The 56,991-nt window shown below is 58.1% G+C and carries 51 protein-coding genes and 3 pseudogenes (1 of these 54 only partly in view); 25 read left to right on the top strand and 29 right to left on the bottom strand.

Annotated elements, in window-relative coordinates; translation table 11 throughout:
• From ugpA to ACVTFQ_RS30455, 6 genes are all read right to left on the bottom strand, one after another.
• Positions 1-865: the 5' portion of a sn-glycerol-3-phosphate ABC transporter permease UgpA gene (gene ugpA, locus ACVTFQ_RS30480; RefSeq protein WP_111563809.1), read on the bottom strand. The gene continues 17 nt to the left of window position 1, outside the view; 865 of the gene's 882 nt are visible here — the first part of the coding sequence; the start codon lies at positions 863-865; its stop codon lies off the left edge, out of view.
• 70 nt (positions 866-935) lie between these two features.
• Positions 936-2,243: a sn-glycerol-3-phosphate ABC transporter substrate-binding protein UgpB gene (gene ugpB, locus ACVTFQ_RS30475; protein WP_470424495.1), complete on the bottom strand. Its 1,308-nt coding sequence runs from the start codon at positions 2,241-2,243 to the stop codon at positions 936-938.
• 168 nt (positions 2,244-2,411) lie between these two features.
• Entirely contained in the window at positions 2,412-3,212 is an 801-nt protein-coding gene (locus ACVTFQ_RS30470; protein ID WP_111563811.1) for an inositol monophosphatase family protein, read from the bottom strand.
• Positions 3,213-3,233: 21 nt separating this feature from the next.
• Positions 3,234-4,307 carry an ABC transporter ATP-binding protein gene (locus ACVTFQ_RS30465; protein ID WP_111563812.1) on the bottom strand — a complete coding sequence of 358 codons (1,074 nt, stop codon included), beginning with the start codon at positions 4,305-4,307 and terminating at the stop codon, positions 3,234-3,236.
• On the bottom strand, positions 4,304-6,544 hold the full coding sequence (locus ACVTFQ_RS30460; protein ID WP_470424494.1) for an ABC transporter permease: 2,241 nt from the start codon (positions 6,542-6,544) through the stop codon (positions 4,304-4,306). Before ACVTFQ_RS30460 ends, ACVTFQ_RS30465 begins: the two co-directional genes overlap by 4 nt.
• A gap of 69 nt (positions 6,545-6,613) precedes the next feature.
• On the bottom strand, positions 6,614-7,642 hold the full coding sequence (locus ACVTFQ_RS30455) for an ABC transporter substrate-binding protein (protein WP_111563814.1): 1,029 nt from the start codon (positions 7,640-7,642) through the stop codon (positions 6,614-6,616).
• A 159-nt stretch (positions 7,643-7,801) separates the two neighbouring features.
• Between ACVTFQ_RS30455 and ACVTFQ_RS30450 the strand changes: the two genes are divergently transcribed.
• Positions 7,802-8,812, top strand: a complete 1,011-nt coding sequence (locus tag ACVTFQ_RS30450) for a LacI family DNA-binding transcriptional regulator (RefSeq protein ID WP_470424493.1) — start codon at positions 7,802-7,804, stop codon at positions 8,810-8,812.
• A 328-nt stretch (positions 8,813-9,140) separates the two neighbouring features.
• On the opposite strand, the gene ACVTFQ_RS30445 is transcribed toward ACVTFQ_RS30450, so the two are convergent.
• Together ACVTFQ_RS30445 and ACVTFQ_RS30440 are read right to left on the bottom strand one after the other, a co-directional pair.
• Positions 9,141-9,596, bottom strand: coding sequence for an MgtC/SapB family protein (locus ACVTFQ_RS30445; RefSeq protein WP_413394293.1), 456 nt, complete (start codon positions 9,594-9,596; stop codon positions 9,141-9,143).
• A 1,113-nt stretch (positions 9,597-10,709) separates the two neighbouring features.
• Complete coding sequence (locus ACVTFQ_RS30440) at positions 10,710-10,988, bottom strand: HU family DNA-binding protein (RefSeq protein ID WP_111563816.1); 279 nt, start codon at positions 10,986-10,988, stop codon at positions 10,710-10,712.
• 620 nt (positions 10,989-11,608) lie between these two features.
• On the opposite strand from ACVTFQ_RS30440, the gene ACVTFQ_RS30435 reads away from it, so the two are divergent.
• From ACVTFQ_RS30435 to ACVTFQ_RS30415, 5 genes are all read left to right on the top strand, one after another.
• Positions 11,609-11,809, top strand: a complete 201-nt coding sequence (locus ACVTFQ_RS30435; RefSeq protein ID WP_113178408.1) for a hypothetical protein — start codon at positions 11,609-11,611, stop codon at positions 11,807-11,809.
• Between the two features lie 40 nt (positions 11,810-11,849).
• The gene (locus ACVTFQ_RS30430; protein WP_470424492.1) at positions 11,850-12,998 is read left to right on the top strand and encodes a GGDEF domain-containing protein; all 1,149 of its coding nucleotides are present in this window, start codon (positions 11,850-11,852) and stop codon (positions 12,996-12,998) included.
• A gap of 404 nt (positions 12,999-13,402) precedes the next feature.
• Complete coding sequence (locus ACVTFQ_RS30425; protein WP_111563819.1) at positions 13,403-13,693, top strand: HdeA/HdeB family chaperone; 291 nt, start codon at positions 13,403-13,405, stop codon at positions 13,691-13,693.
• Between the two features lie 212 nt (positions 13,694-13,905).
• Positions 13,906-14,739: a universal stress protein gene (locus tag ACVTFQ_RS30420; protein ID WP_470424491.1), complete on the top strand. Its 834-nt coding sequence runs from the start codon at positions 13,906-13,908 to the stop codon at positions 14,737-14,739.
• Positions 14,740-14,844: 105 nt separating this feature from the next.
• Complete coding sequence (locus ACVTFQ_RS30415) at positions 14,845-15,144, top strand: hypothetical protein (protein ID WP_470424490.1); 300 nt, start codon at positions 14,845-14,847, stop codon at positions 15,142-15,144.
• 600 nt (positions 15,145-15,744) lie between these two features.
• Here ACVTFQ_RS30415 and ACVTFQ_RS30410 read toward each other — a convergent pair.
• Both ACVTFQ_RS30410 and ACVTFQ_RS30405 read right to left on the bottom strand, forming a co-directional pair.
• Positions 15,745-15,891 (bottom strand): EF-hand domain-containing protein, encoded by a 147-nt coding sequence (locus ACVTFQ_RS30410; RefSeq protein WP_470424489.1) that lies wholly within the window; start codon positions 15,889-15,891, stop codon positions 15,745-15,747.
• Positions 15,892-15,899: 8 nt separating this feature from the next.
• Positions 15,900-16,166 carry a hypothetical protein gene (locus ACVTFQ_RS30405; protein ID WP_470424488.1) on the bottom strand — a complete coding sequence of 89 codons (267 nt, stop codon included), beginning with the start codon at positions 16,164-16,166 and terminating at the stop codon, positions 15,900-15,902.
• Positions 16,167-16,797: 631 nt separating this feature from the next.
• Between ACVTFQ_RS30405 and ACVTFQ_RS30400 the strand changes: the two genes are divergently transcribed.
• Together ACVTFQ_RS30400 and ACVTFQ_RS30395 are read left to right on the top strand one after the other, a co-directional pair.
• Positions 16,798-17,925 carry a PAS domain-containing protein gene (locus ACVTFQ_RS30400; RefSeq protein WP_112437095.1) on the top strand — a complete coding sequence of 376 codons (1,128 nt, stop codon included), beginning with the start codon at positions 16,798-16,800 and terminating at the stop codon, positions 17,923-17,925.
• The gene (locus ACVTFQ_RS30395; RefSeq protein ID WP_470424487.1) at positions 17,922-18,356 is read left to right on the top strand and encodes a response regulator; all 435 of its coding nucleotides are present in this window, start codon (positions 17,922-17,924) and stop codon (positions 18,354-18,356) included. Before ACVTFQ_RS30400 ends, ACVTFQ_RS30395 begins: the two co-directional genes overlap by 4 nt.
• Before the next feature lie 679 nt (positions 18,357-19,035).
• Here the strand turns inward: ACVTFQ_RS30395 and ACVTFQ_RS30390 are convergent.
• From ACVTFQ_RS30390 to ACVTFQ_RS30380, 3 genes are all read right to left on the bottom strand, one after another.
• Positions 19,036-19,743, bottom strand: a complete 708-nt coding sequence (locus ACVTFQ_RS30390; protein ID WP_470424486.1) for a Crp/Fnr family transcriptional regulator — start codon at positions 19,741-19,743, stop codon at positions 19,036-19,038.
• 819 nt (positions 19,744-20,562) lie between these two features.
• Positions 20,563-22,455 (bottom strand): molecular chaperone HtpG, encoded by a 1,893-nt coding sequence (gene htpG / locus ACVTFQ_RS30385; protein ID WP_470424485.1) that lies wholly within the window; start codon positions 22,453-22,455, stop codon positions 20,563-20,565.
• Between the two features lie 475 nt (positions 22,456-22,930).
• Positions 22,931-25,069: a histidine kinase dimerization/phosphoacceptor domain -containing protein gene (locus tag ACVTFQ_RS30380; protein ID WP_470424484.1), complete on the bottom strand. Its 2,139-nt coding sequence runs from the start codon at positions 25,067-25,069 to the stop codon at positions 22,931-22,933.
• Between the two features lie 325 nt (positions 25,070-25,394).
• On the opposite strand from ACVTFQ_RS30380, the gene tnpA reads away from it, so the two are divergent.
• The 5 genes from tnpA to istB all read left to right on the top strand — a co-directional run bounded on the left by tnpA (position 25,395) and on the right by istB (position 30,433).
• Positions 25,395-25,847, top strand: a complete 453-nt coding sequence (gene tnpA / locus ACVTFQ_RS30375; RefSeq protein WP_470423748.1) for an IS66-like element accessory protein TnpA — start codon at positions 25,395-25,397, stop codon at positions 25,845-25,847.
• The gene (gene tnpB, locus ACVTFQ_RS30370) at positions 25,828-26,181 is read left to right on the top strand and encodes an IS66 family insertion sequence element accessory protein TnpB (RefSeq protein WP_470423747.1); all 354 of its coding nucleotides are present in this window, start codon (positions 25,828-25,830) and stop codon (positions 26,179-26,181) included. Before tnpA ends, tnpB begins: the two co-directional genes overlap by 20 nt.
• A gap of 51 nt (positions 26,182-26,232) precedes the next feature.
• Complete coding sequence (gene tnpC / locus ACVTFQ_RS30365) at positions 26,233-27,819, top strand: IS66 family transposase (protein WP_470423746.1); 1,587 nt, start codon at positions 26,233-26,235, stop codon at positions 27,817-27,819.
• A gap of 308 nt (positions 27,820-28,127) precedes the next feature.
• Entirely contained in the window at positions 28,128-29,663 is a 1,536-nt protein-coding gene (gene istA / locus ACVTFQ_RS30360) for an IS21 family transposase (RefSeq protein ID WP_162724847.1), read from the top strand.
• A 14-nt stretch (positions 29,664-29,677) separates the two neighbouring features.
• The gene (istB, locus tag ACVTFQ_RS30355; RefSeq protein ID WP_111560489.1) at positions 29,678-30,433 is read left to right on the top strand and encodes an IS21-like element helper ATPase IstB; all 756 of its coding nucleotides are present in this window, start codon (positions 29,678-29,680) and stop codon (positions 30,431-30,433) included.
• A gap of 532 nt (positions 30,434-30,965) precedes the next feature.
• Here istB and ACVTFQ_RS30350 read toward each other — a convergent pair.
• The 5 genes from ACVTFQ_RS30350 to ACVTFQ_RS30330 form a co-directional block, all read right to left on the bottom strand.
• Positions 30,966-31,949, bottom strand: a complete 984-nt coding sequence (locus ACVTFQ_RS30350) for a PAS domain S-box protein (protein WP_470424483.1) — start codon at positions 31,947-31,949, stop codon at positions 30,966-30,968.
• 108 nt (positions 31,950-32,057) lie between these two features.
• Entirely contained in the window at positions 32,058-33,140 is a 1,083-nt protein-coding gene (locus ACVTFQ_RS30345) for a response regulator (protein ID WP_470424482.1), read from the bottom strand.
• Between the two features lie 7 nt (positions 33,141-33,147).
• Entirely contained in the window at positions 33,148-33,711 is a 564-nt protein-coding gene (locus ACVTFQ_RS30340) for a chemotaxis protein CheB (RefSeq protein ID WP_470424481.1), read from the bottom strand.
• On the bottom strand, positions 33,711-34,550 hold the full coding sequence (locus ACVTFQ_RS30335) for a CheR family methyltransferase (protein WP_111564813.1): 840 nt from the start codon (positions 34,548-34,550) through the stop codon (positions 33,711-33,713). The genes ACVTFQ_RS30340 and ACVTFQ_RS30335 overlap by 1 nt, the downstream gene beginning before the upstream one ends.
• Positions 34,547-37,996 (bottom strand): response regulator, encoded by a 3,450-nt coding sequence (locus tag ACVTFQ_RS30330; protein WP_470424480.1) that lies wholly within the window; start codon positions 37,994-37,996, stop codon positions 34,547-34,549. The genes ACVTFQ_RS30335 and ACVTFQ_RS30330 overlap by 4 nt, the downstream gene beginning before the upstream one ends.
• Positions 37,997-38,516: 520 nt before the next feature.
• On the opposite strand from ACVTFQ_RS30330, the gene ACVTFQ_RS30325 reads away from it, so the two are divergent.
• Entirely contained in the window at positions 38,517-38,774 is a 258-nt protein-coding gene (locus ACVTFQ_RS30325; RefSeq protein WP_111564720.1) for a helix-turn-helix domain-containing protein, read from the top strand.
• Positions 38,775-38,899: 125 nt separating this feature from the next.
• Here the strand turns inward: ACVTFQ_RS30325 and ACVTFQ_RS30320 are convergent.
• Positions 38,900-39,979, bottom strand: a pseudogene (locus ACVTFQ_RS30320) (response regulator); the annotation flags it as partial.
• An 11-nt stretch (positions 39,980-39,990) separates the two neighbouring features.
• On the opposite strand from ACVTFQ_RS30320, the pseudogene ACVTFQ_RS30315 reads away from it, so the two are divergent.
• Positions 39,991-40,452, top strand: a pseudogene (locus tag ACVTFQ_RS30315) (LuxR C-terminal-related transcriptional regulator); the annotation flags it as partial.
• Between the two features lie 12 nt (positions 40,453-40,464).
• Here the strand turns inward: ACVTFQ_RS30315 and ACVTFQ_RS30310 are convergent.
• The 8 genes from ACVTFQ_RS30310 to paoA form a co-directional block, all read right to left on the bottom strand.
• Positions 40,465-41,013, bottom strand: a complete 549-nt coding sequence (locus tag ACVTFQ_RS30310; RefSeq protein ID WP_470424638.1) for a hypothetical protein — start codon at positions 41,011-41,013, stop codon at positions 40,465-40,467.
• Between the two features lie 79 nt (positions 41,014-41,092).
• Complete coding sequence (locus tag ACVTFQ_RS30305) at positions 41,093-41,380, bottom strand: hypothetical protein (protein WP_470424479.1); 288 nt, start codon at positions 41,378-41,380, stop codon at positions 41,093-41,095.
• A 12-nt stretch (positions 41,381-41,392) separates the two neighbouring features.
• The gene (locus ACVTFQ_RS30300; protein ID WP_470424478.1) at positions 41,393-41,803 is read right to left on the bottom strand and encodes a response regulator; all 411 of its coding nucleotides are present in this window, start codon (positions 41,801-41,803) and stop codon (positions 41,393-41,395) included.
• 307 nt (positions 41,804-42,110) lie between these two features.
• Positions 42,111-42,698: a BA14K family protein gene (locus tag ACVTFQ_RS30295; protein ID WP_470424477.1), complete on the bottom strand. Its 588-nt coding sequence runs from the start codon at positions 42,696-42,698 to the stop codon at positions 42,111-42,113.
• Between the two features lie 107 nt (positions 42,699-42,805).
• Positions 42,806-43,204 (bottom strand): DUF1236 domain-containing protein, encoded by a 399-nt coding sequence (locus ACVTFQ_RS30290; RefSeq protein ID WP_470424476.1) that lies wholly within the window; start codon positions 43,202-43,204, stop codon positions 42,806-42,808.
• Positions 43,205-43,817: 613 nt separating this feature from the next.
• On the bottom strand, positions 43,818-46,016 hold the full coding sequence (paoC, locus tag ACVTFQ_RS30285) for an aldehyde oxidoreductase molybdenum-binding subunit PaoC (RefSeq protein WP_470424475.1): 2,199 nt from the start codon (positions 46,014-46,016) through the stop codon (positions 43,818-43,820).
• A gap of 3 nt (positions 46,017-46,019) precedes the next feature.
• Entirely contained in the window at positions 46,020-46,970 is a 951-nt protein-coding gene (locus tag ACVTFQ_RS30280; RefSeq protein ID WP_111564734.1) for an FAD binding domain-containing protein, read from the bottom strand.
• Positions 46,967-47,605, bottom strand: a complete 639-nt coding sequence (paoA, locus tag ACVTFQ_RS30275) for an aldehyde dehydrogenase iron-sulfur subunit PaoA (RefSeq protein ID WP_470424474.1) — start codon at positions 47,603-47,605, stop codon at positions 46,967-46,969. The genes ACVTFQ_RS30280 and paoA overlap by 4 nt, the downstream gene beginning before the upstream one ends.
• Between paoA and ACVTFQ_RS30270 the strand changes: the two genes are divergently transcribed.
• The 6 genes and pseudogenes from ACVTFQ_RS30270 (at position 47,499) to ACVTFQ_RS30245 (ending at position 52,932) form a co-directional block, all read left to right on the top strand.
• Complete coding sequence (locus ACVTFQ_RS30270) at positions 47,499-47,819, top strand: hypothetical protein (RefSeq protein WP_470424646.1); 321 nt, start codon at positions 47,499-47,501, stop codon at positions 47,817-47,819. The genes paoA and ACVTFQ_RS30270 overlap by 107 nt on opposite strands.
• 212 nt (positions 47,820-48,031) lie before the next feature.
• Complete coding sequence (locus ACVTFQ_RS30265; protein WP_111564736.1) at positions 48,032-49,084, top strand: type III polyketide synthase; 1,053 nt, start codon at positions 48,032-48,034, stop codon at positions 49,082-49,084.
• Positions 49,081-49,587: an isoprenylcysteine carboxyl methyltransferase family protein gene (locus ACVTFQ_RS30260; RefSeq protein ID WP_470424473.1), complete on the top strand. Its 507-nt coding sequence runs from the start codon at positions 49,081-49,083 to the stop codon at positions 49,585-49,587. The genes ACVTFQ_RS30265 and ACVTFQ_RS30260 overlap by 4 nt, the downstream gene beginning before the upstream one ends.
• Positions 49,588-49,657: 70 nt before the next feature.
• Complete coding sequence (locus ACVTFQ_RS30255) at positions 49,658-51,127, top strand: DHA2 family efflux MFS transporter permease subunit (RefSeq protein WP_470424472.1); 1,470 nt, start codon at positions 49,658-49,660, stop codon at positions 51,125-51,127.
• A 330-nt stretch (positions 51,128-51,457) separates the two neighbouring features.
• Positions 51,458-51,655 (top strand): annotated as a pseudogene (locus tag ACVTFQ_RS30250) (adenylate/guanylate cyclase domain-containing protein); the annotation flags it as partial.
• A 503-nt stretch (positions 51,656-52,158) separates the two neighbouring features.
• On the top strand, positions 52,159-52,932 hold the full coding sequence (locus ACVTFQ_RS30245; RefSeq protein ID WP_470424471.1) for an SOS response-associated peptidase: 774 nt from the start codon (positions 52,159-52,161) through the stop codon (positions 52,930-52,932).
• 175 nt (positions 52,933-53,107) lie between these two features.
• Here the strand turns inward: ACVTFQ_RS30245 and ACVTFQ_RS30240 are convergent, their stop codons facing one another.
• Positions 53,108-53,314 (bottom strand): hypothetical protein, encoded by a 207-nt coding sequence (locus tag ACVTFQ_RS30240; protein ID WP_470424470.1) that lies wholly within the window; start codon positions 53,312-53,314, stop codon positions 53,108-53,110.
• 100 nt (positions 53,315-53,414) lie between these two features.
• Here ACVTFQ_RS30240 and ACVTFQ_RS30235 point away from each other — a divergent pair, with 100 nt between their 5' ends.
• Positions 53,415-53,837, top strand: coding sequence for a hypothetical protein (locus ACVTFQ_RS30235; RefSeq protein ID WP_470424469.1), 423 nt, complete (start codon positions 53,415-53,417; stop codon positions 53,835-53,837).
• Between the two features lie 10 nt (positions 53,838-53,847).
• Complete coding sequence (gene dinB / locus ACVTFQ_RS30230; RefSeq protein ID WP_470424637.1) at positions 53,848-54,936, top strand: DNA polymerase IV; 1,089 nt, start codon at positions 53,848-53,850, stop codon at positions 54,934-54,936.
• Between the two features lie 199 nt (positions 54,937-55,135).
• Here dinB and ACVTFQ_RS30225 read toward each other — a convergent pair whose 3' ends face one another.
• Positions 55,136-55,510, bottom strand: a complete 375-nt coding sequence (locus ACVTFQ_RS30225; RefSeq protein WP_470424468.1) for a hypothetical protein — start codon at positions 55,508-55,510, stop codon at positions 55,136-55,138.
• A 255-nt stretch (positions 55,511-55,765) separates the two neighbouring features.
• Here ACVTFQ_RS30225 and ACVTFQ_RS30220 point away from each other — a divergent pair, with 255 nt between their 5' ends.
• Entirely contained in the window at positions 55,766-56,257 is a 492-nt protein-coding gene (locus ACVTFQ_RS30220; RefSeq protein WP_470424467.1) for a cytochrome b, read from the top strand.
• 151 nt (positions 56,258-56,408) lie between these two features.
• Complete coding sequence (locus ACVTFQ_RS30215) at positions 56,409-56,834, top strand: sulfocyanin-like copper-binding protein (RefSeq protein WP_111564744.1); 426 nt, start codon at positions 56,409-56,411, stop codon at positions 56,832-56,834.
• Positions 56,835-56,991: the final 157 nt, after the last annotated feature.

Below are 56,991 nucleotides of genomic sequence, written 5' to 3'. Positions count from 1 at the left end.
GGCGTTCGACGAAGCGAAACTGCACGGCGGTCAGCGCAATCACGATGATCATCAAGACGACGGATTGGGCAGCGGACGAGCCGAGATCCAGATTGACGAAACCGTCGTTGTAGACCTTGTAGACCAATGTCTCGGTCGCCTTGGCAGGTCCTCCACCAGTCACGGCATGAATGATCCCGAACGTGTCGAAGAAGGCGTAGACCGTGTTGACGACGAGCAGAAAGAACGTGGTCGGCGCCAGCAGGGGAAACACGATCGTCCAGAACCGACGGCTCCCGCGCGCGCCATCGATGGATGCCGCTTCGATCAATGATTTCGGGATCGCCTGAAGGCCGGCGACGAAAAACAGGAAGTTGTAGCTAATCTGCTTCCATGCGGCCGCGACAATGACCAAGACCATGGCCTGCCCGCCGTTCAAGAGCGGATCCCAGGCAAATCCAGCCCGCCGCAGCATATAGGCGAAGCTTCCCATCGCCGGATTGAACATGAAGAGCCACAACATGCCCGCGACCGCGGGAGCCACGGCGTAAGGCCAGATCAACAGAGTGCGATAGAATGTCTGTCCCCGCCTTATACGATCGACGGCGGTTGCAAGCGTCAATGCCACGATCATCGCCAGCCCCGCGGTCGCCACACTGAACACGACTGTCACCTGAAGCGAATGAATGTAGCTTGGATCGCTCAGGATCCTGCGAAAGTTCGCCAGGCCGACAAATCCACTTTTTAGCCCGAACGGGTCTTCCCGCTGCATGGATTGATAAAGCGCCTGACTGGCCGGCCAGAAGAAAAACACGACCGTCAGAACGATCTGCGGCGCCAACAGAAAATACGGAAGGACTTTATTCGGGAAGACGACATTTTGCACGCGGAGACCCCCTTGAGCGAAGCGAGGTGATCATCCGCGCCCGTGAGCACGGATGATCAATAGATCAAGCTTACTGGGCGATCGCCTGCTGGATGGCCGCGTTGCCTCGCTCGACAGCCTTATCGAGAGCGGCCTTGGCATCCTGCTTGCCCGCGAGCATCGCTTCGAACTCCTCGTTCATGATGTCGCGAACCTGCGGCAGGTTGACGAGACGAACACCCTTGGAGTTCTCCGTCGGCACCTTGCCCATCATCTGCAGGATCGGGGTCTCGCGACCCGGGTTCTTCTCGTAGAAGCCTGACTTCTTCGTCTCCTCATAGGCAGCCATGGTCACAGGCATGTAGCCCGACACCTGATGAAGGCGCGCCTGGATCTTGGTCTGCGACAGGAAATGGAAGAACTCGGCGATACCCTTGTACTCGGCGTCGCTCTTGCCAGCGAAGACCCAAAGGCTTGCGCCGCCGGGAATGGTGTTTTGCGGGCGGCCCTCCCCCGGTTCGTAAGGCAATTGCCCAATTCCATAGTTCATGCCGCTTTTGACGATATCGCCCAGGCCGCCGGACGATTCCGTCAGGATAGCGCACTCGCCCGACGTGAAGAGTTGCTTGGCTTCAGACGTGCGACCGCCATAGCGAAACGTACCGTCCTTGGCGAGATCGGCGATATCCTGAAAGTGCTTGACGAAGTCAGGCGTGTTGAACGCGAGTTTGACGTCCGTACCCGCCAAGCCGTTTTCGTTGCTGCCGTAAGAGAGATTGTTCCATGCGGCAAAGTTCTCTGTCTGGATCCAGGTGAGCCAGGTCGACGTCAGACCGCAGGCAGCGCCGCTTGCCTTGATTTTCTTGGCGGCCTCGACGACCTCGGGCCACGTCTTTGGCGCGGCCTCTGGATCAAGTCCGGCCTTCTTGAACAGGTCCTTGTTGTAATAGAGAATCGGCGAGGAAGAGTTATAGGGGAACGACAGCATGGTGCCGTCCGGCTTGGAATAGTAGGCCGCGATACCCGGCAGATATTCGTCCTTGCTGAATTTGTACCCGCCCTTCTCGAGGACTTCGGCGACCGGCATGATGGCCCCTTCGGCGCCCATCATCACGCCGCTGCCCGCGTCGAAGACCTGAAGGATGGCCGGCGATTTCTTGGCGCGGAAGGCTGCGATGCCGGCGTTCAGTGCCTCGGGATAGGTGCCCTTGAACACCGGAACGATCTTGTAATCGGCCTGGCCCTCGTTGAATTCCTTGGCGAGCTGGTCGACGACCTCGTTGTTGGCGCCTGACATGGCATGCCACCACTGCAACTCCGTTGCGGCAAACGCACTGCCGGCAATCGTGCTTGAAAGAAGGGCCGCGGCAAAGCCGATCGCGATTGGATGACGAAACATATTTCCTCCCTTTGGGTCAATTCGCGCACATTGCGCCTGCGTGGCGCGGCCGACCTCCCCGTCAGCCACGCCGCACATCTGTCAAAGCCAGTAGCCGGCTTCAAATTGGTTTCCTGTCACAAATAACGCCGCGCGGCGATCTGTCCAGATATCGGCAATCGTGCGTTGTCAAATTCCGGCGATAGCGCGAAGATCCTCGACGGCACCGGGTGCTGCCGCAAGAACGGGCGCCCCCTTGGTCAACCGGTCTCCGTCGGTCGGGAATGGGTGGTACCAGCCGCCGGCCTCCTTCACGAGGCAATAACCGGCCAGGCAGTCCCAGGCATGCATGTAAGGTTCGTAATAGCCCACGAGACGGCCGGCAGCGACATAGGCAAGCATTAGCGCGCCAGATCCATTTCGAATGAAGTTGCCGCCGGCGGACAAGAGCTTCTCCACCATCGCGGCGACGAATGCCGGCGTGACATGGTTGTTGGCGCCGATGCCTGTCACGGAATTGCGGATGTTGCGTGAAGGATCAAGCGACAGCGATTGTCCGTCCAACGTGGCTCCGGATCCAGCAGCCGCGGAGTAAAGTTCGCCGTGGCATGGTGCGAAGATAACGCCGACGACCGGCACGTTATCCTGGAGAAGCGCGACCGAGATGCACCAGTTCGGCATGCCATTGACGAAAGGGCTCGTTCCATCGATCGGATCGACGACCCAGGTCAGGCCGGACGTGCCGGCTTCAAGTCCATATTCCTCCCCTAGGAAGCCGTCACCGGGATAGGTTTCGTGAACGGCGTCTCGAATGAGGTTTTCGACGTCCCTGTCAGCGATCGACACCACGTCCTGCGGATCCCGCTTGGTTTCGATGACCAGGCTTTCTCTTTTTTCGAAGTACCCGAATGCCAGGGCGCCAGCCTTCCTTGCGATAGCTTCCGCAAAGGCCCTGCGAGCATCGAGGCCCAATGAAGAATGCGATGTCATGTCAAACCCTCTTGCGATTTCTTATTTGCTTGGTGCGGTAATCAGCGCGATCCCGCGATCCTTCAGACTGATGGCGACTTCGGTCGTCGTATCGAAGGGTGAATCCGCCGTCCGGTCGATGACGAACAAGTTCCCCCTGCTGGTCGCGACTTCGTATTCGACATGATCGCCAAGATAGGCGGCATGCGTGATCCTGCCGGTGAAGGCACCCTTCGTGGGCGTGCGGTGCAACTGAATTGCATTGGGCCGGATGGCGAGTTCGGCCCTGCCAGCCAATGCGTTCCTGGCCGCGACGCGGTGTTTCAGCCCTTCGATGTCGATCAGTGCGATGCCGTTCTCGACACTTTCGACCTGACAGGCCAGCACATTGGCCTCACCCATGAAATCGGCGATGAAGGCGGAGGCGGGCGCATCGTAAAGGTCGCGTGGCGCGCCTTGTTGCGCGATCTCGCCATCCTTCATCACGATGATCTGGTCCGACACGGCAAGAGCCTCGTCCTGGTCATGCGTGACGTAAACCGCGGTGAAGCCCAGTCGCTGTTGCAGATCACGAATTTCGGTGCGCACCCTTCGACGCAAGCGTGCGTCGAGATTGGAGAGTGGCTCGTCGAGCAGCAGTACCTGCGGTTCCAGGACCAGGGCGCGCGCCACGGCAACGCGCTGCTGCTGGCCACCTGACAATTCGGCCGGCAGCCGCTCGCCCATGCCGTCGAGCCCGACGAGCTTCATCGCCTCCTTGGCGCGTTCGCGCGCTTCCTTGCGCTTGATGCCTGATGATTCCAGACCGTAGGCGACGTTGTCGAGCGATGTCATATGCGGAAAGAGCGCGTAGCTTTGAAACACCATCGAAACATCGCGCTCGTTTGCCGGCAGCATCGTGACGTCCTTGCCGCCGATTAGAATACGTCCAGACGAGGGGTGCTCTAGACCGGCAAGCATGCGCAGCGTCGTTGTCTTGCCGCATCCCGACGGACCGAGAAGCGTGACAAGCGTTCCCGGTTCGATGGTGAGCGACAGGTCGGGAATGGCCGTGAAGGCGCCAAATGTCTTTCTCACTCGTTCGAACGTGACGGAGCCGGGCACAGTCTTGCTCATGCGGTTTTCTCCTGATTGAGCGGCAGGGAGGGATTGGCTGTCGGGGCAGCGAGCGCCACACGGTTCTCACGGCGAAGTCGGCGTTCGCCGACCAGCAACTGGAAACCACCGATCACGGTGACCATCACGACGATAAGGGCGGACGAGTAGGCGATCGCAACGCCATATTCGCCGTTTTCGACGAGGCCGACGATATAGGCCGTCGACATGTTGTATTCGGCACTGACCAAGAAGATCACGGCGCTGATCGAGGTAATCGCCCGCACGAAGGAATAGACGAGGGCCGCGGTGATCGCCGGGCGCAGAAGCGGCAAGATCACCTTTCTGACGGTTCTGAAGCTGTTTGCACGCAAGGTCAGGGATGCCTCGTCGAGGCTCTTGTCGAGCTGGCTCATGGCCGCCACGCCGCCGCGCACACCGACTGGCATGTTACGGAAGACGAAGCACGCGACGAGGATAAGCGCAGTGCCCGTCATCTCCAGCGGCGGCAGGTTGAACGCCATGATATAGCTGATGCCGATCACGGTCCCCGGAATGGCAAAGCTCAGCATAAGCGCAAATTCGAAGACGCCACGACCGACGAATTTCTGGCGGACGATCAAATAAGCCGTCAGAAGGCCGACAGCGGCCGTCAATGGCGCGGAGATCAGCGCGATTTCCATGGTCGTCCAGAAGGAGTTCCAGGCAACACCCGTCCAGGCTATGCCGCCGTCCTCGCGCCAGCCGATGGAAAAAGCGCTCATGTAGTGCTGGAAGGTCAGGCTGTTATCCAGTCCCCAGGTTCGCACGAAGCCGCCGAAGAGGATCATCGCATAGACCACGACGGTGAAAAGCGCCCAAGGAATGACAATTGAATGAACGGCGATGGATAGGCCCCGCGGCAAGGCGGCGTTCGCTCCAGAATCGCCCTTACCAGTGACCGTTGCATAGCTTTTTCCCTGGAGCCAAAGTCGCTGGGCGAGGAAGGCCGTCATGGTGAAAGCCAAAAGGATCATCGCGAGTACGGCGGCGCGGGCGGGATCGTTTTGCGATCCGACGACGGCGAAGAAGATCTCCGTGGATAGGACACCGTGGCTGCCACCGAGAACCATTGGATTGCCGAAGTCCGCCATGCTTTCGATGAAGCTGATCAGAAAGGCATTGGCTAGACCGGGCTTCATCAACGGCAAGGAAACCCGCCAGAAGGTGCGCCAACGATCGGCTCTGAGCGTCTGCGACGCTTCTTCCATCGAAGGGCTGACACCTTCGACGACGCCAATCAGGACAAGGAACGAGATTGGCGTGAATGACAGGACCTGCGCGATCCAGATACCGGTCAGACCGTAGAGCCAACGGCCCGGCTCGATACCGAGCGCTGATGCTGCGAACTGCGTTACCACACCCGCGCGCCCGAACAGCAATGTCAGCGCCAGACCAACGACAAAAGGCGGCGTGATGATCGGCAGGATGGTCAACAGCCGCAGTCCCCGCTTGAAAGGGAACCGTGTGCGTGTTGCGACGAGCGCGAAGCAAAGACCAAGCAACGTCGCTCCGCTAGCCGTCATGATCGCGAGCCACAGCGTGCGCCAGGCCACGCCACAGCGCTCGCCCCCGACGACGCAGCCAAGGCTCCAAACCGACGAATCTTGAATAGTGTTGAAGAAGCCGCTGGGATCAAAAGAGCCGTCGACCGACTGGAAAGCGGCAATGAACATGCTTCCGACCGGATAGAAGACGAAAACCGCGACCAGAACCACCAGCATCGAGATTGCGCTGACCACAAACGCGTCGCCCTTCATGACGCCGCGATCGGCAAGACCGAACGAAAAGAACAGCACGAAAACAATGCCTACAACGACGGCTCCTGCCCCCATGGATGGCTGCCCGTCCGGCAAGGCGCCAAACACTGCTTCGCTGACCGCCCACGACCAGCCGGAAAAGGTGATCGCCAGCCCCTGAAGTGTGAGAAGCGCCAGTCCGGCGCCGCCGCAGACCGCCAGTAGAAGGCCGCGGCTTCGGGCACTGGCAACGAAGCGGAAGACACAACCAGCAATAAAGAGCAAGGCGACCAGGCCGAGCCACCAGCGTCCGAAGCTTGCAATCTCGATTACAGCCGGTGCGCTTGCCGCGTCCGAAAAATAGCCGGAAAGCCATTGGAAGCCAAAGAAACCGCTTTCGATGCGATACCAGGGCAAAAGCAGGAAGGCCACGCCACCCATGAGAATGGCGATATCGAGACGGCGATTACTAGAGATCATATCGGTTGTCCGCGGCGTTTCGTGACGGTCGGAAAGGCAGGAGCCTTCAGGCCCCTGCCCGTCATTCGATCAGTTGGCCTTGGCGCCGATTTCCTTGTCCCAGCGGGACAGAAGGGCCTTGCGAACGTCTGGATCGCCATACTTCTTGAAATCGTAGTCGATCAGCTTGATGTCTTCGAACCTAGGCGCCTCCTTCGGCACCTCGGCGGACTTGTTCGAAGGCAGCTGGAAGGACTTCGCGTCCTTCATGTGCGATTGAGCATCCGCGCTCAGCGCCCAATCATACCACTTCTTGGCATTTTCCAGGTTCTTGGCGCCCTTGACGATTGACATCGAGCCGATTTCGTAGCCCGTCCCCTCGCAAGGCGCGATCGCCTTGATCGGGAAGCCCTCGACGGTCTGAGCGACCGCGTCATGCATGAAGACGACTCCGATGGTGGACTCGCCGCGAGCCGCGGCCTTCACAGGCGCGGAGCCAGATTTGGTGTACTGGGAGATGTTGGCGTTGAGCTTCGCAAGATAGTCGAAGGCCTTGTCCTCGCCCATGATCTGAACAAGCGTCGCAAGCGTGTTATAGGACGTTCCCGACGAGTTCGGATTGGCGATCTGGATTTCGCCCTTGTACGAGGGATCGAGCAGATCAGCCCAGCATTTCGGCTCCTTCAACCCTTTCTTCTGCAAGATCTCGGTATTGTATCCCCAGCCCAGAGCACCGGCGTAGACACCGACAGTGCGGAAATTCGCACTTTCGGCCTGTTTCTTTGCCCAGTCCTGCAATTGGTCGAATAGCGGCGACTTGTATTCGAGTGTCAGCCCCTCGCTAGCCGCCTGCAGATGGGGGTCGCCCGTCCCGGCCCACCAAAGGTCGGTCTTGGGATTGCGCGCTTCCGCGCGGATCTTCGCATAGGTCTCGCCAGCCGAAAGGCGCACCATGTTCACCGAAATATCCGTCTGCTTTTCGAACAGACCCTTCATCAAGTCGCAGACCTGCTGGTCGGCGGAGCATATGACGTTGAGATTTCCAGCGGCATGGACGGGTAGGGCAAACAACGCGGCAGTTGCCGCTAGCGCGGCCGTGGCGAGCTTTATCGAATTCATGATTTCCTCCGTGTGAACGACGCCTCCACGTCGCCGCCTTTTGCAAGCGTGTGCAAAGCTTGCATATGGCGGAAAAGACTGTCAATGAATTTCTGACGATGAAGAGGGATTTTGCGATCGCGAGCGATTTTGCAAGCGCGTGCAGCATTGGAGGGGAGTATGGCGCCGAAGGACTTCATCAGCGCGCTGGAAGTAGCGCGACGCGCGGGCGTCTCAAGGTCCGCCGTGTCTCGGACGTTCACGCCAGGCGCGAGCGTCTCCGCGCAGACAAGAAAGAAGGTCACCGACGCGGCCGAGGCACTGGGGTATCACGTCAATGAGCTTGCTCGCGGACTGATGCGCAACCAGAGCGGAATTGTCTGCCTAATCGTGTCGGACGTTGCCACGCCATATCGATCGGCACTCCTGCGCGAGCTCACAGGCAAGCTCCAAAACGCGGGAAAGGTCGCGATGCTGATTAACACCGACCGTTCGGATGGCAGTGTGGATCGTGCTCTATCACAGGCGATCCGCTATCGCGCCGATGCGTCGATCATATTGTCGGGACTACCTGACGCGTCGATCGTCAGACTGTGCCTGAAGAATGGGCAGAGACTTGTTCTGATCAATCGCGATGATGACGAGCCAGGGCCGCTAAAGATAAATCTCGACGATTTTGAAGCTGGGGAGCGGATCGTCACCGCGTTTGCAAGGGCGGGCTGCAAGTCGCTTGCCTTTGCAAACTCCGATGCCGGGACACCAAGCCTGATGGGGCGTGAGCGCGGCTTCGTCGCGGCGGCCACGAGGCTCGGCCTCGAGGTTTCGGTCGAACGCCATGGCTGGACCGGTTACGAAGCGGGTCGTGTTCTGGCGCAACGATTTCTCACCCGGCCCCGCCGGCCGGATGCCGTCTTCTGCGCGACCGATCTTCTTGCTTGCGGCTTCATGGATGCCGCGCGTCATCAGTTTGGCATCTCTATTCCAGATCAGATTTGTATCGCGGGTTTCGACGACATCGAGCAGGCGTCGTGGCTGTCTTACGACCTAACGACATTCGCGCAACCAGTTGCCGAGATCGCCGCGAGGGCTGTTGCGTGGCTGTCGATCGGCGAGAATGGCAATGATAGCGGTCAGCATTCGGTCCGACTGACTGCTGAACTGGTTTGGAGGTCGTCGATCCGAGCGGGATGAGCTGGGCCGGCTTCCCGCGCCACTCGCCGCTAATGCTGCGCGGATCAAGCCGTATTCCACCATAGGACGTTCTCGCAGCCTCACCTCGGCTCTGACCAGTCTTGGAAAATCCCCGATGGCGAATTTTTGATCGCGGACGATGCGTGGATCGCGGCAGAAGCTTGAACGCCGCCGTGGTAGCCCATATCGACCTGCACGATACCGGGATCTTCGATCGTTCGCGGAACCCAGGTGATGCCGCCATCTGGTATGGCGAGCCAGGTAGCACCAGACAAAACGACCGGCTCGGACTACCTTGCGTGTCCGCGACGTTAGGACGAGCGACAAATCAAGGCGTGACGTCGGGCGGGCGTTTACTTGCTTCAGTTTCCGAGATTGCTTCGTTTACTTCCGTCTTGAAGTTCGTCATGAACCGGAGCGTGAAGAAGGTCATCGCGGAAAGTACGATCGCGATGTCGTAAGCGCCAAGACCCACGGCAGCGCCGATGGCTCCGGTCGCCCAAAGACTCGCGGCGGTTGCTGTTCCGCGAATACTTGCCCTGCCAACAAGAATTGCACCGCCGCCAATGAAGCCGACGCCGTTGATCAAACCCTCGACGATCCGCGCGGTGGCCTCGGGGTTGCCGTTTGTAACAGTTTCGGCGGCCTGGATGAAGCCGCAGGCGGCGATCGCGACAAGCGGAAATGTTCGAAGGCCAGCGCTTCGTTCGTTTCTTTCCCTGTCCCAAGCGATTGGGAGGGCCAGTAGATAAGCGACCAGGAGCACAAGCAGATGAGCGACCAGATCGAATCGTGAAAGGAAGGGGTCGAGCAGTGAGGCCAAAAAGCAATCTCCGATAATCAACGTAGACATGGCGGACATGTTCTTGGCGGCAAGGGCGGCAACTGGTTTCGCGTCGCGAAGACGTGAAAAATTCACAGCGCCTTTAAAAACCACAACGGCATGAACAAAGGGGCACGCTCCAGAATGCGGCGACCTGGATTCCATCGGCCACCTCTTGGCGGCCCTGTATCCGCCGGCCGGGGCACCATTTGGATCAAGGCGCGTTGCCAGGTTCGAGTTTTCACGTCGGCCTTGCCCCTACACCAGCGCGACTAGACCGAGTCGCAGAAGCGGGATAGCGACCTGATCTGATTGGGCGCTTACAATTCACAAGCGACCGGTACTTCGGCATGCTGACCCTCGGCAAGCAAGCGACGTACCGCAAACGAGTTTCACAACCTCGTCGATGACCTGAAGCGCGCAACGCCCCCACCCCGGACGACAAAATCTCTCTCTCAAGCCGAAGGGTCAGGGTTTCGGAATAGTGGAATGGTGTTTTCGATCCACGGTGAAGGTTCGAGCGACGAGCGAAATGGTTTTCGAGATCGCGCAACGCAAGGCGTCGGACGTGGATGCCGGGGCTCGAGATGGGTAAAAAGCCAGTCGAACCGTGATCAATCCTCGACTGTCCGACCCGTTGCCTTGCAATGCGCGGAGTGAGGGTGCCGTGTTGAGACGCAGTCCATATTGATGGAACCTCGGGCGGATAAAGCCGTTCTACATCTGAATTACGAAGTAACAAGCCGCAGCGCCGGATGATTTGCAAACCTTAGTAAAGCATGCACCCGGCCTGTCTGAACAAGGCGTACACTGCAATGACGAACAATTCCGACGACTTTGTCAGTTCGACATCCGACGTCGCTCGCGCGTACGGAGTGTCAGCGGCGCAAGCGGAGCGTCTTGTTAGCCGCTTCAGCCGTTCCTGGAGCGAGTTGGACATGCTTCTGACCGCCAATGGAAGGACAAGAAAGCACCGAGTCAGCGAGGTAGAGACGCCTTCCGCCAAAGCGCCCTACGGGATCGATTAGATCCTTTCCACCCGCCGTCTGGATCGTTTGCGGCTACGGTCCGTGCCTACTTGTTGAGAGCGTCCTTGAGGGCCTTGGCCGGTTGAAAGGCTAACTTCCGGGCGGCCGCGACCTTGATGGTCGCACCGGTTGAGGGATTGCGGGCTTCACGCTCAGGCGTATCCTTGACCTTGAACTTTCCAAATCCGGGAATTGATGTTTCGGCATTCGACGATGCCGCCTCGGTGATAGCGGCAAAGACAGATTCGACGATTGACTTGCCCTGAACCTTGGTCAATCCATGCGCTGCGGCAATCTTGTCGGCGATTTCATTGGTCGTGGTCATTTGTTGGTCCCTTTCTAAGAAAAGGAACCCTTCCACTTTGATCGAACCTTGTCATTCCATCGAAGTGTGAAAGCGCCCGGAATCCCTGCTTTTCCACAAGATCAGGACTGCGTTCCTGAAGTATCGCAAATGCGGCGAGGCGCAACGCCCGCGCCGGCCCAGTTCCCGTGGTATTTGCGTCAGGGGTCGCGAGGTAGGCCTGCTTCGAACCGAGAGGGGCCAAGCCCAACGCAGTGGATGGGCAGGCGATCGAGCTCTCTAGTGAACCGAGACTGTCGAGACTGTCGAGCCTGTCGCCCCTTTCCTTCGCCTCCTCGCCATTGTTCACAGTCGCGACAAGCGCGGCAGCAATGATTTTCAGGTGGCCAGCATCTCTGCCCACTGGCTGCGTACGCCCTCTCGTGCCACCATATAGGAGTTTGGCTGATCCGCGATCGCGCGGTGAGCAATAATCTCGTTCCGCCGCCTCCGCTAGCTGGCGACCGGGTTCTGATTGACACCGGACAACGCCCGGCCAGACCTTAACGGCGCGAGCAAGGTCAAAGAGCCCACACACACTCAGTTTTTTTCCCCTGCGGTCATGGACGTGCCATCCTTCCCTGGACCGAGAAAATGCCGCTTTGCTGGTCGCGAATGGACGGATCATCACGCAAACTGCAGCACATCCCGGTGACGACGTCGAAGAACTCCCGCGCCGAAGCCTTGAAATTTTTGTGACGTCGAGGCGCGTAACAGACAAGGAACAGCGCAATGACCATTCGACGGCGAACGTGATCGAGATCCGCCTCTCTCCAAATGAAGGATTTACCTTTTGCGGCTAAATTCTCAGTCAACCAATACGATATTTAGAATGATGGCCTTATGAACGGCGCGGCTTCCCTCCTGGTGGTGAACTTCATTATCGCTGCGTCGTTCGGTGCCGTGTTTTTTGTCGTGGCGGCGCAAAGCCGCTCGCGTCGACCAGCGCATTGGATTGGCGCCGGTTTCACGGTCGCTTCGCTGTCGGCGATCTGTGAACTGCTCGTCGCCTATGGCCTCATGCCGAAACTCTGGGCGCTTGGCGCCTTCTCGACGGTCTTGATCGGTATGGTCTTGCTTGGCATTGGGATCGGCGAACTTCATGGAAGGCGGCTACCTTCTTGGATCATTTGCGCGTTCGTGGTCGCGAGCGTCTTACTCGCTTATATCATCTTCGATCTTCCCCGCAGCACCCCATTACAAGCCTTCCTGTATCAAACCCCGTTCGCGATCGTGCTGCTGACGAGCGCGGTGTCGGTTGCACCATTTGGCAAACGCCCCCTTATCGACAGATTTCTTGGTGCTCTATTGTTGATCACAGGCCTGCACTTTTACGCCAAGGCATGGCTGGCGGTTATCGCGGGAGCAGGCACTTCGGCACGTGACTACATCCACACAGACTACGCACTTATCTCACAGAGCGCGACGGCGGTGCTCATCGTGGCGGTTGGTCTGACACTTCTTGCCACCCTTATCCTTGAAATCATGTCGGACCAGCGGGATGAATCAGACACCGACACGCTTTCGGGCCTTTCCAATAGAAGGAAGTTTGAACGGACGGTTCAATCCATTCTGGCGCATTCGCCTGATGGCAAGCATGCGATCATCCTGTGCGATCTTGATCACTTCAAGACCATAAACGACACCTTTGGTCATCATGTCGGTGACCTTGTTATCCGGGAATTTGGCAGAAAGCTGCTTCACCATTTACCGCTGCATGCAGCGGCCGGGCGCATTGGAGGCGAGGAATTCGCGGTCTTCGTTCCAAATACCGAAACCGATATCGCCGTGGGGCTCGCCCAGATACTGAGATCCGCCGCAATGACGCTGCCAGGCATGCCGGGTGCGTTGAAGGTCACCGCGAGTTTCGGCGTCTCTTCATTCACCTCTCCCGGCGACCTCGCAGAAGCCCACAGGAAAGCCGACACGGCACTTTACCAGGCAAAGAACGCCGGCAGGAACAAGGTAAAAATCGCGCGTGGTAGAGCGTGAAGCGGGACCACAGCCTTTCCTGGGCGCGGTAAGCCTTAGTGGGAAACATTGGCCTTGGTGTAAGGGTGACGCCACACCGTGCATGACTGGCAGCGAAATAGCCACAAGGCCCCTCGCACGCTGCCTGTTTCGACGGGGCTGGGGTGCAATGGTCGCGCCTAGCATCCCAACCGATTTCGTGAGAGTTCCACGTCGGCGCGGCCCGCGCGAGGTCCGACCTCCGGCAAAGTCAATAATGGTCCAACGCCATCATATCGCGGCAGTCCGGTTTCTAATCCACGGAGAATACATGATGCTACGCACGTTTCACGGCCGATAAGAGTAAGCTTCCGCATGCTCTTCGGTACCAAACCGCCGAAGCGAGGCAGCGTCTCCGTTAAGTGCAACTCAAAGGAGTTACTAAAATGAAACTAAATCTTTCGTCGGCAGTCATTCTTGTGAGTTCCGTCCTGATTGGTAATGCATTGGCGGCGGAAGCGGACATGTCCAAGCTCACCTGCAAGGAAGTCGGCTCCATGTCCGCGGCTAGGAAGATTGGGGCGGTCATGTGGATCAGCGGATACCTTCACGGGAAGCAGAACAATCCGGTGATAGATGGTGAAAAGGCGCACGCCAACGCGGTAAAGACTGTATCTTACTGCAAGACGAATGCCACCGCCTCAGTTGCTGACGCGATAAACTCGCTCGGTAAGTAAGACAGGTGGAACAAGGGCCGTTCCCCTACCAAAACACTGCATCGCCGCACGCCGCCCGCATCGCCAGACGGGCGCGCTGCACGGAAGTCATCATCTGACCAACGCCACTGCTCTTTTCATCCACTAAAACAGAAATGAATTAATCAGCATCAAAGACATCACCGTCAAACCAGCTACCTCTATTACCTATTGAGACAAAGGAGAACAGGGCAATGAACTTCAAGACGGTAATCTCCGTACTTGGCGTCGACGGCTGGGACAGGGATCTCAAGAACGCCACCGAGTTTTGCGATGCACAAGGGGCGCACCTGACCGCGTTGGTGATATGCATGGGGACTGTTCCAGCAATCGCCACCTATGAGGCGATATCCACCTCGTGGCTGGAAGGGCAACAAAGAGAGATAGATCGGCTGACCGAGGAAGCTCGGGCAATTCAGACGGCACTCGAGCGAAGCGGCGTCTCCTTTGACGTCCAAGAAATCTACACGGAGTTCGCGTGGGCCGACGAGGATATCGCCGAGCGCGCGCTCTACGCCGATATCGTTCTCGTCGGTGCACAGGCCGCCCTCAACGAGAGCCTAAGAAGTCGTATCATCGATGGCGCGTTGTTCCACTCTCCGACTCCCATCATAATCAACCCGCGAATGCAGACCGTGACGGTTAGTCCGAAATCAATTGTGTTAGCATGGGACTCGAGCGAGGAAGCGGCAAGGGCAACGCGCCAATCCCTTGAGTTCCTAAAGGAGTGCGACGCGGTTCATGTCACCTTGGTCGACCCTGTCGCGCGAAGCTGGGAAAATGGTGAAGAGCCCGGATCCGATGTAGCCACGTTTCTCAGCCGCCATGGCGTTAAGGTGGAAGTTGACTGCATTGCGAGCGGTGGACGTCGCGTTGACACGACATTGCGGCAACATGCGATAGATGTAGCGGCGGATATGGTTGTGATGGGGGCCTACAGCCACCCAAGACTTCAGCAGCGCCTCTTTGGCGGCATTACTCGTTCGATGTTACAAGACAGCAACGTTCCGCTCTTTCTTTCACGTTAGTTGACTCCCTATCCCGAGCGAGGCGCCATCATCGCGGAGCACGACTGTGATCCCCAATTTCATCTCCCATTGAATGTTCCCCCGGAGGTGAGTTCCGAAACAGTGATGGAGAGCGCGGTTCGGCTCGGACGACACCATGGCGCCTGCCTGGTCGCCAGCGTGCCAGCACGGCGATCATTTGGCCGCGGGACGCGCTTCAAGCACCGGGACAAGGCCGACATTCAGGTGGAACCGTTCGAACGCGAGGTGCTGGCGCGGCTGGTTAAACACTTGCGACGGTACGCGTCGAGCTTAAGCCTTGACCTGCGTCTTGTCTTCAAGGAAGCGGAGACCATGTCAGCAACGACGAAACTAGCGGAACTTGCGCGAGTTTACGATGTTACAATTCTCGAGAACATGGAGTAACAAGACCGGTCATGGAGCGACTCGTCCTCAACAGCGGGCGCCCTCTCCCACTGCTTCCAAATTGGTCGCTTGATGGTCGAGTTGATAACGTGGCGATAGCGCGCGACGGGGGTGCGACCGCCGCCCGAGCGTGGCGGCCGCTTCTCCTCCCATCCGGTCGGCATGCAAGGCAACCATCGTTAGAGTGCAGGACACAGCGGCGGCTGGCCACGAGCTATCCGTGTGCATGGTCGATTAGGCAAGGCGCGCGGGCCTCGATGTCGCGCTTGCGTCCGTGACATCTGACGGTGACCCTCGACTACACAAGAGACCGCGATCAAGCCGCGTTGCTACATTCTCATCGCGGGTGCCTTTCGGCACTCGCGATTGCGAGAGGCGTTTGTCGGTGGAGTAACGCGGGACGTGCTCGTCACGCTGCGACTGCCTACCTACTCTCTCACTGACACCACTTGCAGTCGGCCCCGAGAACGGCGTCGCATTGGCCATGAGTTCAACACCCCGACGCATTATCGGCGAGTAGTCCCGGCATCACCGGGGCTGCCCAATACAAAACGGTCACTTCATGGCCATGGCTTCACGGACGCGTTGCGTCGCTCGAATCTATTGCCCCCAGAACGATTGTATTTCCGTGAGAGTGACCTTGTTGTCCCTGTCGGCATCGACGATGTCGAACACCCTTTTATGCACCGCCGTCACTTCCTCGAATGAAAGAGCGCCGTCACCATTAGCATCGACGATCGCGAACATCAGCTTCATCATGTGGCGGCTGAGTGGACCGACATCATTCCGCCCGTCATCGTGGGGCGCGTCGCGCCGCACCCCATCATGCCGCCAGGCATCATATCGTCGTCCGGCATGGCCGCAAGATCTTGCCCGCCCGCCCCAATGTTGTTGTCGGAGGCGGGCGCGGATTGTTTGGGGCTCACCTGAGATATCAATGTCTGTGCCTGGACTTCTGAAAGACCGCTGACGGCGGCCACTACCGCGAGTGCAGCAACGCCAGAAATCCTAAGCTTGTTCATCTCCGTAGCCTCCTTCGAAATATCTTGCTCGGAGCACATGGCGCCGGGAAGTGGCCTGATCGCACACTAACGGAACCAGAATCTCATCTCCGCGCCATGGTGGCATTGAGCTGCATCAAACTAGGTCCAGACCGCTGCTCCTCATCGTTCGGCTTGTCACCAGTGGGAGCGCAAGCAATTTCATGGCATAATCGCGCCTCGGTTCAATCTCCTTCACAACGAGGTTTACCTCGCGTCATTTCGAGGTGAAGTTCATGAGGCTAAGTCATTCAGAATCGCATGTAGTTTCGCCTATCGGGTGGCTTCGCGATGTTGTCGGGACGAGGGCTGCCTCGCGTCCGCTCTTGACGGACCATGATCGACGTCGACGTTGTAGATCAATGGCGAGAGGTCATAGCGATGGAGGCACCGGAATGTAGCGAGCGGGGGCGACATGGAGGAATGACATGGGACCGGAAGCGGCGGCCCATGTTTGAGCGTCATCCGGTACCATCGAGGTACTCGCTGGCCCAATATATGAATCCTGCCCTTTAAAACTCGAGCGTTCTTCCCATCTCGTCTTGAGAGTTGGGGCATTTGGAGCTATCCGAATTTTCGATCATTCGTCGTTTAACCGCAAGACCAAGAGATTATGCCAGACAACGAACAGAGACGATCTGACGCGCAGGATGCAGGCGAACGGTTGGTGGCGCGACACGTGCGCGAGGATCCTTTCGCCGCGGCGTTCAAAGCCACACGAATGCCGATGATTGTCACGGACCCAAATCAGAATGACAATCCGATCATCTTCTGCAACACGGCCTTTGAAAAGCTAACCGGTTATTCCAGCCGCGAAGTTGTGGGGCGCAATTGTCGGTTTTTGCAAGGAGAAGAAACTAACAGCGAAACCGTGGGTCGTATACGCGATGCAATCGCCGCAGGTTCGGACATCGCGGTTGATATCTTGAACTACAAGAAGGATGGGACCTCGTTTTGGAACGCGCTTTTTCTGTCTCCAGTGCGTGATGACAAGGACAAGATCATCTATTTCTTCGCCTCTCAGCTAGACTTCACGAACGTCAAGAGCCGTGAGGCCGACCTAGCGGCTGCTCGCCACAGGGCGGAAGAAGAGGTCGCCAAACATACAGAGAAGCTGGAAGCCGCGCTGGCAGCAAAGACGCTGCTGGTGCATGAAGTGGACCATCGAGTTAAGAATAATCTTCTTACCATGGCCTCGATCGTGAAGTTGCAGGCTCGAAAGACTAAAAACGAGGTTCACAAACAGGTGCTAATGTCGGTGCTAAACCGGATTGAGGCCTTAAGCACGGTGCAGCGTAAGCTTTTCACGCTTGAGGATGTCTCTCGGTTCGACATCGCCGATGTCGCAAAAGAGATGGTAACGGATCTTGTTGGCGCCATCGGTCGGGAAGACATCCGACTAACGCTTGACCTTCACCCTGTTTACGTACCCGCCGTGAAAGCCACCCCCCTTTCCCTCATTGTGAACGAGTTGGTTGGGGACGCGATAAAACGAGGCCTGAGCGACGGCGGTGGCGACATCCATCTGGTGATTAAAAGACTGAACGGTCATTTCTTGATACGGGTGGAAGATACCTCCGTTCCGGTCGACGTTGATGACGAGGCCACTGAAATTGGTCGTATTTTGCTCGAGAACTCAGCAAAGCAAGTTGGCGCCAAGATCGAAAAGAGGATCGAAGGGCACCGAACGACAGTTGATGTCACATTACTGGTGGAAGCAGCGCGGGAGAATGATTTTTGAAAGTACTCATCGTTGAAGACGAAATGCTCCTGGCGATGGAGCTAGAGAGTGAAGTTGAACTGGCGGGCCATCACGTAACGGCAACCGCGATGTCAAGAAGCCAGGCACGGGAAGCTATGTCGAGGGAACGACCCGAATTCGCATTCGTCGACATTCAGCTTCAAGATGGCCCAACCGGGATAGATGTCGGGCGCGATTTGGCCGCCGAGGGCATCCCATTTGTTTTTGTGAGCGGTAACATCAAAAAGATTCCCGATGACTTCGTGGGAGCTCTAGGGGCCATCGAGAAGCCTTACACGGTCGCCGGAATGAAGAGCGCTATCGCTTACATTTCAGGGGTGATCGAGGGGCGGTCCGATCTTCCACTTCCCGCTAGTCTTGTGCTCGCCGAAGACGTCGAAATCATTCGCGGGGGGTATCGCGTATCATAGGACGTCATTGTCAATGCGCCGGCGGTTTGGGCTAGGCGGATGGACGCGCATGTGGAGCGCCATGCCTCCCAAATAGCGTTTGGCTGCTGCACTATCACGGTCGCAAACGGCCAGTTCCCCCAGTAGCGGATCTTCCGCTGACTGGGGGATATTAACGGTGCTGGCCTTTTTAATCCGCTTGGATGGCAATCTTCGCTCTAAAGCATTTCGCGGAGGCAACCGTCGTCCGCCTCGCGCGGCAGATCAAGCGCGTTGCGACGGCAGCGGACATAGCAGCGTTGGGACATTTGCTCTGTCGCACCTCGAGTAACTCGAAAGGTTCTGACGAGCGATCTGCAACTATTCTGGTGCATGCGCTAATATCGATCGGGGGCAGTTACAGCGCGCTAATCATGACATGCCAATACACTGCCATCATGCAGGCATCACCCGAGGCCTGGCACGAACCGATCGAACTCTGTGGCCAAGACCGCGTTCTCGGCGCTGGTTTTTTCTAACACACCGATTATTTTCGTAACAAAGCATGCTAGCTTATCACGACTTATCACGTCGTTTGCATCCTCGGGTCGGGGAGCAAAGCACTTGATCGAGCACATGGTGTGAAGCCCAGATGCTCGCCCATCGCCGCCTGCACCGCCGATGTTTTACATTTCAAACCTCGATCTAGCGGTGCGCGGATCTACCGATCACCAATCAGCCTCTCGAATTCATGCTCGGGAACGCCGTAACAACCACGGCTGAATCGCTCCAGTCCCTTACGGTTGACTACGGCGACGATGCCCCGGCTTGAACGGATCAGTCGCTCGCCCTCCAAGACATGAAGTGCGTTCGTCACGCTTGGACGACGCGTTGATAAGAGCATTGCAATATACTCATGAGTAATCTCCAGGGTGTCGTGACCGATCCTATCTTGACACATGAGAATCCATCTCGCGAGGCGCTGGTCGATTGTGAAACGTGCGTTGGCGAGAGCCGTAAACGCTACTTGCACAGCGAACACATGCATATACTTGACGAACGGGACATGCAGGCTTGCGCTCTTTAACATGAGTTCCGCTATCATACGAATTGGCATTCGATAACCGGCTCCTCCCACCTTCATTTCAATATCGTAAGGCACAAGGTTGTCACCAATTATGGTGGATGTGGGTACGAAGCCTTCCACGCCGAACATACCCGCCTCGGAAGTTTCTCCGTTTGGTGTTAAGCTCATCACTGCACCGATACCCGATTCAGGAAAATATAAATAATCAAGTGGTTGACCAGGCGAAGCAACCTTGAATCTATTGGGCATCGGCACGAGATCAAGGTGCGGAGCCACGAGGCTGAAGTCGTCGTCACTGAGCGCCTTGAGAATACGATTGCGCACGCCTGTTTTCTCTATCAACCTTGTCGCTCCTCAATCTTGTTTGGAGCGCTCACGCTGAGCTACTGACCAAAACACCATGAAATGTAGAGAGGCCCAAAGGCTGGTCAAGCAGAGTAACGGGAGGGAGCTCATAGCGCGAAACGTAATATGTTTTTCGAGCCACCCCGACCGCATTAATCTTGAGACTGGCAACTTGTGCATACAGATGTCGACTACAAGTCGGCGAAAGAACTGTTCGTCACGGCCAGCTTTTCGGGCTGCGCGCAAGGAAGCAGGCGATCTTTCACCAAAGCGGCAGTGACGGTCAATATGCCGCGACGAGCGACCAACAAATTTCGGTGATCTGTTGATGTGGGTTATTCAATATCAGAAAGTGTCCGGGAGTTTTACGATCTGGTGGTCGTCATGCTGTGAGACAAGCGTCATGGAGATGATTACATAGAGGTATTTCGTCTGAGGCGTTCGAAAAGCCTTGCTGCCTTCTTGATGTGGCAAGGCACCACTCATGACATGTCGTGGACGCCGTCCGCACACGAAGCTTGACCTTTCACGTGGTATCGCGAAAATGAGCCACCTCGAAGTGAAGCAAGAGCTGGGGACGCCACGACAATGGAGGGCTGCACGGTACTCCAGCACCATGCCCGCTTGAGACAGAACCATCAGGGGCGGCAGTGTCGTTCGAGGGAAGTAGGTGTCTTCCTGGAGCTACTGACCCCCTGCCGCCGTAATCGGTGCAACCCGACTGAAACTTTTAGGGTAATGCCGATCGTAGGGAGAGCGCGGGATCTAACCGAGCGACTTTCGGCGAGGCGGCGTCAGGCTACCTCGCCGATTTCCTCACTTGTCGCGTTTCATCGCGAGCGCGAACATCCTGGCTTGCCGCTCAGCGAAAGCGCGCGGGTTGGCAGGCTTGTCTCCGTCTAGAATGCGCGCTTCGTCAAGCAAAAGCCACGCGGCATCCTCGCGAAAGGCTTGATCTCGCATTGACGCGACATCCAAGATAAGCTCGCTCCGCGCGTTTATCTCCAATATTGGTTTCGACGCCGTTTGCAGCCTGCCGGCGCCTTGTAGGAGTTTTTCGAGTTGGCGATCCGGACCATTCTCCGGCGCGACAAGGCATACCGCGCTCTCGGTCAACCTACCTGAAACACGCACGTCTGCAACCTCCTCACCAAGAAGGCCTCGCGCGAAATCGATAAAGGCGGTCACCTCGGGAGACGATTGTTGGTCGCCCTCCCCGCTGTTTTCGCCGCTGGCGACGGCGTTGAGATCGGCAAGACCCTGAGTTACGGATTTAAAGGGCTTGCCTTCGAATTCCGCGACATTGGTCGGCCAAAAATTATCCACGCCGTCGGTTAGCAGTAAAACTTCTATACCCTTCGCCTGGAAACCCTCAAGGTGCGGCGAAGACCGCAACTGCTCCAAATTAGAGCCGCTGATGTAATAGATGGCGGACTGTCCTTCCCTCATCGCGCTCACATAATCGGCCAAGCCGCGCGTCGCCTCGTTCGACACGGTGCTTTGGAAGCGCGCCAGCTTGAGCAACTGCGAGCGCCGTTCGAAATCCTCATAGATGCCTTCCTTGATCGTCGCGCCAAAAAGATCCCAAAACTTGGAAAACCTATCGGCATCGCTCTCGGCCATCTTTTCCAGCGCGGAGAGGATTCGGCTCGTCACGCCCTTTTTTATGGCGGCAAGGACCGGGCTTTCCTGGATCATCTCGCGGGAGATGTTAAGTGGTAGATCCGGGGTATCGACGATACCACGAACGAACCGCAGGTAGCGCGGTACCAAATCGGCCTCATCGGTTATGAAGACGCGCTTCACATAGAGCTTTATCCGACCCTGTCGGTCTAGGTCGAAGAGGTCAAATGGCTGAGAGCCTGGGACAAAAACGAGCGTCGTATACTCGTACCGGCCTTCAGCGCGGAAATGCACGTTACTCAGTGGCTCGTCATACTGACCCGAAACGCCACGATAAAAATCGAGATAGTCCTGTTCGGATATGTCGCTTTTCTGCTTGGTCCAGAGCGCGGCGCCATCTGACAACTGTAATGGCTCGGCGCCATCCTTCTCGATTAGGCGGATAGGGACGGGGACATGTCCAGATTGATCACGGATAATCTTCTCGACCGTCCATTTGCTTGAATATTTCTTGGCTTCCTCCATGAGATGTAGCACGACACGCGTGCCGCGGGCTGGGGCTTGTCCAGGTTCGACCGTGACTATGTTATAGCGCCCCTTTCCATCTGATGACCATTTCGAGGCTTCGAACTCTCCGGCGCGGCGCGAGATCACATCGACCTGGTACGCGACCATGAACGATGAGTAGAAGCCAACTCCAAACTGGCCGATCAATTCCGCCTTTTCTCCAGCCTTGGCCGCTTCTAGTCGATCCATGAAAGATTTGGTTCCGGAACGCGCGATCGTGCCAAGCGCGTCGACCATCTCTTCACGGCTCATGCCGATGCCGTTGTCTTCGACAATAAGCGTCCGCGCTTCTTCATCGAGTTTCACGAGGATCCCCGGCTCGAGGCCATCGGACGAGAGCCGTGGATTGGAAATCGACTCGTAGCGCAGCTTTTCGCACGCATCCGCGGCGTTGGAAATCAGTTCCCGGAGGAATACATCCTTGTCCGAGTAAACCGAATGCACCATCATGTGCAGCAGTCGGCTAACATCGGCTTCAAAAGCGTGTTGCTCGGGCTGCGCTTCTTCAACTGTCGTCATCCATAACTCCATTCTAAACAGACCGCGGTGAGATGTCTTCTCCTGGAAGAGATTTCAAGCGCTCTCGACCTGGGGAGGAGCGTCAAGAGGTTAATCTTTCTGTTCGGGTCATGTGTGTCGCGCCAGTGGACCGTGGCGCGAAGGCCGCGAAAACTCGCTTTTCAACCGCCACCCGGTTGCATCCAGATCTAGATCCGAATTGAGATCCAAGTCCAACTCCAGCGCTGGGAAGGTCGCCAAGGCTGATCAAACCCAACTTGGGCCAGTCAATGACACGAAGGAGGCCGCGCCACCGTCCGAGCCATGGACGAGGCCATTGCCGTTGCGAAAAGTCGGACAATGGCGATGGCTTGACTTGGCTGGGTGGAAAAGGCCTCGACCGCGCGGACTATCAAGCCGGTACACGAGCCTTCCGAGCTAGATCGGTCCGGCGCGCGCATGAGCAAAAACACCGTGGAACCCACCACCAGACGTTTCAGGGCGTGTCTATTGGCGCGGTCACAACGGTGCGCAAACCTGGTTTATTGTCCTGTTCATCGATGGTTCCCTTAAGCTGATCCACGACGGCAGCGAGCATTCGCTTCCCAAATCCCGACCCGCCGCCCGACTTTTTCCCCGCGCCGTTGTCCATAACGATAAGTCGGAACATCCCGCGGTGTTGCTCGAGAATGACGGAAAGCCGGCCAGGTCGCCCTTCATAGGCGTGCTTCTGCGCGTTGATGACCAGTTCGGTCAGGACCAGACCGACATTCACGGCTCGATCGGTGGAGATCTGCACAGGCGCAAGTTCCAGGTCGAACTGGCGCGCCCAATCGTCGTCCATTGTCGTCTTCATTTCACTCACGAGATCTTCCAGATAGCGCGATAGGTCGATGACCTCGACGCTGTCGTCGCGGTAAAGGCGTCGGTGAACCAGAGCAACCGCGCTGAGCCGTCTGTCAGCTTCTTCAAGCTGGAGCCTGACGGCGTCATCCCCGGAGGTCTTGCCCTGCAATCGCAGAAACGCGGCCACCAGCTGGAGACTGTTTTGAACGCGGTGATTGACCTCCTTCAACAGGAAATCCTTCTGTCGCAGAAGGCTCTCGTTTTCGGCGATGGTCGTGGTCAGTTCGCGATTAAGCTCACGCACCCTCAAGTCGTTCCTGCGCTCGAGCATCAACCGGACGACCCGGCCCGCTGCCTCGACTTCGCCGTGCGACCACGGCCGCGCCTTATGGCGCACCTCCTCCGACCAAGCCTCGAATGACGCGCGCGGTGTGAGTGTGACACCCGGCTCCACGGGGACACCCTTATGGGGGTTGCCCGCCCATTCCAGCACTTCGAGATGTTCCGCGCGAAACCAGATCAGAATTGTCGGGATCTCGGTGGACATTGTCACCGCGAGAAGTCCGCTTGCGCGATCAGCGTAGGCTTCCGCTTCCGGCATCTTGGTCTTGAGGCTGGGCGTCGCGAAAGGCTGCAACGCGGCCGGCCTCCTGATAAAATCCGCTATGGCGCGTATATCGATATTGTCAGGGCATTTGCCGTAGGTAAATAGATCTTGCCCCTGAACGGCCGCGAACCCATCGGCACTTAGAAGGTTGGCGAGCTCGCGTCCGGACCGCGCGAAAAACTCGCTCAGCGAACCGTCAGTGCCGAGCTTGGACAAGACAGTCTCTTCCTGCGATCGAAAGCGCAACCGTTCCCGGTAGAGTTCGGCCTCCTCCTTGGAACGGATCTGCCGAGCGAGAGACCCGGCGATGGCAAGACAGGCGATCCGGACGTTGAGCGTGATTTCCTTGGGCTCGTGGTGGTGGCAGGCCACCAATCCCCAAAGGACGCCGTCCTTGACAATGGAAATCGACGCGGAGGCGGCGACACCCATGTTCTTCAGATATTGGATATGAACAGGCGACACACTACGAAGCGTGGAATCGCTAAGATCAAGTTCCCTCAAGTCCTCTCGGACGGAGCGAATCGGCGCGGGAATGTAAGAGACATCCGGAATGACGCGGACCTTGTTGCGAACATAGAGGGCCCTCGCCTGTTTGGGAATATCAGTTGCCGGGAAATGGTGGTTAAGGAAGCTTGAAGACCCGTCGTCAAGGCTTTCGCCAACAACCACGCCCGCATCGCCATCAATGAATTGGTAGATCATTACGCGACCATAACCTGTCAGGTCGCGAAACGTGGCCGCCGCCTGCCGGCACAGGCTTTCCACGGTCGGCGCGCGTTCAAATTGGCTTACCGCGGCATCCAGTCCGAAGAGGAAGGGTGCGCTGAGCGTTGGCTCCGGTTCGGCGGCGTCCATCTCAACAACCAAGCGTCCCGCTGATCGGTACGCGATGGCATTGAGGTAGCCACTGGCGCCCTCGACCCGTCCAAGGATGAGCGTGGCGTCTTCCTCGACGCGCGCGGCCTTCGCGACACAGTCGCCGCCGACAAGGTCAATCAATGCGCGTCCAGCCCAGTTTTCCGTTAAACGCCCCTCGATATCTCCAGCCGCGCCGATCACCTTGAGCTCGTTGTTGACAATGAGCATAATGCCATGTGGCTGGATCGAGCCAGGGATGTGGATTGGTTCTAGATCGCAGGACGTTATATCGGCATCGCTCGGCAGAGCATCGTTCAGCAAGATTGTGTTTCCGAATTTCTACCGCGCACGGAAGGCGTGAACCGACAAGGACACCGGAACTTTGCGATCACGTCTTAGCATTCGCTCGGCGCGACGTCCCTTTTTTTATCCCGGATTTTGAAATACGGGACCAAGTACACATTGCTCATCAAGCCACCTTATCCCACGCTGGGGTCCGAGAATGACCCTTGGGACGCAGCCTCGGAACCCAAGGCGCAAACCGTGGCTCCATTCGAAGATCTAGAATGTCGGAGTTCCGCCGTTTGGATGGTATATTCGTAAGCGCGAATTTCTGCACACCTTCTGAAGAGGGGTGCTCTGATGCATGAAGTGTCCACTAAAAACAGGTGGACACCTAATCATGGACGATACTCCTAAACTGCAGGTGCGGCTTGTTGGTCGCGACGGCCGCCGTCGATATGACCCGGCTTCTCGGAATCAACTAATCGCAGCGTGCTTAGAGCCTGGCGTTTCGGTCTCACGACTGGCGCGGGAACACGACGTGAATGCCAATCTTGTTCACAAGTGGATAAAGAAGGCCAAAGCGGAGCGGCCGTTGCCTTTGGTTCCCGCGTTTGTCCCGGTTCAGATTGCACCGGAATTGAACTCAGATGGCGGCGGTTTACCGAGCAAGAGTGTGCGATTGGGCAGGCCGTGTCCTGCGTCGAAGGTGAGTGCACTCTTGCCCAATGGGATCAGCCTTACCGTTGAGTGCGACGATGAGAGTGGCCTGATCGCAATCATAGGAGCGTTGAGCCATGTTCAGACTGGGCGCTGATCTGAAGGTCTACCTCCATCGGGAACCCATCGACTTCCGCGCGGGCATCAACAGCCTAGCGGTCCTTGTGCAAGAGGTGATGGAGCTAGACCCGTTTGCTCCATCAGTGTTTGCCTTCTGCAATCGCAGGCGTAACCGGGTGAAGCTCTTGTTCTTTGATCGGTCCGGGTTTGTTATGGTCCTGAAGAAACTAACGGAAGACCGGTTCAGGTGGCCCCGCCGGGAAACCGCGGTGGTGACGCTGACGACAGAGCAACTCCACTGGATCCTCGATGGCATCGATATCGATGCGATGATCCGCCATCCCGTGCGGCAGTATCAGATTGCTGGCTGAGGATGGCGAATTGAGATTGACGCGCAGGGGCGGTTCAGATTCAAGAATCTGATGACGCGCACCGGCGAACCGAGCATTGCAGAACTGATGGCGCAATTAGCAGCCAACGCTGCCGAAATCGCTGCGCTCAAAGCCGAGAAGGAAGCGCTCTCGCAGCGGGTCGTCAAGCTGGAAGAAGAACTGGCACTGGCAAAGCTCCATCGCTTTGCGCCCCGCAGTGAGAAGCACATTGATCGTCTCTTCAACGAGGCCGAAGAGGCTGCGGTCGAAGGTGGTCGCGAGGAAGACGATGTTGTCGAGCTTCCGGATACTGGCTTGCCTGCGGCCGAGGGCGTTACGGGCAAAAAGCGGGGACGCAGGCCTCTGCCGGCAGACCTGCCGCGCGAGCGTGTTGAATACGACCTTGCTGACGATCAGAAGGCTTGCCCGTGCTGCAAAAGCCCAATGCATCGCATGGGCGAAGCCGTTAGCGAGCAGCTCCATATCGAGGTCAAGGCAAAGGTCCTGCAAAATGTGCGGTTCAAGTACGCTTGCCGCCACTGCGATCGTACCGGGATCAACACGCCTGTGGTAATCGCACCGATGCCACCGCAACCCTTGCCGGGCAGCATCGCTACTGCTTCGACGCTGGCCTTCGCGCTCGTGCATAAATACGTCGACGGCACGCCGCTCTACCGCGTGGCGCAAACATTCGAGCGTGCTGGCGTTCCGATCAGCCGTGGCGCTCTTGCGCATTGGGTCATCGGCTCGAGCGAGAAGCATCTATACCGCATCTATGATGCTTTGAAGCTGCGACTACGATCGCAGTCTCTCATCCATGGCGATGAGACGACGGTTCAGGTGTTGAAGGAAAAAGACAAGGAAGCGACCAGCACGTCGTACATGTGGGCCTATCGCAGCAGCGAGGACAGTGACGAACCAATCGTGCTTCTCGACTACCAGCCCGGCCGCGGTCAAATCCACCCACAGACCTTTCTCGGTGACTACGACGGCATATTGGTGACCGACGGCTACACAGCCTGGCGCACATTGCATGGCGCAACCCATGTCGGATGCATGGCGCATTCACGGCGGCGCTTTGTCGAGGCCCTCAAAACCAGGAAGAATGGAGGCGGACCGCCGGAGCAGGCGCTCCGGTTCTTCGAGCAGCTCTATCGGATCGAAAAGCAGGCAAGAGACAAGACCCCAGATCCAGGGGAGACAAAGGCCGATTGCATTCGCCGTTTCCGCCAGCAACACAGCCTGCCTGTCCTGAACGCCCTAAAGGCGTGGCTCGACAATATCGCGCCAAAGATCGTGCCGGATACCAAGCTCGGCGATGCGGTGTCCTACACCCTGAACCAATGGGATTACCTGACGCGTTACACCAGCGACGGCAGGATGCCGATCGATAACAACATTCTGGAACGCGAGATTAGAGTTTTTGCCACCGGAAGAAAATCGTGGCTGTTCAGCGATACCGTCGATGGAGCCAAAGCCAGCGCCGTGATCTACAGTCTCATGCTGACCTGCCGCGCCTGCGGCGTCGATCCGCTCGCCTGGCTGCGCCATGTGCTCACCGAGTTGCCTCAGCGCAAGGAAACTGCTGGCATTGGCGACCTGCTGCCGTTCAACTTCTCCAGAAACTCAGCCGCCTAACTAGCCGCATGTCGCTCTCAATGTAAACGACCTGGCCCTAATACAGCCGTCAACGCGCATGGAAAATCGCGCTTACGTATATTCCCTGTGATCCAGAACAGAGCCGAGCCTCAGCCGATTTGCGTACCGCGGACCTGCAGTGTGGATTCCGATGATTTACCGGACGGCATTCCGATCAAAAACCGGACACGATTCCGAGAATTAACCGGACGCGATTCCGATTTGATACCGGACAGCTTTTCAACGTAGGCAGTGTCCCTGGGTCAGCAACCTTGGCATGTATTTCCTTTCGAACGTGAGGAGATGGCATGTCGAAGAGACGAAGGCTGACCATGAGACAAATCCGACATTTACTTCGACTGCGATCGGACGGTGTGAGCGTTCGCGACATTGCCGATCTGCTCGGTATCGCCCGCAGCACTGTACAGGACGGGATCGGGCGAGCTGCGACGGCAGGGCTGTCCTGGCCTTTGCCTGCCGATCTGACTGACGACGTCTTGGAAGGCAAACTTTTCGCCAGGCAAGGCACCAAGCAAGGGGTGCGGCGACTACCAGAGCCGGATTGGAGCGTCATTGCGATCGAGCTGAAGAAGCCCGGCGTGACCCTGACGATCCTGTGGGAGGAGTATCGGGCCGTCTATCCGGATGGCTACGGCTTCAGTCGGTTCTGCGACCTGTTCCGCGGCTTTGAACGGCGTCTGACGCCCACGATGCGGCAGGTCCACATTGCTGGCGACAAGGTGTTTGTCGATTATTCCGGCAAGAAGCTGCCTATCGTCGATCGTAAGACCGGCGAGATCCGCGAGGCGGAGATCTTTGTCGGCGTGCTTGGCGCATCGAGTTATGCCTTTGCAGAAGCCACCTGGACCCAGACCCTGCCGGACTGGATCGGCTCGCACGTTCGCATGTTCGCCTTCTTTGGTGGCGTGCCGCGCCTTATCGTTCCGGATAATTTGAAGTCCGGCGTCAACAAGGCGAGCTTCTACGATCCAGAGATCAACCAGAGCTTCGGCAGGATGGCGGCCCATTACGGCGTCGGCGTGCTTCCGGCGCGACCGAAGCGGCCGAAAGACAAGCCAAAAGTCGAGGCCGGCGTACGTTTCGCTCAGAGCTGCATCCTCGGCCGGCTGCGCAATCATACCTTTTTCTCACTGGAGGAAGCTAACGCCGCCATCCGGGATGCCGTCGAGCGGATCAACACGCACGTCATGAAGCGGTTGGGCCAAACCCGCCAGGAGATATTCGAGACCATGGAACGCCCAGCACTCGCGGCTCTCCCGGCAGAGGACTACGAGTACGCCGAATGGAAGCTGGCGCGGGTCTTGACCGACTACCACGTCGAGTTCGAGCGCTATTTCTACTCCGTACCTCATACGCTCATCCGCCAGCAGGTTGATGTCCGGGCCACGAGCCGTACGATCGAGGTCTTTTTCAAGGGCAAGAGGATTGCGACCCACCAACGCCGGTACGGCGGTTCTCGCTACGGAACCAATCCTGACCATATGCCTAGCTCGCACCGGCGCTATGCCGAATGGTCACCTGCAAGGTTCCAGCGCTGGGGTGCTTCCATTGGGCCTCAGACCGAGGGGCTGATCATAGCTATACTGGCCAGCCGTCCTCATCCCGAACAAGGCTTTCGAACCTGCCTTGGCGTGCTGAAGCTCTACCAGGCCATTCCTACGATGCAGGCCGAAGCAGTGTCCGCCCGTGCCGTCGAGATCGGCGGACTGACTTGCAAGAGCATCAGCGCGCTCATCAGCACCTATAAGGCACCACGATATTCCGCCGAACCTGCCGCTGTCGGCGAGCACGCCAATCTTCGCGGCAAAGCCTACTTTCATTAAGGAGACAATCAAGAATGCTGACCAATCCCACTTTAGACACGCTGCGGCAACTCGGCCTTTCCGGGATGGCTTCCGCCTTCCAGGAACTGGAGATTCAACCGGAGGCGAGAAGCCTCGAGCACGGCGAATGGCTCGCGATCCTGCTCGAACGGGAACAGACCTCGCGTCGCCAGAAGCGCTTCGAAGCCAGAGCCCGTGCCGCCAGGCTGCGCCATGACGCCCAGATCGAGAATACCGATTTCCGCGCAGCCCGTGGTCTCGATCGCAACCTCTTTCTCAAGCTTTCCAACTGCGACTGGATCAGACAGCGGCACTCCTTGCTACTGATCGGGCCGGCCGGCGTCGGCAAAAGTTGGTTGGCTTGCGCCCTCGGCCACAAGGCGTGCCGAGAAGATCTTGCCGTCGCCTATCACCGTGTACCACGGCTCTTTGGCGCGCTCGCCCTGGCACGAGGCGACGGTCGTTACGCAAAGATGCTCAAGAGCCTGGCCAAAACCGATCTTCTCATCCTGGACGATTGGGGGCCGGAGAAGCTCAGCGACGAGCAACGACGCGATCTTCTTGAGATTGTCGAGGATCGCTACGAGAAGCGCTCGACCATTGTTACCAGCCAAATCCCCGTGGACCACTGGTACGATATGATTGGAAATCCCACGATCGCAGACGCTGTTTTGGATCGCCTCGTTCACAACGCCTATCGCATCGAACTTTCTGGCGAAAGCCTCCGCAAACATCGAACACTGCATGCCGATGACACAACTCAGGCTTGACCATTCCAATATTCGCCGACAATGATCAACTCAGACCCAGGGACGCTCGGCGCATCCGGCTTCGCTTCACAGACGCGTCCGGTATAATGCTGGAATGAGCGTCCGGTTAAAGATCGGAATTCCTGTCCGGTTTCATTGGAATACGCACCTGCAGCTCCTCGACGCCCGGGAATCGCAGCGGATTTCCGGACTTTTGGGCGCGTGACGGCGGCCTCGACATCGACAATCAATGACCTGTGTTTGGTGAGGTTCGAAGAGATGTCTGGCTAAGGTTATCGCAAGGAGATGGCGCAAAAGTGCGCAGCGGCCTTGCGGCTCCGACATCTTGGAAAAACAAAGGCATAAAGCATGGCAAACGAATCCGAAGGATCGCGACACGCTTTAAGTTTGGGAATATGGTGTCCGCGAGCCGCGCGCAGCCAAAAGTCTCCATCCGTCCCGAGATCTTCTTCAACGGAAACCCGAAGCTGTCAGATACTGGCACTCCGTCTCGGTCAATACAGGGGTAAACAAGATTTCGACGTTGAGGCTGTTAAGGAGGTGCCACTTGGACAGCGGAGAGAGGAGCAATTAGCGTCCACTGAATGAAACCGCCATGCATGCTCCAAGCCGCCTGCCCGGAAAGAGCCGACGGCACGAGTTTGCGGAGTACGAGCGCGCCAAAACCGTTTCCCTGCATCAACAGCTCGGCGTATTCGACCGCCGACTCGGACCATTTTAACTCGAAACGTTGGCCGTTACCGTCCGTTGCGGGCAGTATGCTCCATGTCACCGAGGGGTGCTGGCTTTCAATCGCTCCGAAACGGATTGCGTTTATAGCCAGTTCATGAAGCGCCATGCCTATGTTTAGAACCGCGTTGGCGTCGAGTGTTATGTCCGGGCCAGAGACCTTCACCGTCTGGCTCATCTCGAACGTTTTGAGTTGGTGCGAAACAAGTTGGGCAAGACTTACGCCCGCCCAGTCGACCTGGGAAAGCAGATCGTGAGAGTGGGACAGCGCCATGATCCGCTCACGGATGCGTGCTTCGAATTCCTTTACCGATCCGGCACGCATCGCCGTTTGCCGGACTACCGCGAGCACCACCGCGTATTGGTTTTTAACTCGGTGGTTCACCTCGCGCATCAACAGGTGCAGCCGCCGTTCGCTTTCCTTTGTCTGCGAAATATCCCTGGCGATGCTTGACGAGCCTACAAGTTTCCCGGCTCGGCTTTTGATGGGTGAGATGGTGATCGATACTGGGATTCGCCTGCCGTCACGATGCCGGCGGGCAGTCTCGAAAGTCTCGATGCGTTCACCAAGCTTGAGTTGCTCAAGGATGCGTGCCTCTTCGTCGTGCTTATCGTCAGGAACAAGCAGGTATATCGACTGGCCGACGGCCTCCTGCTCTCGATAGCCGAACATTTGCTCGGCCGCCCTGTTCCAACTGACGATCATTCCTGCAAGATCCTTGCTGATGATCGCATCGAACGACGACTCGACGATGGCCGCAAGACGCTCTTCGGTATGTTTTTTCATGTCTGACGATGCAACTTTTACCGCTGGTGGCTGAGAATCTAGGCAGCTTGTGGTGAGATCAAGTCCAACAAGCTCGTGGCAGGTTGAATATCCATTCCAGGACGCCAGTCATAGCCTGACAAGGGATGGAAGCGGAATGAGGACCCGCAGTCGAAGCCCCTCCTTGGTCCAATCTCGTGAGATCCGCCCGCTTAGGCCTTGAAGCGCCGCCTTCTCGAGGGTCGATCCGAAGCCCTCCCGCTTTGGTTGCCCCTCCAGTCTCATCGCTCCTTCCTCTGACCAATTGATCGATAAGACCTCGCCCTGCGACTCTACCTCGATTTTCAGTTTGCCATCCGGGATCGAAAGCGCCCCATATTTGGCTGCATTGGTTGTGAGTTCATGCAGCAGCAGCGCAAGGGAGGTCAGCGCGCTGCCCGTCAGCGGAGCGTCCGCTCCTGATATCTCGATGCGAGAATCCTGGTCATGCTCATGTGGCGCCACGATCGCGCGAAGGAGCGCGTTCACCGTTGTCGCGATCTCGCTCCCGGCTCCGTCGAGCGCGAGATCCGGCAACGTCAGTTCGTGCGCTCGCGATAGTGCATGCAGTCGGGACCTGAGATCGGCCTCCAGTTCGGCAACGCTTCTCGCGGGCCGGGCACTCAAGGAGATCAATCCGGCGGTCACGCTGAACAGGTTTTTGATGCGATGATTGATTTCCCGCAGCAGCACGTCCTTATGGCCCGCCGCCGCCTTGAGCGCTTCAGCTTGCGATGCAAGCTCGTCACGTTGAGCCCTTAATTCGTCACGCTGAGCGGCTAACTGCTGACGTTGGCGGAACAACTCGTAAAAGACCTCCACCTTGCTGCGCAGGACATCCGGTTCGATCGGCTTTTGAATGAAGTCGACCGCGCCGGCCTCATAGCCACGGAAACGACGCTGTCCATCGGTGCTGCCAGCGGTCACGAAGATAATGGGGATGCGCCTGGTGCGTTCGTTGCCACGCATTAGCTCGGCGAGCTCGAAGCCGGTCAAGCCCGGCATCTGGACATCGACGAGGGCGAGGGCGACGTCGTGATGAAGAAGCATTTCCAATGCCTCATCGCCCGATCGAGCCTTCAGTAGAATCAGGTCTTCACGGCGGAGAAGCGCTTCGAGTGAAAGAAGGTTCTCCTCCAGATCGTCGACAAGCAGGAAAGGCACGGCGTCCATTATGTATTCAAACCTTTTTCAAATATTCCGCGATCGACGCAAGCGTCATAATGTGAGCTTCCGGACTTGCCTTGGCGGCCGCGTCCGGCATTAAAGCTGCATAAGCCGTGGCGGGATCCTGGATCAATCCGACGCCACCCGCCTCAACCACCGCCTTCAACCCCTGAGCGCCGTCGCTGTTGGCGCCAGATAGCACGATCGCGACTAGCCTTTCCCTATAGGCATCGGCGGCGGTCTCGAACAAAACATCGACGGACGGACGGGAGAAAAGGACCGGCTCATCGCTTGAAAGAGCGAATGTCTTATCGAGTTCAACGAGTAGATGATAGTCAGGGGGCGCGAAATAGATAGTGCCCGCGCAGATCGGCTCCTTGTCCTCCGCTTCCTTCACGGCCATATGGCATTTGACCGCGAACAGTTCGGCCAAGGCGCTTGGCCTGTCCGGCGGTATGTGGACAACAACGATAATCGGCATCGAGAAATTCGCGGGAAGCAAGGGAAGAATGGCCGAGAGTGCCTCCAGGGCCCCAGCCGATGCTCCAATCACCACGGCGTCAAAACGCCCCGCCATCACCCACCCCGCTTCTGGTAGAGTTTCTCTTCCCTGGAAAGTTCCTCGAAGGAGCCCGCGAGAGCCGAAAACCTCAGGCTTTCCTTCGCGCCCAGGCCTAGAAATCCCTTTCGCACCATGGAACCTTCAAACAGCCTTATGGCGCGGTCTTGCAGATCGCGGTCGAAGTAGATCAGGACATTGCGGCAAGAGATGAGATGCATTTCCGCGAAGACGGCATCGGTGACCAGGCTATGATCCGAGAAAACCACGTTGCGCCGCAAGCTTTTGTCAAAGGATGCTCTCCCATAGGCAGCCTGATAATAATCGGACAATGACGATTTACCGCCCGATTTTCGGTGGTTCTCCGTGAACAGTTGCACACGATCGAGAGCGTATACGCCAGCCTCGGCCACGGCGAGCGCCTCCGCGTTGATGTCCGTGGCGTAAAATAAGGTGCGCTCTTCCAGGCCTTCCTCGCGAAAAAGGATTACCATCGAATAGAGCTCCTCGCCGCCGCTGCATCCCGCGATCCAAACCTTCAGGGAAGGATACGTCTTCAAGTGCGGAACCACTTTTTCACGAATCGCCTTGAAGAAGCTGGGATCGCGAAACATCTCGCTGACCTGCACGGTCAGGTAGCCCAATAGCTTCGGAAGCAGTGATGGATCGTGCAAGATGCTTTCCTGCATCGCCGAGATCGTGGCAAACCCCAGGGCTTGGCGGGCTTGCCGCAGGCGACGCTTGACCGAGGCCATCGCGTAATTGCGAAAGTCATAATGATAGGTGAGAAACAGTGCCTCCAGAAGCAGCCGGATCTCGATATCCTCGACGTTTCTTGGGTTTTCCGCTTCCGTCATTTCGGCATCCAAACCCGTACCAGCGATAGCAATTTCTCCACGTCGAGGGGCTTGGCCATGTAGTCATTCGCTCCGGCTTCAATGCAGCGTTGCTGGTCGTCCGGCATCGCTTTCGCCGTCAGGGTCAGTATCGGCAGCTTTTTCCAGGCGGGATTTTCGCGAATCGCGCGGGTGGCCGTCAGCCCGTCCATCACGGGCATCATCACGTCCATTAGCACGAGGTCGATCATCGCCGCATCCGTTCGTGAGGCCTTCTCGAGCGCGGTGATCGCCTCCTGGCCATTGCGAGCTATTTCCACGATCGCGCCGCGGGGCTCGAGAATATTTGTCAAGGCGTAGACGTTGCGAACATCGTCCTCCACCACGAGGATACGACGACCCTCCAGGATAGCGTCGCGATTGCGCGCCTTGCGGATCATCTTTTGCTGTTCATGCGGCAACTCGGAGATCACCTGATGCAGGAATAGGCTGACCTCGTCGAGGAGACGTTCGGGCGACTTGGCGCCCTTGATGATGATTGACTTGGAATAACGTCGAAGTCGCTGCTCATCGTCCTGCGATAGGTCCCGTCCGGTGTAAACGATGACCGGCGGGAAGGCGTACGCGCTTTCCTGGCTCAAGGTCTCGAGAAGGGCGTAGCCCGAGGCGTCAGGTAACGATAGATCGAGAACCATGCAGTCGACCGTGCCATCCTTGAGGATCTGCAAGCATTCAGCGGCCGTTCCGACCGTCAGCGTTTCCACCCCGCGCGAGCCGAGAAGTTTCGCCACCGCCTCCCGCTGAACCGGATCGTCCTCGACGATCAGGATACGTCGTACGTCCTGTGCCAATTTTAGCTCGAGCTTCTCTAAAACCTCGACAAGCTGTTCGCGTTTGACCGGCTTGACCGCGTAGCCGACGGCGCCCAGGGATAATGCTGTTTCGCTGTGGTCCTCGGCGGAAATCATATGGATAGGCATATGGCGGGTCTCGACGTCGTGCTTGAGGCGATCAAGAACCGCCAGGCCGGATTGATCGGGCAAGCCGACGTCAAGGATGACCGCGTTCGGTCTGTATTCCTTCGCGAGCCTGAGCGCCTCTTCGGCGGTGCCGGCGACCAAGGCCTGGAAACCCATCTCGCGCGAGAGATCCCTGACGATTGCCGCGAAGGATGCATCGTCCTCAATCACAAGCAGAACGCGTCTTGCGCTATCGAGCGCGGCGCGGTCGTCATCGAGCGCGCGCGTTGCGTGTGACGGAGGTTGCGTCCTGGCCGCTGGCACGCCTTCGTTCACGGCGCCCGCGGCCATCGTTGTGTGGCGGGTCAACCCATCTCCCAAGGCAATCAGGGCCGCCGGATCATGGCTCCGCGGCACAGTGACCGTGAAGGTGCTGCCTTTATCAGGCTGGCTCACCAATTCGATCGAGCCACCGAGCAGCCGTACAAGCTGACGCGAGATTGAGAGGCCAAGACCCGTGCCACCATAACGGCGACTGATCGTACTATCAGCCTGATGGAACGCCTCGAATATGCGCTGCTGCTGATCAGGAGCGATGCCGATACCGGTGTCCGTTACAGCAAACGAAATTCCCCGCGCATCCTGCCCGGTGATCTTGAGAACGACGCTGCCTGACGGGGTGAACTTGATGGCGTTCGACAGCAGGTTCTTGAGTACCTGTTCCAGACGAAGCGGATCGGTCTCGATCGCCGCCGGGACATCCTGGGCAACTTCGATTACAAGATCGAGTTTCTTTTCAGCGGCCACGGGTTGGAAAACCTGCCTCAAATTGTTCGTGAGGCGCTCGATCACGACGGTCTCAGGCCTCATCTCCACGTGACCAGCCTCGATCTTCGATAAGTCGAGGATGTCATTGATCAAGTTTAGAAGGTCATTGCCCGATGACTGGATGGTCTGCGCATATTTCACTTGCTCAGCGGTCAGGTTCTCGTCCGGGTTGTCAGCGAGCAACTTCGCGAGGATCAATGACGAGTTGAGTGGCGTCCTGAGCTCGTGAGACATGTTGGCTAGGAAGTCGGACTTGTACTGGCTGGCCTGCTCGAGCTCTCTCGCCTTCAGCTCGACGGACGCGTTGACGCGCTCGAGATTGTCGCGCTGGAACTCGAGTTCCTGCGCCTGCTCTTCCAACTGCGAATTTGTCTGTTCCAGCTCGGCCTGCTGCTGCTCAAGGCGAGTCTGCGATTCTTTCAGCGCACGACCTTGCTCCTCGAGCTCTTCGTTCGATACGCGGAGCTCTTCGCTCTGGGTCTGCAGCTCTTCCGACTGGCGCTGAGTTTCCTCAAGCAGGTCTTGCAGCTCACTTCGGTAGGTGGCCGATCGCACGGCGATCGCGACCGCTTCGGACGCCCGTTCCAGAAGCGTTCGCACACGCGGGTCCATGGGACGCAAAAAGCCAATTTCGATGACGGAGTTAACCTGCCCGTCCACCGAGCCGGGAAAGATTGCGAGATGGCGAGGTTTATCCCTGCCAAGCGCCGAACCAAAAGCCAGATAGCCGTCGGGCACCTCTCCGAAGACCAACGGTTTCCCTTCCGCCGCGGCTTGGCCCAAAAGCCCTTCGCGTAACCGAAAATGGTCTGTAATGGCTGCATTGCCTGGTACGCCAAGGGCGGCGATGCGCTTGAATTTATCCCTGTCTATCGCAAACGCGGCACCAGCTATTCCCCCGACGTAACCTATCAAGAACTCCAGGATGCTGTTGCCTAGCTGATCGAGAGGCTGGTCGCCCATCATGGCGGTCGCCAGTCCAACTTGACCCGATTGCAACCAATCCTCGTGTCGACGCGCCAACGTCGCACGTCGTATCAGCGCGCCGATAACCAAGGTCAGCACCATGCCGACCAGGCCAGACAATATTGTGCTCGTCAGTGCCGTCCGCTGAGCGCCTTTCATATCCGCGATGCGCTGCAGGCGAACCTCTCCCTCACGCTGCGCCATGGCGGAGATCTGTGCCCGAATCGCGTCCATCGCGCTTTTACCGCGATCTGAGTTCACGGCCACCAGGGCCGCCTCCAATCCCTCTTTTCGCCGGACGTCGATCGTTTCCCTCAATTCGGCGAGCTTGGCGTCGACGTGCTGCTTGAGCGTCGCGAGCCGCTCCGACTGGCCAGAATTTTCTGCAGTTAACCGATCTATGTCTTGCAGCTTCGATGGTATCGCCCGCAGAGCGGAATCGAATGGTTCGAGATAGGCCTCGTTGGATGTCAGCAGAAAGCCGCGCTGCCCCGTCTCGGCGTCCTGGACTCGTGACAGTAATTCATCAAGCGCAACGATCGCGACATGCGTCTGCACGATGCGTTGATTGCTCGCCTCCAACGCCTGAAGATTGAGAAAGGCAACGAGACCGCTGATCAAGAAGAAGACGAGCGTGCCGGCCAGCCCGCTCGCGACCCCGGGATCGAGGCCCAAGGATCGATCCGACAATTGAGAGGCAGGCCTATTTTTCATCAGAATCTCGCAGCATGGAAGGCAGGTCAGGAACCCTTACTCGCGCGCCCCCTAATAGGCAATGACCACGCCGTTGTCGAACCAAGGAGCCGCGAATTTAGACCAGCGGGCGTCCCGGAGATTTCGCGGTCAAGGACGCCACGCTCGCGAGCACCGCACGGCCGCTAGTCGTCGCCATCGCCGCGCGGGCGCGCCCTTCGCAATGCCTCCCAGGGAGCGCCCTCCCCATTATCACGCGACAACCACCGATTCTCACGCCCCAGCTCCATCTCCCGGGAAGCTGAAGAACGCGGTTTCGTCACGATCAGATGACCGCGCCTCCGGCCCCGCGGCCCTGGCTCGATACCCAACTCGTTCTGCAGCCGTCACTTGGGCACTCCACCAAGCGTCGGCGTTACAAGGACAAGATCGACGCTCGCGAGTGTTAAACTCATGCATTTTTTAAGGTCGAGGAGATCCAAACGATCACCCTACACGTGTAAAGAAACAGCTTCTTGTCTCTAATCGGTTGGAAAAAGTAATGATACCCAGTGGTGATAAGTCGATCCATTCGCGGATAAATAGCAATTTAGGAAGACGCGTAAAGTCAGCCCGAAAATCACTGGGACTTAGCCAAACTCACTTGGCAAACGCCTTGGGCGTCTCGTTCCAGCAAATTGGCAAGTATGAAAGTGGTCAAAACACCATGTCCGTTCCCACGTTCTTGACAATCTGCCACGCTCTTCGCCTTAAGCCATCATCGCTGCTCGACGAATACTCGGACCGGGAAAAGTTCTAACGCGGAGTGACGTCCTGTCCTCCGCGCGTTTCGCGCCGTCAAGCCACGGACACACGGTAAGCGCTTGCTTGCGCGAAAAAGAATCATTTCGAAGAAACGATCAACTAATTCGCCCGCGCTTTGGTCTAGCTCATCAGAAGTTCCGAAATCTTGAGCGCGAACGCGTCCGCCGCGAACGGCTTCGTCAGCACGAGCATGCCGTCTTGCAAATGACCATGGTTTAGGACGGCGTTTTCCGCATACCCGGTGACGAACAGCACGCGCAGCTCTGGGCACTGGGCGCTGAACGCGGGCGGCGTCCGCGACGCTGGCGCCCGTTCATGCCGCTGGCAATCCCACATCCATGACAAGCAGGTCAATATCCGGCCGGGCGTCGAGCAGCTTCATCGCCGATGGCGCGTCGTCCGCTTCCAGAACCGCGTAGCTAAGTTCTTCAAGCATGTCGACCGCCACCATCCTTACGAGCGGTTCGTCGTCCACGCACAGGATTGTCTTTACATCCGGCGCCCACGGCGTTTCGACCGTTGAAACAAGGACATCTTCATGACGGGCATTATCATGATGTCGCGGGAGGTAGATGCAGACCCTCGAACCTTTGCCACTTTCCGAATAAATGCGGGCAGTCCTCCAGTAGACCATGGACAGGCCGAGCCCCGTCCCCTGACCGATTGGCTTGGTTGTGTAGAATGGGTCGAACGCTCGAGCGACAACGTCGGGTGTCGTACCAGTGCCCGTATCGCTCACGCAGAGCGAGACAAAGTGCCCAACCGCCAGACCGCGCGCCCTCGCCGCGCGATCGTCGAGCCAGCGGTTACCCGTTTCAATCGTCAACTTTCCGCCGTTCGTATGGCATCTCGTGCACAGATTGAGAAGCGCGTTCTCAAGCTGGCCCACGTCGAGGAATGTCGTCGCGTCTGCCGTCTTGAGAAGGCGAGTAGGCGCTGTGTCAAGCCCGCGGCCCGCTTTGACCGAGGCCTGGGCGCCGCTTAGGTAGCGATCAATGTCGTCGACGCGGCCTTGGGCTACCGTGTCCGCATTAGCTCAAGGCTGCCAGCAATGACGGCGAGTATGTTGTTGAAGTCGTGGGCGAGACCGCCCGTTAACTGGCCAACGGCCTCCATCTTCTGAGCTTGCCGTAGCGCTTCCTCGGCTTGCACCAAGGCTGCCGTGCGGTCTTCGACGCAGGCTTCGAGGGTGGCGTTGAGATCGCCGAGGCCTGATCGATGTCTCCATGCCGGGCGGTGGCTTGAGCGCGATCGGTGAAATTCTTCGGCGCAGCCCATCGACGAAGGTGTTGATGCTGACGGCGTCGGAGGAAATCGACACGCTGCTGGCAGCGCTTCAAAGGGGCGCGATGGGATATGTTCTGAAGGGCGTCGGCTCCAGGGGGCTAGCGGAGGCGATCAGGACCATCCTCAAGGGAACCCGCTATGTGTCTCCAGCCATGTCCGCGAAAGTGGTGGATGTCTCACTGGACAAGGAGCCGCCCAAGAACGCTTTGACTCCACGCGAACGCGAGGTGATGGACCTTGTGGGAGAGGGTCTCTCCAACAAGCATATCGGGCTGCGGCTTGATCTGCAGGAAAAGACCGTCAAGCATCACATGACGCAAATCCTGACGAAACTGGGCGTTTCGAACCGAACCGAGGCGGCGCTGCGCTGGCGTGGGAAGCGTTAGGGTCTACACGCTCTAGCGAACAAACCGGTTCAGCCGCCGAACATCGTTGGCGGTCGCCTGCCTGTCCACGATGGTGCGGCCTTTCGAATCGCGCATGATGTAGCGACCGCGCCGCAGCGTTTCGGTTATGCCATTGCCGTGGCGAACATCGACACTGCCATCTGAACTTTCCGTGGCCTTAACGCCCGAGGCTGATGATGCGGAGGGAGATGATGGCGACGAGCCGCCGCCCTTGCCGGAGCTGCCGCTCGCGCCCGCGCCCCCGTTGCCATTGCCGTTCCCGTTACCACCCGCGTTGCTGGAACTGTTGCCGGCGTTACCCGAGCTGTTTCCATTGCTGGAACCGTTGCCGCTCCCATTGCTGGAACCGTTTCCATTATTGCCGCCGTTGCCATTTCCGCCGCCATTGCCGTTGCCGTTATTGCCGTCCTTCGCATGCGCGGCATTCGTCGTCGGCGCCGGAAGCGGCCCGAAGCTCAGCGTCAGTGGCATCGCAGAGATAACAAGGGCGACCGTCGCCCCGCATCCCAGTCTCAGCAGGCAGCGCCTTGAAAGCATGATTGCGCCCTTTCCAGCCTTATGCGCTTGTCTACGCAGATGACGGCGCATGGATCTGCGCTGCGCCGAATTTTTGCGTCGTTCATTTGACCTCTGGGCGATCGGTCCGCTGTTTGTGGCGAAATTCGACCACCTGCCGCATCTGCGCCAGGCGAAGCTCAAGCGCGGTCCGATCCATCGATGGGGCAAGCTTGGCAAGTTCATCGGCCAGAATGTCCATCTCCCGGAGGAAGAACAGAAGGTCGAAGCCACGTTCGAGTTCGGTGGCCGCGTCGTTGGCATCATGCGAACCGCTCCGTGACGACGCGGGCTCCGCCAAGATGATCTCGGCGACCGCAGCGTCGGCGTGCCTGGCTCGAATGTTTGTCACGATGTGCTCCTGTCAGTGCTGTTGCGGTTTGGACGTGGCATTTTCCACGCCGTCTTGTGCATTCTGTTGCCGCGCACGGCGGCTGCGCCACGCCGCGGCCTGGCGTAGGCCGTCGACAACGCTTGGGGCGCTCGGTGGTTTGACGACGACGTGTACGCCGTCCCGGTCGCCAACAAGATCAGGATTGCCCGTCAGATAGACGATGCCGACGTTGAAATGTTCGACCAGTTGCTTAGCGATCTCCGGCCCTGTCAGTCCATCGGCGAGGCGCACGTCCAGAATTGCGATATCCGCCTCAGGCGCCAGCTCCATCGCCTCGGCGGTGTTTCGGGCGATCCCCGCGATCTCGAAGCCTTCGGCCATCGCGATGTCTTCCACCATCAGCGCGAAAGCCGGCTCATCCTCGACAATCAGAACACGCATGATCGCTCCTAATGTATCGTCGGCGACAGGTGCCGGAGGTCGGTATCGGGTGCGTCAAAGATTCCAAGCTCGAACTTGCGCGCCCTGACACGGCCAAGCAGGTCTGTCCTGATGTTCGGCGGCTCGGGCAAGATGCGCGATAAAAGTACAATCCGCTCACCGTGGGCCCATCCATCGCGTACGGTTTGTGGCTCTGCCAAGTTTCGGTCGATGTTCTTGGCGGCGAAACCTAATCTTCCTATCGTCCCTAGGAAGCTAACCACAACGAACTGCCCAGCAACACGGGCTTTGGTCCAGGATGCGCCGATTATTCGATCGCCGCGACCGTCTGGGCTTCAGCCGGTGGCGTGCATTCCACGCGGGGCCCAGAGTAGGGCTGATATGTGTTGTCGTCCGCGCGATAGGATTTGTAGCGACTGGCGCACCATCTTGCCGTGTTCGCCGGGAGGGCCGCGACTGGCGACGTCGACGCCGGATCGCGGCTTTCAAATGGCGGCTGGCACACGCGGACCTGTCCCTCGAAGGTGCGATATGTGTTCGTCGTCGGGTCGAACGATCTGTAGCGCGATGAGCACCAATTCAGATGCGCTACCGACATTCCGGTCGATAGCGGCGATGTATCGGTGGGCGCCGACGCGGCGACCGCTAGTGGCTTCTTCGCAACCTCCCAGGTGTCCGCCATCGCATACGTCGAAAGTGCGGGGGGCAATCGTATATAAGTCTGGAGGGCCGGATAGACACGCGTGGGCTCGGTTGTCCAAAGATTGGCATCCATTAGACCGCTCAAGTCTTGTTGCGTGTTTTCCGCCATGCCGATCGAAGCAATCGACGCGGCAAGCGTGACCGTGCCCATGACGGTGACTATTCCAAACGCGACACTCGCGAGCCCGTTCATCGTCAGTATCCATTTTGTGCGAAGACATTTGCCAGCGTCATATCGGCGGCGGTGGTCGAATCGGCTTGAGCGGCAAGGCATTTGCCGCGCCGCCCAACCGAGTTCGATCAATTGATGACCTGAATAACCTTGCGGGACGAAGGTTCGATGATGACCCGCTCGTTGTTGACGATCGCGTAGCCGTACTTCGGATTTTCGGGCACCGGTGTGACCACGACCGTCTCTGGCAAGGCGTGGCCAACCACGACTTTTTCCCGCACAATCACGGGCTCCGCCGGTGCCGGCGCTTTGCGAACATAGGTAACGACCTTTGCGGGCGGCGGATCGATGATGGTGCCGACCACGGCGCCGGTGACGCCGCCCACGGCCGCACCGACGGGACCGCCGACGATGGCGCCGGTGACCGCTCCGCCAGCCGCGCCATTAACAGTGCCCGACTGCGCCACGGCGACGCCGGACATGAGGGTGATCGCCGCGATCGCGGTCGCTGTAAGTTTGAAAGACATGTTCATCTCCTTTTGGAAGCTTCGTCGCAGCCAGAAAACGGCTTTGCCTGCTGGTAGTTCCGTGGTCGGACCTAGGTCGGAGACATCTCAGACTAAGGTCTGAGGCGAGGTGTTGAAGTTCGATCTCGCTCAGGCCAACAGCGGCTCGTTTTGGGCGAGACAGCCCGCTATCGAGGGTATCGATACTTGAAATTTTGACGTCTCCACGAGCAAAGGCGAGCTCTTCGAGAGGACTGACGCTCGCAGCATTATCTGGTTCACGGGTGTTCTTTTTGTTTGATGCGACGCGAATGATATTCTTAGGCGGCACCGCCCTCGTTTCCCCACTCATTGCGAGGACTCCCATTATGGCGAGCCTTTCGTTTTAAGCGTAGGCACCAGTCTCGTGCGAGGTGTTGACCAAACCTCATCGAAAATTGCGTCAGCGGAAATGTTTGTCTGGCTTGGCTTGAAACGCCAACTTTCGCTCTCCTCGAGCCGCTTGCGACTGGCGACCAATATCATCGCGGCAAGGCTTACGATTTGTCGACAGCATCGGGCAGCCGCGTAATCGGGGATTCCAGCTAGGCCATTGATGAATGAGGCGGCGGCCTCGCCCGGCCACCGCATGCCATCAGGCAACATCCGGCAGCTCGCCGATCAGTTTGTCGAGTGTGATAGGGTAATGTCGGACCCGAACGCCGGTCGCGTTATGGATCGCGTTCGCGATAGCCGCCGAGACGCCACATAGACCGAGTTCACCCACTCCCTTGGCCTTCATCGGAGACGAATATGGGTCCGTCTCGTCCATGAAGATGACCTCCTGGTGAGGAATATCCGCGTGAACGGGTACCTCGTAGCCCGCGAGATCGTGATTAACGAAGAAGCCATGGCGAGTATCAACCGCAAGCTCTTCCGTCAATGCCCCGCCCGCGCCCATCGTCATCGCGCCTATAACTTGGCTGCGGGCGGTGATCGGATTAAGAATGCGGCCGGCCGCGCACACGGCCAGCATGCGGCGAATGCGCGTCTCACCAGTGGCGACATCAACGCCGACCTCCACGAAATGCCCGCCAAAGGTGGACTGCTGGTGGGTCTTGGTCAGGTCACCCCACTCAATCGTATCTTCGCCGACGATACCATCGGTTCCAGCGGCTTCTGCCAGCGCCACGATCCGGTTGCCCAATTTGACCTCACCATTCTCAAACACGGCGTCGGCCGAGTTGAATCCCAGTTTGCTGGCAATTGCCTCGCGAAGCTTGACGCAGGCCGCGTAAACTCCAGAAGTCGCGGAATTGGCACCGAACTGACCGCCCGATCCCGCCGACACTGGGAACCTGGAATCACCGAGCCGGACAGCGACTTTTTCGACGTTGACGCCCATCATTTCGGCGGCGGTCTGAGCGATGATCGTGTAACTGCCGGTGCCGATGTCGGTCATGTCCGTCTCGACCGTGACGACACCATCTTGATCGAGCTTGACCCGCGCCCCGGATGGCATGACGAGATTGTTGCGAAAAGCTGCCGCGACACCCATGCCAATCATCCAGTTTCCCTCGCGCCGTTTCGCTGGGCGCGTCCGCTTGTCCCAGCCGAACTTTTCGGCACCAAGTCTCAAACAGCCAATCAGATCGCGATGGGAGAACGGGCGGTCGGGATTTTCCGGATCGACCTGGGTATCGTTCTTGATCCGGAACTCGATTGGATCGATGGCGAGCTTCTCCGCCATTTCATCCATGGCGATTTCGAGCGCCATTAGACCGGGAGCTTCGCCGGGCGCACGCATGGCGTTTCCTTCCGGAAGATCAAGCGTGGCAAGCTTCATCCCCGTCATCCGGTTCTCACCAGCATAAAGCAGCCTCGTTTGCATGACAGCGGTTTCCGGACCACCGCCTGGAAGATCGCCTGACCAGCTCTCGTGCGCGATCGCCGTGATCCTCCCGTCTAGTTCGGCGCCAATGCGAATACGTTGGATCGTCGCCGGCCGGTGAGTCGTGTTATTCGGTATCATCGGTCGCGGAAGCGCCACCTTGACCGGTCGTCCAATTGACTTCGCGGCCAAGGCCGCGAGCACCGAGTCAGCACGAAGGAAAAGCTTGCCGCCAAAGCCACCACCGACAAATGGTGACATCAGGTGCACTTTCTCCTTCTCGACGCCAAGCGTCGTCGCGAGATCGGTACGCCACCAGTCGATCATTTGGCTTGACGTCCAGACCGTGACCTCATCACCGTCCCAAGCCGCGATCGACGCGGGGGGCTCCATCATGGAATGGGACTGATCCGGCGTGGTATATTCGGCGTCGAGCGTAACCTGGGCAGTACCAAAGGCTGCCTGGAAATCACCCGCGGCGCTCTCGGGTTCGGTCGAGGGATCCGGCGTCTTGGCATTTGCCATCTCGGCCCTTAGATCAAACGCACCCTTCTCAGGCGCGTAGTCAACCTTTATCAAGGCGGTCGCGGCGCGCGCCTGTTCGAATGTCTCGGCCACCACGACGGCGACCGCCTGGTGGTAGTGATTAATCTCCCTGCCACCGAAGAGCTTCGCGGTGTTCATCTTGCCCTTCCGCAGATCGCCGACCTCGAGTGTGGTGATGACCCCGAGCACGCCAGGCGCCTTTCTCGCGGCGGCGCTGTCGATGGATATGACCTGTCCCTTGGCGATGGCCGAACCAAGAGGGTAGCCATAGGCATATCGTAGCGCCGGGTCGTGCCATTCGTAGGCATACATGGCTCGGCCCGAGGTTTTTAGCTCGCCATCGATGCGGTGGATGGGCTTCCCAACGACTTTGAGTTGATCAATCGGATTAGTTGTTGCTGGTTTTTCGAACTGCATGACCTATTCCCTCGCCTCTGACAAAACGGCGCCAAGCGTGCGCTCGGTCAGGCCTATCTTGAATTTGTTTTGCTCTGTCGGGCGTGCATCGGCAAGAAGCGCCGCCGCCGTCGCGCGAGCACCCTTGTTTAGTTCGGCTTCCGCGGTCTCGACGCGCCACGGCTTGTGGGCGACGCCGCCCACCGCGACCCTGCCGCTACCATCGGGCTGGATAACGGCCGCGATCGATACCAGCGCGAACGCATAGGATGCGCGGTCTCGAACCTTTCGGTAGATGTGTTTGCCACCAATGGGCGGAGGCAAGGTTACACTCGTGATAAACTCGCCCCGCTCGAGGGTTGTCTCGAGATGCGGCGTATCGCCAGGTAAGCGATGAAAGTCGGCGATCGGAATGAAACGCTTCTCTCCGTTGGACTTGACGGTCTCCACGACCGCGTCCAGCACCCGCATCGCCACGGCCATGTCGCTAGGGTGGGTGGCGATACAGGCCTCGCTCCCACCGATCACTCCGAGCTGGCGGGTAATCCCGCCAATGGCGGAACAGCCGCTGCCCGGATCACGCTTATTGCAAGGCTGGTTGGGATCGTAGAAATAGGGACAGCGCGTGCGCTGAAGAAGGTTACCGGCTGTCGTCGCCTTGTTGCGCAGCTGCCCGGACGCCCCGGCCACGAGCGCGCGCGAAAGAAGTCCGTAGTCGCGGCGCACGGTCTGGTCAGCCGCGAGATCGGTATTGCGCACCAGGGCGCCGATGCGCAAGCCGCCATCCCGTGCTTTTTCGATCTTGTCGAGTCCAAGGCCATTAACATCAATGAGATGCGATGGCTTTTCTATCTCGAGCTTCATCAGATCGAGCAGATTGGTGCCACCGGCGATGAACTTCGCCTCTCGATTTTGCGCCGCCGCTCGCGCCGCGGCTTCGACGGACGATGCTCTCTCATAGGAAAACGCCCTCATGCCGGCACCCCCGCGACTTCCTTGATGGCGTCCAAGATATTGGAATAGGCTCCGCATCGACAGATGTTGCCGCTCATGCGTTCGCGGATCTCCGCGGATGTCACGGTTGCGTGGGCAATAAGATTTTCGGTGACATGGCTCGGGATGTCGGCGTCGATCTCCTGTAGTACCGCCACGGAAGAACAGATCTGTCCCGGGGTGCAGTAACCGCACTGAAATCCATCATGCTTGACGAACGCGGCTTGCATCGGGTGAAGATTGCCGGGCCGCCCGAGACCTTCGATGGTCGTGATCTTCTCTCCTTCATGCATGACCGCGAGTGTCAGGCAGGAATTGATGCGGCGGCCATTGACGATGACGGTGCAGGCGCCGCACTGGCCGTGATCGCAGCCTTTCTTCGTCCCAGTGAGATGGAGGTGCTCGCGCAGCGCATCGAGAAGGGTGGTCCGGTTATCCAACGTCAAATGCTTCGTTTCTCCGTTGACCTCAAAGACGACTTTCGTTTGTTCTTCCACGATTTCTCTCCTAATGTCGGCCGCGCATACACCCGTCGCGGCTCCGGCAATCGCCACCGTCGCGGCTGAGGACACAAGCAGCTCCCTGCGTGAAGGTTCCAATCGGATTGGTGATGGCATCTTTGGTTCCCAGCTAATTTTTCCGGCATTGGGCGGCTTCAACCCACGCCATTCTGTTTCAAATAGGGTCGAGGTCGAGCACGATAACCCGAAAGATTGGATGCGCCAGGCACCGGAATTCAAGAATGCGCTGAGGCTTGGCGATCCAAGTTATATAAGCCATGGAGCGCATGCTTGTTCCAAACGTCAGCGCAACGGCCTCGGAAAGCGATAGTGATGCTCGTTAAAGATATGGCCTGGTTGATAGCCGTGACGCTAGGACGATGGGCGGCGCCGGCACCAAAGCGCATTAAGTTCTGCTTTTTCGCAAATTCCCTGGAATAAAACTAATGTCCTGGAAACCCTGGCCCCCGGGAGAACGTTCCTACTTTCGGACCAGAAGTCTTGGCGAAGCTCGGTCTCAAAGACAGTCGCCCTAGGATCCCAATGCGCCCATCCGTGAAACTGGTCTCCCTCGCGACCGCCCTGCCCCCACACATCATTGATCAGCGAGACGCCGCAACCGCTGCGTACAAGGCCTTTTCGGCTCGATTTCGCGACTTCGAGCGGCTGGCAAACGTCTTCGAAAGCTCCGGTATACGTCGACGCTATGGCGTCCGCTCGATTGACTGGTATCTGGCCACGGCCGGATGGCCAGCCCGAAACGCCGCTTTTATCGAGGGTGCGAGCGCTCTTTTCGTTGAAGCGGCGAAGCGTGCCCTTGAAGCCGCTCGCCTTGCCGCGTCCGACGTCGATACGATCGTGACGGTATCCTCAACGGGAATCGCCACGCCCAGCCTGGAGGCTCGCGTCGCTAAAGAGATGGGATTTCGAGAAGACGTCGAGCGAGTACCTGTTTTTGGTCTCGGCTGCGCGGGGGGCGTTTCGGGTCTGTCGATCGCGGCCCGACTGGCGGCGTCGCGTCCAAATTCCGTGGTCCTTCTTGTCGCCGTGGAGACCTGCACGCTTGCGTTTAGGCTGGACAAGCTGACGAAGGCCAACATCGTCGCGACCGCCTTGTTCGGCGACGGTGCCGCCGCCTGCATAGTCAGGGCAGGCGACGCGGGCTTGGCTGAGATCGAAATGAGCGGCCAGCATACCTGGTGCGACACTCTCGACATCATGGGCTGGAGTGTCGATCCCGAAGGCTTGGGGGTTATTTTCGACCGCGCCATCCCGCCGTTCGCGGAAGAAAATCTTCGCCCCGCGATCGAAGGAATACTTTCAAGATCCAATCTATCAATCCGAGATGTGGATCGCTTCGCATGCCATCCCGGCGGTGCAAAGGTCATTGACGCGCTCGAGAGCGCCCTGATAGTCAATCGTGGCACACTCGACCATGAACGCAATGTTCTTTCGGAATTCGGAAACATGTCCTCTCCGACAGCCTTGTTCGTTCTCGATCGGCTTATTGCGTCCGCTCCTCCGCCACGCATACTGTTGACGGCGATGGGTCCAGGTTTCACCGTGAGCTGTGTCTCGCTAAGGACAACCGCATGATCTGGGCGTATGTGTTATTGTCGGCTGTCACCGCTGAGCGCGTGGGTGAGCTTTGGCTAGCGGGACGCAACACTCGAGCGTTGCTAAGGCGAGGTGGCCACGAGACTGGCAGGCAACATTATGGCTTGATCGTCGCGCTTCACGCCTCCTGGCTCACGGGCCTGTGGCTTTTATCATGGAATTCCACGGTGGATCTTGGCTGGCTGGCGGCGTTCGGTCTGCTGCAGGCTTTGCGGCTCTGGACCCTGCTGACGCTCGGCACGCGCTGGACAACCCGTATTATTGTTGTGCCCAGTGAGACGCTTGTGCGGACGGGCCCTTATCGCTTTACGCGCCATCCCAACTATGTTGTCGTGGTCGGCGAGATCGCCGTGCTTCCCTTATGCCTTGGCCAACCGGTTTACGCGGTTGTATTTTCCATCGCCAACGCGATTATACTCTTTGTACGCATCAAGACCGAGAACGCGGCGCTTTCAGGACCACCATATGATGCCCACCTCTGATCCTCCTCTAGGTCTCCGCGCTTCGCTTTTAGTCTGGATCGGGTTCGTGGCGATGTGCGCCGGTATGTTCATGGCCATCCTTGACGTCCAGGTCGTGGCGACGTCGCTCCCGACGATCCAATCCGCGCTTGAAATCAACCCGGACCGGATGAGCTGGATCCAGACCGCCTACCTGATCGCCGAGGTCGTCGCCATCTCGCTCACCGGCTACCTCACCCGGGTTTTGACCATGCGCTGGCTATTCGTGGGTTCAATGATCCTTTTCGTGATTGCTTCGGCGGGCTGCGCCGCGAGCGGCGAGTTCAGCGAGCTCGTTTGCTGGCGTGTCCTCCAGGGGTTCTCCGGTGGGACTTTGATCCCGTCAGTCTTTTCCGCGGTGTTCATCCTGTTTCCCAGCGAGCGACAGGCACTAGCGACAACGATTGCCGGCGTCCTCGCTGTTCTCGCGCCGACGGTTGGGCCGATAGCTGGTGGCTGGCTCACCGAAACCTACTCCTGGCATTGGCTTTTTCTGATCAACCTGGCACCGGGCACGCTCGCGGCCGCGGTGGCATCACGAACCCTACCACGCCATGTCGTCGATCATTCAGCACGTCAGGGGCTCGACTGGATATCCCTGCTGTTGATGGCGGGAGCTCTCGCCGCTTTGCAAATCGGGCTCAAGGAAGCGCCGACGAGTGGGTGGATCTCACTGTATGTGGTTGGCTGCCTCGGCTGCTCTTTTTTCGCCGGATCGCTTTTCACATGGCGTTGCACGATGCGATCACCACCGCTCGTCGAACTGGGTAACTTCCGAGACCGCAACTTTCTAGTTGGTTCGGTCCTAAGTTTCACTCTTGGCATAGGGCTGTTTGGATCCGTGTACCTGATGCCAGTCTTTCTGGCGTTTGTCCGGGGACACAACGCGTTTGAAATCGGCATGACGATGCTGGTCACGGGCGTTGCCCAACTCATCACGGCGCCGATTGCCGTTGCGTTGGAGAAGAAGACCGACCCGCGCGTCTTATCGGCGTGCGGCTTTGCGTTATTTTCCGTGGGAATTGCCATGAGCGCGTTTCAGGACCCACGATCTGATTATGATGCGATGTTCTGGCCGCAGGTCGTTCGCGGCGTGGCTATCATGTTTTGCCTTCTACCTCCCACCCGACTTGCACTTGGTGGGCTGCCGCCCCACCGGGTTCCAGATGCCAGCGGCCTCTTCAACCTCATGCGTAATCTCGGTGGCGCGATCGGGATCGCCTTGATCGACACCATCATCTACACCCGCACCGATGTCTTGGGCGAAAAGCTTTGGAAGGGCCTCGAGAGTGGCAACATGAAAACCGCCGCATTCATAGGGGCTCCAGCGGGCATCGTCAGTGCTCATCAGTCCGGCGCGTTTGATGCCGGCAAGACAGCGTTGCTTGATCCACTCGTCCAAACCGCGAGTTCCGTCGAAGCGATCAATGAAGCCTGGCTTCTCGTCGCAATAATGACGGCATGCGCGATCACCGCTCTTCCTTTCGCAAGGCATGTACCGCGCGGTGAGAGTGAAGACTAGCCGATCCGAGGACAATCATCACGCGCCTTTGCCGAGCCACGATGAAGCGGGCTGTTCGTGCAAGCGCGCGTGGATCGCGTTTCCTAAATGTGCATCTAAATAACATCGTGACTATCGAACCGTCAGCCAAGATCTCTCTTCGCAGTCACCCTTCATGGATATCCACGACAAGACGACAATGACAGCGAGTGCGACGAAAAGTTCCATCTCCATGGTTTCACCTTGCGCCACGGCCCTTGGGGGGACGCCTGAGTGGTAGAATATTCAATCTGTCTAAACACTTGGAAAGACACGCATCGCTTCGCCCGGAAAAACACGCATGGCTCCGCCCGCACCAACTCACGCAAATTCCTGGCCGCTGCGATTGTGCAGTTGCGCGACCGTGAGCAAGCGAAACGAGAAGCGGAGTTATCCCCGATTGCCCACCCTCATTTCACGATCGACCATTGGCTAAACTCCCAGACGCCGCGCGACAAAGATGTGCGAGACCACTTCGTCGATAGCTTCCGCAAAGCCGGCCTGCCGGAAAAAATGACAGCGGGGGCGTCAACGCCAATTCACCGCGAGCTCGCTTGCTGTCATAATTTGTCATCATCATAAATGTTCAAGGCATTCCACCAAAACTTCGACAATCCGGCATCCGCAAAATGTCGGCTCCCTCATGGTTAATGGCGGGGTCAACCCAATCCCATGGAGCGGCACGGGCGCGTTCGGCCTCACCGAGAACACGATAGGGTCCTTCCACGGGCTTGCCTCCGTATTGCGTGCGAGCCCGAGAAAGATCCTGAATAAGTTGGCCCTGGATGCGGAAGCGGCCACCGGGAGACGGCTGACGCCGGCGAGGTCGCATGGGTCCAGCCGACCCCGATCGCGAAGGTCGAGTTTCGCGCCCGAACGACAGACGAACGCTCGCCATGCGGGCCATGAGGTCACGAAAGCGGCGGGACGTGCCGAAGTCTTTCGCCTCTACTAGCGAACAGCGCAATATGCGCTAAGTTAGGTCCGGTTCTCTCGTGAGGGATGGTTATCGGATGTGCAATCTATACCGCATGGAAGATAGGGACTGGGTCAGCAAGTGGGCGCAGGACGTCGAGAGCCTGATCAACATCAGGCCGTCCTATCAGATGAATCCTAATCAGATGGGCCCGATCGTCCGCAACACCGCCCACGGGAAAAAGCAACTCGTCCATGCTCGCTGGGGGCTCCCCTCCCCGATCTTCGTCCAGAAACAGGCAGCGGAGACCCGCGCCGCGAAACTTCAGGCCAAGGGCCAGACCGTAGACATGGATGAGATCATTCGCATGGAGCCAGACCGCGGCGTCACCAATGTTCGCAAGCTCAACCTTCCACACTGGAAGCGCTGGTTTGGCATTGAGCATCGATGCCTCGTGCCCGTCACCAGCTTCGCCGAGCCGGATCCGGTAAGCCAAGAGGACGGGGGAAGCGTACCCAATGCGTGGTTTGCCCGTGATGAGGAAAAGTCTCTGATGTTTTTCGCAGGGATCCATGTGCCGCAGTGGAAGAGCGTTAGGAAGGTGAAGGACGGGCTGACGACAGATGATCTCTATGGCTTCCTCACCACCGATCCTAATGCGCTGGTGAAGCCCATTCACAAGAAGGCGATGCCGGTGCTTCTGCTCACGCGGGAGGAAACCGATGTCTGGATGAGGGCGCCATGGGACGAGGCGATGCACTTGGCTCGGCCGCTGCCGGACGAGGCACTGATCGTATCGTCTCGCGAGCCGTATGGCTCATCGATCGTTTCGAAAGATGGCGAACCGCTGCGGCAGGTGATGCTATCGTGACCGCGGCAATCGTGGATCGCGCTCGAGCTGTCCGACACGATTATTGGGCAATCCATCCCGGGAAATGAGAGTGCACTACTGATTGTCGGCGTCAGGGATAACGGGTAGCCGCCGCTTGGGAGTTAATACTTGCTCTTACGGATCCAACGGGGAGCACGTGTGCAAGTTATGTCCCCTATTCCTTTCCGACGATGAGATTGAAACAGTCACCTGCGCTGTGCGCGAGTGGTGCCACTTGAACCATTGCGATGTCGATAGCTCGCATGGTCGCCATTTGATGGCGATCGCGGTCGAACTCGTTCATGCCAAGCACGAAACCCTTTCCTGACTGTTGATCGAAGCGCTCTGCTCCGTTAGAGCCAGCCGCGATATCCGGCGACACGATCAGCTACTCAGAATTTGCCGCACCTACAACGGTCTCAGATTTGACTCTTACGACAAATGTTCATATTTTGTTCCTTCCAACAGGCAAGGATATGGACATGAGCTGGCGCAAACTCGACCCCGCGATATCGTCGATGCCGGAACCTAAATTTCTCGTGGCGGTCCATGATCATTTTCTGAAGCTGTTTCCGCCGCGGTATGACAGCGTCGACCGGCACGTTGCCGCCCTTTTCCGAAGCCGGGACGGGGAGCCACTCTATTATTTCTCGCCCGGCACCGCGGATCTGCTCACAGGATTCGGCGGATACCCCTTCGAGCCGTTCGATCGGCCCGACTCCGACGCGGTCACCTCGCAGATCGGACCGTCGCTTGCCGTCGATACCGCCTGGATTGAACTGCCCCATGAAGCTCGGCCCTATCCCGAGCTGGACCAGGAGCTCGACAAAGTCGAGGCAGGGTATTGGGGTAAACTCGTGGGATCGGGTGGAAAGCGCGGTTCGAATGGCAGCGGTCCTGTATGAGATCGCGCCGATGGATATCATGCCCGGTGCGACCGTCAGAAAGATCATCCATGTCGACATGGATGCCTTTTATGCGTCGGTGGAACAGCGCGATAATTTAGAACTGCGCGGCAAGCCGCTGGCGGTCGGCGGCGCTGCGGCGCGTGGTGTTGTCGCGGCAGCCAGCTATGAGGCCCGAAAATTCGGCGTTCATTCGGCGATGCCTTCGGTCACGGCCGCGCGCAAATGCCCAGATCTGATTTTTGTGACGCCGCGCTTCGAGGTCTATCGCGCGGTCTCGCAGCAGATCCGCGAGATCTTTGCCGAGTATACGCCATTGATCGAGCCGCTGTCGCTCGACGAGGCTTATCTCGACGTCACCGAAAACCTAAAGGACATGCCGATCGCCACCGAGATCGCGCGTGAGATCCGCGCCAAGATCAAGGCGGTCACCGGGCTGAATGCGTCAGCCGGCATCTCCTACAATAAATTCCTCGCCAAAATGGCCTCTGACCTCAACAAGCCCAACGGCCAGGCTGTCATCACGCCAAAGAACGGCCCCGCCTTTGTCGAGGCGCTGGCGGTGAAGAAATTCCACGGCGTTGGACCAGCCACCGCCGACAAGATGCACAGATTGGGCATTCAGACGGGAGGCGACCTCAAGGCCCAGTCGCTGCAATTTCTGACGCAACATTTCGGGAAAGCTGGTCCATACTTTTATGGCATCGCCCGCGGTATCGACGAGCGCCGCGTCAAGCCGGACAGGGTTCGCAAGTCGGTCGGCGCCGAGGACACGTTCGCACGGGACATTCATAGCTACGGGCCGGCGCTCGAAGGTATGCAGCCGCTGATTTCCAAGGTGTGGCGATATTGCGAAGCCAATACCATCCGGGCGAAAACCGTCACTCTCAAAGTTAAGTACGCGGACTTCACACAGATCACGCGGGCGAGGACCTGCGAGCGGCCGTTCCTATCGGCCGATGAGATCGAGGAGACCATCAGTTCACTGCTCCAGCCCGTCTTCCCGCCACCCAAGGGCGTGCGTTTGCTGGGCGTAACCCTGTCCTCGCTCCAACAGGCGGATGTCATTCACGCGGACCAATTGCGGTTCAGGCTCTGACGCGCCAATGCGCATGCGCCCCGGTCTTTCTGTTCGGGGATGGATGCCACGGCGCTGTAACCCGCGCGATCAATCGAGGTCGAGAACACGACAGTCAGTGCTGCATGGGATGGATTTCCCTAAAGGGGCGCTCGGAGAACCGCGGATAGAGCAAGGGCCGCGGACCATCATCGTTGTGGGCAGCGCAGACGCGCAATGGTCATACTCCTAATACCATGGCAACCTCGTTTAAGGGTAGAGATAGTAAGGAGTTTGGTTCCAGGCGCATTTTTTGGGCGCGTTCCGACAAGCACACCGATGGTCGCACGACGATCGTGAAATCTCGACGACTTTCGGTGAGGATCCGAACTTCTGGACCTTGGCGGTTATCGGCTCCGACCAACATCACATGATTAGTGATTTCGAGATCTTCGTGCTCGTCGAACCACTTGACGGCGTCCGGCTTCGTCACGCCGCGGAATAACGTCGGCTGCGTTTGTTGGTCGCGCCGGCTCGGCGGCATGGTCGCCGGCGTCGTTGCCTGAATCCCCAAAGTCTGGCGCGTCCGCCTGAGTTGCCGCGCTCTTGGCCGCATCGATCGCTCCCTTGGCGCGGCCATCGCGCAAGCATCGGCTCGGTCGAACCCGATGAGGCGGCGCGGCGCACGCGACTTAAGGCGGAAGTCACTGCTTGTTGATTTCAGCCGAAGGAGAACGCAAAAGTATCTGACAAGGGTAGACGACCAAACCATCGGCGCCGCTGGAAGGAATATTCGACGAGAGAGGCTAAAAATTCAGGTGCGCGTCAGCTCGTGCGGCAAATGCTTCATATGAACAAATGGAATTTTCGCATGAAGTCACACTCCTATTCAATTTTTCAACGCGTCCTTCACTGGACGGTTGCTCTTCTGGTTTTCTTCAACCTTCTATTTCCGGATGGGATGAACGCCTGGCATCGCTTGATCCGGCACGGCCAGACACCAACGGCCGCTGAAGTCTCCAGCGCCAACATTCATGCATATGCTGGAATTCTCATCCTGTTGCTTGCCATCATACGTCTCGTGGTGCGATGGCGGGCGGGCGTTCCGGCCAAGCCGGTCGGTCAATCAATGATGTCGCACCTGGCAGCCAAGATAGTCCACCTGCTGCTTTACGCGTTGATCTTCCTAATGCCAGTCTCGGGGATTGCGGCGTATTATTTTGGGGTTAATGCCGCTGGGTCGATCCACGCCGATTTAATGAAGGTCGTGCTTTGGGCCGTCGTTGCGGTCCATGTCCTCGGGGCACTTGTCCAGCACTTTTATTTCCGGACAGACGTTTTACGCCGGATGACAACCGGCTGAACTCGTAGCGTGGATCAGTCCAGCAACGTTCGCGATCCGCAGCGGAAAATGCAATGCAACAGCAAACCCGATGTTTCGTGGGTTCAGGTAGGCGTCAGTCCGCCCTCGTAGGTGTCCAAGCGCTGGGCTAACACTGAGGAGAAATAGCCGCATGTTGAACTACAAGAGCATACTCGGCGCAGTCGCCGTGCTTTGCGTCGCCGCGCCCTCTTTCGCTGCAACGACTGTGAAGGTCATTGAAGATGGTGAAGGCGGCGGCGCGATGTCGTTGACAGTCGATCAGCCAACCGTGAAGGCAGGTGACGTGGTATTCCAAGTACACAACGACGCGATGACCGAGGAACACGAGATGGTCCTAGTGAAGCTCAAGTCGATCAACCAAGAGGTAGCAGTCCAACAAGGCAAGCACCGGGTCGACGAGCATCAGCTAAAGAGCCTCGGTGAAGTGTCCGAGCTCAAGCCAGGTGCTGACGGATCGCTTAAGGCCAAACTCACGCCCGGTGCATATCTCCTGCTATGTAACATCAAGGGTCATTACGAGGCCGGAATGCACGCGACTTTGACAGCCGTCAAATGATCGGCCGAGACGGCGGCGCGAGCGCCGCCGTCTCGCCGAACGATCTGTGACTGTGGCAATATTTACGGCGTGCCGCATTCTCGGTTTAGCCAGCTGCCGCGCATGCAGACGATGATTGCCTCCATGAACTGCGTTGGATCCTTGATCGCCGGGAACT

Source organism: Rhizobium sp. O111, from assembly GCF_055616315.1.
This window is presented reverse-complemented; position numbering and strand designations above follow the sequence as displayed.

What these genes read in the sequence shown, in the direction of transcription:
- ugpB (WP_470424495.1), bottom strand. Translation starts at nt 2,243, where the DNA reads ATGTTTCGTCATCCAATCGCGATCGGCTTTGCCGCGGCCCTTCTTTCA.
- ACVTFQ_RS30470 (WP_111563811.1), bottom strand. Translation starts at nt 3,212, where the DNA reads ATGACATCGCATTCTTCATTGGGCCTCGATGCTCGCAGGGCCTTTGCG.
- ACVTFQ_RS30465 (WP_111563812.1), bottom strand. Translation starts at nt 4,307, where the DNA reads ATGAGCAAGACTGTGCCCGGCTCCGTCACGTTCGAACGAGTGAGAAAG.
- ACVTFQ_RS30460 (WP_470424494.1), bottom strand. Translation starts at nt 6,544, where the DNA reads ATGATCTCTAGTAATCGCCGTCTCGATATCGCCATTCTCATGGGTGGC.
- ACVTFQ_RS30455 (WP_111563814.1), bottom strand. Translation starts at nt 7,642, where the DNA reads ATGAATTCGATAAAGCTCGCCACGGCCGCGCTAGCGGCAACTGCCGCG.
- ACVTFQ_RS30450 (WP_470424493.1), top strand. Translation starts at nt 7,802, where the DNA reads ATGGCGCCGAAGGACTTCATCAGCGCGCTGGAAGTAGCGCGACGCGCG.
- ACVTFQ_RS30440 (WP_111563816.1), bottom strand. Translation starts at nt 10,988, where the DNA reads ATGACCACGACCAATGAAATCGCCGACAAGATTGCCGCAGCGCATGGA.
- ACVTFQ_RS30430 (WP_470424492.1), top strand. Translation starts at nt 11,850, where the DNA reads ATGAACGGCGCGGCTTCCCTCCTGGTGGTGAACTTCATTATCGCTGCG.
- ACVTFQ_RS30425 (WP_111563819.1), top strand. Translation starts at nt 13,403, where the DNA reads ATGAAACTAAATCTTTCGTCGGCAGTCATTCTTGTGAGTTCCGTCCTG.
- ACVTFQ_RS30420 (WP_470424491.1), top strand. Translation starts at nt 13,906, where the DNA reads ATGAACTTCAAGACGGTAATCTCCGTACTTGGCGTCGACGGCTGGGAC.
- ACVTFQ_RS30415 (WP_470424490.1), top strand. Translation starts at nt 14,845, where the DNA reads ATGGAGAGCGCGGTTCGGCTCGGACGACACCATGGCGCCTGCCTGGTC.
- ACVTFQ_RS30410 (WP_470424489.1), bottom strand. Translation starts at nt 15,891, where the DNA reads ATGTTCGCGATCGTCGATGCTAATGGTGACGGCGCTCTTTCATTCGAG.
- ACVTFQ_RS30405 (WP_470424488.1), bottom strand. Translation starts at nt 16,166, where the DNA reads ATGAACAAGCTTAGGATTTCTGGCGTTGCTGCACTCGCGGTAGTGGCC.
- ACVTFQ_RS30400 (WP_112437095.1), top strand. Translation starts at nt 16,798, where the DNA reads ATGCCAGACAACGAACAGAGACGATCTGACGCGCAGGATGCAGGCGAA.
- htpG (WP_470424485.1), bottom strand. Translation starts at nt 22,455, where the DNA reads ATGACGACAGTTGAAGAAGCGCAGCCCGAGCAACACGCTTTTGAAGCC.
- tnpA (WP_470423748.1), top strand. Translation starts at nt 25,395, where the DNA reads ATGAAGTGTCCACTAAAAACAGGTGGACACCTAATCATGGACGATACT.
- tnpB (WP_470423747.1), top strand. Translation starts at nt 25,828, where the DNA reads ATGTTCAGACTGGGCGCTGATCTGAAGGTCTACCTCCATCGGGAACCC.
- tnpC (WP_470423746.1), top strand. Translation starts at nt 26,233, where the DNA reads ATGACGCGCACCGGCGAACCGAGCATTGCAGAACTGATGGCGCAATTA.
- istA (WP_162724847.1), top strand. Translation starts at nt 28,128, where the DNA reads ATGTCGAAGAGACGAAGGCTGACCATGAGACAAATCCGACATTTACTT.
- istB (WP_111560489.1), top strand. Translation starts at nt 29,678, where the DNA reads ATGCTGACCAATCCCACTTTAGACACGCTGCGGCAACTCGGCCTTTCC.
- ACVTFQ_RS30350 (WP_470424483.1), bottom strand. Translation starts at nt 31,949, where the DNA reads ATGAAAAAACATACCGAAGAGCGTCTTGCGGCCATCGTCGAGTCGTCG.
- ACVTFQ_RS30345 (WP_470424482.1), bottom strand. Translation starts at nt 33,140, where the DNA reads ATGGACGCCGTGCCTTTCCTGCTTGTCGACGATCTGGAGGAGAACCTT.
- ACVTFQ_RS30340 (WP_470424481.1), bottom strand. Translation starts at nt 33,711, where the DNA reads ATGGCGGGGCGTTTTGACGCCGTGGTGATTGGAGCATCGGCTGGGGCC.
- ACVTFQ_RS30335 (WP_111564813.1), bottom strand. Translation starts at nt 34,550, where the DNA reads ATGACGGAAGCGGAAAACCCAAGAAACGTCGAGGATATCGAGATCCGG.
- ACVTFQ_RS30330 (WP_470424480.1), bottom strand. Translation starts at nt 37,996, where the DNA reads ATGAAAAATAGGCCTGCCTCTCAATTGTCGGATCGATCCTTGGGCCTC.
- ACVTFQ_RS30325 (WP_111564720.1), top strand. Translation starts at nt 38,517, where the DNA reads ATGATACCCAGTGGTGATAAGTCGATCCATTCGCGGATAAATAGCAAT.
- ACVTFQ_RS30300 (WP_470424478.1), bottom strand. Translation starts at nt 41,803, where the DNA reads ATGCGTGTTCTGATTGTCGAGGATGAGCCGGCTTTCGCGCTGATGGTG.
- ACVTFQ_RS30295 (WP_470424477.1), bottom strand. Translation starts at nt 42,698, where the DNA reads ATGAACGGGCTCGCGAGTGTCGCGTTTGGAATAGTCACCGTCATGGGC.
- ACVTFQ_RS30290 (WP_470424476.1), bottom strand. Translation starts at nt 43,204, where the DNA reads ATGTCTTTCAAACTTACAGCGACCGCGATCGCGGCGATCACCCTCATG.
- paoC (WP_470424475.1), bottom strand. Translation starts at nt 46,016, where the DNA reads ATGCAGTTCGAAAAACCAGCAACAACTAATCCGATTGATCAACTCAAA.
- ACVTFQ_RS30280 (WP_111564734.1), bottom strand. Translation starts at nt 46,970, where the DNA reads ATGAGGGCGTTTTCCTATGAGAGAGCATCGTCCGTCGAAGCCGCGGCG.
- ACVTFQ_RS30270 (WP_470424646.1), top strand. Translation starts at nt 47,499, where the DNA reads ATGTCGGCCGCGCATACACCCGTCGCGGCTCCGGCAATCGCCACCGTC.
- paoA (WP_470424474.1), bottom strand. Translation starts at nt 47,605, where the DNA reads ATGCCATCACCAATCCGATTGGAACCTTCACGCAGGGAGCTGCTTGTG.
- ACVTFQ_RS30265 (WP_111564736.1), top strand. Translation starts at nt 48,032, where the DNA reads ATGCGCCCATCCGTGAAACTGGTCTCCCTCGCGACCGCCCTGCCCCCA.
- ACVTFQ_RS30260 (WP_470424473.1), top strand. Translation starts at nt 49,081, where the DNA reads ATGATCTGGGCGTATGTGTTATTGTCGGCTGTCACCGCTGAGCGCGTG.
- ACVTFQ_RS30255 (WP_470424472.1), top strand. Translation starts at nt 49,658, where the DNA reads ATGGCCATCCTTGACGTCCAGGTCGTGGCGACGTCGCTCCCGACGATC.
- ACVTFQ_RS30245 (WP_470424471.1), top strand. Translation starts at nt 52,159, where the DNA reads ATGTGCAATCTATACCGCATGGAAGATAGGGACTGGGTCAGCAAGTGG.
- ACVTFQ_RS30235 (WP_470424469.1), top strand. Translation starts at nt 53,415, where the DNA reads ATGAGCTGGCGCAAACTCGACCCCGCGATATCGTCGATGCCGGAACCT.
- dinB (WP_470424637.1), top strand. Translation starts at nt 53,848, where the DNA reads ATGGATATCATGCCCGGTGCGACCGTCAGAAAGATCATCCATGTCGAC.
- ACVTFQ_RS30225 (WP_470424468.1), bottom strand. Translation starts at nt 55,510, where the DNA reads ATGCGGCCAAGAGCGCGGCAACTCAGGCGGACGCGCCAGACTTTGGGG.
- ACVTFQ_RS30220 (WP_470424467.1), top strand. Translation starts at nt 55,766, where the DNA reads ATGAAGTCACACTCCTATTCAATTTTTCAACGCGTCCTTCACTGGACG.
- ACVTFQ_RS30215 (WP_111564744.1), top strand. Translation starts at nt 56,409, where the DNA reads ATGTTGAACTACAAGAGCATACTCGGCGCAGTCGCCGTGCTTTGCGTC.